Source organism: Pseudoalteromonas luteoviolacea S2607 (assembly GCF_001625575.1).
Taxonomy (GTDB): Bacteria; Pseudomonadota; Gammaproteobacteria; order Enterobacterales; family Alteromonadaceae; genus Pseudoalteromonas; species Pseudoalteromonas luteoviolacea_E.
Window position 1 is genome coordinate 173014 of the sequence record NZ_AUXV01000003.1, and the last position, 57671, is coordinate 230684.

The 57671-nt window shown below is 41.5% G+C and carries 46 protein-coding genes (2 of these 46 only partly in view); 22 read left to right on the plus strand and 24 right to left on the minus strand.

Going from position 1 to position 57671, the window contains the following annotated elements:
* Together N480_RS03025 and N480_RS03030 are read left to right on the plus strand one after the other, a co-directional pair.
* Window positions 1–864, plus strand: partial view of an efflux RND transporter periplasmic adaptor subunit gene (locus N480_RS03025; protein ID WP_063371049.1) — the 3' portion only. It extends 216 nt beyond the left edge of the window; 864 of the gene's 1080 nt are visible here — the last part of the coding sequence; its start codon lies beyond the left edge, outside the window; the stop codon is at window positions 862–864.
* A 1-nt stretch (window position 865) separates the two neighbouring features.
* On the plus strand, window positions 866–3931 hold the full coding sequence (locus N480_RS03030; protein ID WP_063371050.1) for an efflux RND transporter permease subunit: 3066 nt from the start codon (window positions 866–868) through the stop codon (window positions 3929–3931).
* A 20-nt stretch (window positions 3932–3951) separates the two neighbouring features.
* Here the strand turns inward: N480_RS03030 and rluF are convergent, their stop codons facing one another.
* From rluF to N480_RS03085, 11 genes are all read right to left on the minus strand, one after another.
* Complete coding sequence (gene rluF, locus N480_RS03035; RefSeq protein ID WP_063371051.1) at window positions 3952–4845, minus strand: 23S rRNA pseudouridine(2604) synthase RluF; 894 nt, start codon at window positions 4843–4845, stop codon at window positions 3952–3954.
* Window positions 4846–4950: 105 nt separating this feature from the next.
* A complete protein-coding gene (locus N480_RS03040; RefSeq protein ID WP_063371052.1) occupies window positions 4951–6054 on the minus strand; it encodes an ABC transporter substrate-binding protein in 1104 nt (367 codons plus the stop codon).
* Window positions 6051–7154 carry a DUF418 domain-containing protein gene (locus N480_RS03045; RefSeq protein WP_063371053.1) on the minus strand — a complete coding sequence of 368 codons (1104 nt, stop codon included), beginning with the start codon at window positions 7152–7154 and terminating at the stop codon, window positions 6051–6053. Before N480_RS03045 ends, N480_RS03040 begins: the two co-directional genes overlap by 4 nt.
* Window positions 7154–8371, minus strand: coding sequence for an EAL and HDOD domain-containing protein (locus N480_RS03050; protein ID WP_063371054.1), 1218 nt, complete (start codon window positions 8369–8371; stop codon window positions 7154–7156). Before N480_RS03050 ends, N480_RS03045 begins: the two co-directional genes overlap by 1 nt.
* Window positions 8372–8523: 152 nt before the next feature.
* A complete protein-coding gene (locus N480_RS03055) occupies window positions 8524–10053 on the minus strand; it encodes a glycogen synthase (protein WP_063371055.1) in 1530 nt (509 codons plus the stop codon).
* Window positions 10054–10062: 9 nt separating this feature from the next.
* The gene (gene glgC / locus N480_RS03060) at window positions 10063–11361 is read right to left on the minus strand and encodes a glucose-1-phosphate adenylyltransferase (RefSeq protein ID WP_063371056.1); all 1299 of its coding nucleotides are present in this window, start codon (window positions 11359–11361) and stop codon (window positions 10063–10065) included.
* Window positions 11362–11391: 30 nt separating this feature from the next.
* Window positions 11392–13875, minus strand: a complete 2484-nt coding sequence (locus N480_RS03065; protein WP_063371057.1) for a glycogen/starch/alpha-glucan phosphorylase — start codon at window positions 13873–13875, stop codon at window positions 11392–11394.
* Complete coding sequence (gene glgX / locus N480_RS03070) at window positions 13856–15919, minus strand: glycogen debranching protein GlgX (protein WP_063371058.1); 2064 nt, start codon at window positions 15917–15919, stop codon at window positions 13856–13858. Before glgX ends, N480_RS03065 begins: the two co-directional genes overlap by 20 nt.
* Window position 15920: 1 nt before the next feature.
* Window positions 15921–18158 carry a 1,4-alpha-glucan branching protein GlgB gene (glgB, locus tag N480_RS03075; RefSeq protein WP_063371059.1) on the minus strand — a complete coding sequence of 746 codons (2238 nt, stop codon included), beginning with the start codon at window positions 18156–18158 and terminating at the stop codon, window positions 15921–15923.
* Window positions 18158–20146 (minus strand): 4-alpha-glucanotransferase, encoded by a 1989-nt coding sequence (malQ, locus tag N480_RS03080; RefSeq protein ID WP_063371060.1) that lies wholly within the window; start codon window positions 20144–20146, stop codon window positions 18158–18160. The genes glgB and malQ overlap by 1 nt, the downstream gene beginning before the upstream one ends.
* Window positions 20147–20152: 6 nt before the next feature.
* Window positions 20153–20455, minus strand: coding sequence for an isoamylase early set domain-containing protein (locus tag N480_RS03085; protein ID WP_063371061.1), 303 nt, complete (start codon window positions 20453–20455; stop codon window positions 20153–20155).
* Between the two features lie 447 nt (window positions 20456–20902).
* Between N480_RS03085 and N480_RS03090 the strand changes: the two genes are divergently transcribed.
* Window positions 20903–22816 (plus strand): putative bifunctional diguanylate cyclase/phosphodiesterase, encoded by a 1914-nt coding sequence (locus tag N480_RS03090; protein ID WP_081225363.1) that lies wholly within the window; start codon window positions 20903–20905, stop codon window positions 22814–22816.
* Between the two features lie 13 nt (window positions 22817–22829).
* Here the strand turns inward: N480_RS03090 and N480_RS03095 are convergent, their stop codons facing one another.
* Window positions 22830–23258 (minus strand): Lrp/AsnC family transcriptional regulator, encoded by a 429-nt coding sequence (locus N480_RS03095; protein ID WP_063371228.1) that lies wholly within the window; start codon window positions 23256–23258, stop codon window positions 22830–22832.
* A gap of 155 nt (window positions 23259–23413) precedes the next feature.
* Between N480_RS03095 and N480_RS03100 the strand changes: the two genes are divergently transcribed.
* The 6 genes from N480_RS03100 (at window position 23414) to N480_RS03125 (ending at window position 29621) form a co-directional block, all read left to right on the plus strand.
* Complete coding sequence (locus N480_RS03100; RefSeq protein ID WP_063371062.1) at window positions 23414–24619, plus strand: aspartate aminotransferase family protein; 1206 nt, start codon at window positions 23414–23416, stop codon at window positions 24617–24619.
* A gap of 37 nt (window positions 24620–24656) precedes the next feature.
* The gene (astA, locus tag N480_RS03105; protein WP_063371063.1) at window positions 24657–25682 is read left to right on the plus strand and encodes an arginine N-succinyltransferase; all 1026 of its coding nucleotides are present in this window, start codon (window positions 24657–24659) and stop codon (window positions 25680–25682) included.
* Between the two features lie 70 nt (window positions 25683–25752).
* The gene (locus N480_RS03110) at window positions 25753–26556 is read left to right on the plus strand and encodes a DUF1338 domain-containing protein (RefSeq protein ID WP_063371064.1); all 804 of its coding nucleotides are present in this window, start codon (window positions 25753–25755) and stop codon (window positions 26554–26556) included.
* A gap of 166 nt (window positions 26557–26722) precedes the next feature.
* Window positions 26723–27493 carry a helix-turn-helix domain-containing protein gene (locus N480_RS03115; RefSeq protein ID WP_063371065.1) on the plus strand — a complete coding sequence of 257 codons (771 nt, stop codon included), beginning with the start codon at window positions 26723–26725 and terminating at the stop codon, window positions 27491–27493.
* Window positions 27490–28320, plus strand: a complete 831-nt coding sequence (locus tag N480_RS03120) for a polyphosphate kinase 2 family protein (protein ID WP_063371066.1) — start codon at window positions 27490–27492, stop codon at window positions 28318–28320. The genes N480_RS03115 and N480_RS03120 overlap by 4 nt, the downstream gene beginning before the upstream one ends.
* Before the next feature lie 2 nt (window positions 28321–28322).
* Window positions 28323–29621: a DUF2252 family protein gene (locus tag N480_RS03125; RefSeq protein WP_063371067.1), complete on the plus strand. Its 1299-nt coding sequence runs from the start codon at window positions 28323–28325 to the stop codon at window positions 29619–29621.
* Here the strand turns inward: N480_RS03125 and N480_RS03130 are convergent.
* Window positions 29607–30548: a ribonuclease Z gene (locus N480_RS03130; protein ID WP_196761439.1), complete on the minus strand. Its 942-nt coding sequence runs from the start codon at window positions 30546–30548 to the stop codon at window positions 29607–29609. The genes N480_RS03125 and N480_RS03130 overlap by 15 nt on opposite strands.
* Before the next feature lie 77 nt (window positions 30549–30625).
* On the opposite strand from N480_RS03130, the gene N480_RS03135 reads away from it, so the two are divergent.
* The 6 genes from N480_RS03135 to zapE all read left to right on the plus strand — a co-directional run bounded on the left by N480_RS03135 (window position 30626) and on the right by zapE (window position 36531).
* A complete protein-coding gene (locus N480_RS03135) occupies window positions 30626–31162 on the plus strand; it encodes an isochorismatase family protein (protein ID WP_063371069.1) in 537 nt (178 codons plus the stop codon).
* A 49-nt stretch (window positions 31163–31211) separates the two neighbouring features.
* Window positions 31212–31475, plus strand: coding sequence for a DUF3081 domain-containing protein (locus N480_RS03140; protein WP_063371070.1), 264 nt, complete (start codon window positions 31212–31214; stop codon window positions 31473–31475).
* Window positions 31468–31776 (plus strand): hypothetical protein, encoded by a 309-nt coding sequence (locus N480_RS03145; protein ID WP_063371071.1) that lies wholly within the window; start codon window positions 31468–31470, stop codon window positions 31774–31776. The genes N480_RS03140 and N480_RS03145 overlap by 8 nt, the downstream gene beginning before the upstream one ends.
* Window positions 31777–32616: 840 nt before the next feature.
* Window positions 32617–34224: an AbgT family transporter gene (locus tag N480_RS03150; protein ID WP_063371229.1), complete on the plus strand. Its 1608-nt coding sequence runs from the start codon at window positions 32617–32619 to the stop codon at window positions 34222–34224.
* Window positions 34225–34548: 324 nt separating this feature from the next.
* Window positions 34549–35184 (plus strand): glutathione S-transferase family protein, encoded by a 636-nt coding sequence (locus N480_RS03155; protein WP_063371230.1) that lies wholly within the window; start codon window positions 34549–34551, stop codon window positions 35182–35184.
* Between the two features lie 243 nt (window positions 35185–35427).
* On the plus strand, window positions 35428–36531 hold the full coding sequence (zapE, locus tag N480_RS03160; RefSeq protein ID WP_063371072.1) for a cell division protein ZapE: 1104 nt from the start codon (window positions 35428–35430) through the stop codon (window positions 36529–36531).
* Between the two features lie 52 nt (window positions 36532–36583).
* On the opposite strand, the gene N480_RS03165 is transcribed toward zapE, so the two are convergent.
* Together N480_RS03165 and dapA are read right to left on the minus strand one after the other, a co-directional pair.
* Entirely contained in the window at window positions 36584–37882 is a 1299-nt protein-coding gene (locus tag N480_RS03165) for a DEAD/DEAH box helicase (protein ID WP_063371073.1), read from the minus strand.
* 56 nt (window positions 37883–37938) lie between these two features.
* Entirely contained in the window at window positions 37939–38853 is a 915-nt protein-coding gene (dapA, locus tag N480_RS03170) for a 4-hydroxy-tetrahydrodipicolinate synthase (RefSeq protein ID WP_063371074.1), read from the minus strand.
* A 149-nt stretch (window positions 38854–39002) separates the two neighbouring features.
* Here dapA and N480_RS03175 point away from each other — a divergent pair, with 149 nt between their 5' ends.
* Entirely contained in the window at window positions 39003–39656 is a 654-nt protein-coding gene (locus N480_RS03175; protein WP_063371075.1) for a DUF6058 family natural product biosynthesis protein, read from the plus strand.
* Between the two features lie 138 nt (window positions 39657–39794).
* On the opposite strand, the gene N480_RS03180 is transcribed toward N480_RS03175, so the two are convergent.
* Window positions 39795–40055, minus strand: a complete 261-nt coding sequence (locus tag N480_RS03180; protein ID WP_063371076.1) for a hypothetical protein — start codon at window positions 40053–40055, stop codon at window positions 39795–39797.
* Between the two features lie 191 nt (window positions 40056–40246).
* Here N480_RS03180 and N480_RS03185 point away from each other — a divergent pair, with 191 nt between their 5' ends.
* The gene (locus N480_RS03185) at window positions 40247–40504 is read left to right on the plus strand and encodes a type B 50S ribosomal protein L31 (protein ID WP_063371077.1); all 258 of its coding nucleotides are present in this window, start codon (window positions 40247–40249) and stop codon (window positions 40502–40504) included.
* Between the two features lie 98 nt (window positions 40505–40602).
* The gene (ykgO, locus tag N480_RS24910) at window positions 40603–40743 is read left to right on the plus strand and encodes a type B 50S ribosomal protein L36 (protein ID WP_063365231.1); all 141 of its coding nucleotides are present in this window, start codon (window positions 40603–40605) and stop codon (window positions 40741–40743) included.
* A 160-nt stretch (window positions 40744–40903) separates the two neighbouring features.
* On the opposite strand, the gene N480_RS03190 is transcribed toward ykgO, so the two are convergent.
* Window positions 40904–44953, minus strand: a complete 4050-nt coding sequence (locus tag N480_RS03190; protein ID WP_063371078.1) for a rhombosortase-dependent cadherin domain-containing protein — start codon at window positions 44951–44953, stop codon at window positions 40904–40906.
* Between the two features lie 227 nt (window positions 44954–45180).
* Here N480_RS03190 and N480_RS03195 point away from each other — a divergent pair, with 227 nt between their 5' ends.
* Window positions 45181–47013 carry a TonB-dependent receptor gene (locus N480_RS03195; protein WP_063371079.1) on the plus strand — a complete coding sequence of 611 codons (1833 nt, stop codon included), beginning with the start codon at window positions 45181–45183 and terminating at the stop codon, window positions 47011–47013.
* On the opposite strand, the gene N480_RS03200 is transcribed toward N480_RS03195, so the two are convergent.
* On the minus strand, window positions 47010–47399 hold the full coding sequence (locus N480_RS03200; protein WP_063371080.1) for a cytochrome b562: 390 nt from the start codon (window positions 47397–47399) through the stop codon (window positions 47010–47012). The two genes, N480_RS03195 and N480_RS03200, sit on opposite strands and share 4 nt — an antisense overlap.
* Before the next feature lie 122 nt (window positions 47400–47521).
* On the opposite strand from N480_RS03200, the gene N480_RS03205 reads away from it, so the two are divergent.
* Window positions 47522–48559: an ABC transporter substrate-binding protein gene (locus tag N480_RS03205; protein ID WP_063371231.1), complete on the plus strand. Its 1038-nt coding sequence runs from the start codon at window positions 47522–47524 to the stop codon at window positions 48557–48559.
* Between the two features lie 191 nt (window positions 48560–48750).
* Entirely contained in the window at window positions 48751–50400 is a 1650-nt protein-coding gene (locus tag N480_RS03210; RefSeq protein ID WP_063371081.1) for a S8 family serine peptidase, read from the plus strand.
* On the opposite strand, the gene N480_RS03215 is transcribed toward N480_RS03210, so the two are convergent.
* The 4 genes from N480_RS03215 to ybaK all read right to left on the minus strand — a co-directional run bounded on the left by N480_RS03215 (window position 50401) and on the right by ybaK (window position 55181).
* Window positions 50401–51219: an EamA family transporter gene (locus tag N480_RS03215; RefSeq protein ID WP_063371082.1), complete on the minus strand. Its 819-nt coding sequence runs from the start codon at window positions 51217–51219 to the stop codon at window positions 50401–50403. It lies immediately after the preceding gene.
* A gap of 6 nt (window positions 51220–51225) precedes the next feature.
* On the minus strand, window positions 51226–52176 hold the full coding sequence (locus N480_RS03220) for a phosphotransferase (RefSeq protein ID WP_063371083.1): 951 nt from the start codon (window positions 52174–52176) through the stop codon (window positions 51226–51228).
* Window positions 52177–52256: 80 nt separating this feature from the next.
* Entirely contained in the window at window positions 52257–54509 is a 2253-nt protein-coding gene (locus N480_RS03225) for an acyl-CoA dehydrogenase (protein ID WP_063371084.1), read from the minus strand.
* Between the two features lie 213 nt (window positions 54510–54722).
* Window positions 54723–55181, minus strand: coding sequence for a Cys-tRNA(Pro) deacylase (ybaK, locus tag N480_RS03230; RefSeq protein WP_063371085.1), 459 nt, complete (start codon window positions 55179–55181; stop codon window positions 54723–54725).
* A gap of 248 nt (window positions 55182–55429) precedes the next feature.
* On the opposite strand from ybaK, the gene N480_RS25200 reads away from it, so the two are divergent.
* Window positions 55430–55651: a hypothetical protein gene (locus N480_RS25200; RefSeq protein WP_155732747.1), complete on the plus strand. Its 222-nt coding sequence runs from the start codon at window positions 55430–55432 to the stop codon at window positions 55649–55651.
* A gap of 41 nt (window positions 55652–55692) precedes the next feature.
* On the opposite strand, the gene dnaJ is transcribed toward N480_RS25200, so the two are convergent.
* Entirely contained in the window at window positions 55693–56829 is a 1137-nt protein-coding gene (gene dnaJ / locus N480_RS03235) for a molecular chaperone DnaJ (RefSeq protein WP_063371086.1), read from the minus strand.
* 119 nt (window positions 56830–56948) lie between these two features.
* On the minus strand, window positions 56949–57671 hold the 3' end of the coding sequence (dnaK, locus tag N480_RS03240) for a molecular chaperone DnaK (RefSeq protein ID WP_063371087.1). The gene runs 1200 nt beyond the window's last position; only the last 723 of its 1923 coding nucleotides appear in the window; the start codon falls outside the window, past its right edge; the stop codon is at window positions 56949–56951.

The window sequence follows — 57671 nt, forward strand, 5'->3', positions numbered from 1 at the left end:
CCTATTCTGGCTGGCCAAGAGGTTAAAAAAGGACAACTCCTCGCTAAGCTAGACCCTGAAGATTTTGAATTGCAGTTTCAACAACGAAAAGCACAATACGAACTAACTGCCTTGCAATTAAATCGCATTGAGTCGCTCTTTGAAAAGTCGACAGCATCAAAAGCCGAGTACGACCAAGCTTTAGCAAACAAACAGGTTGCCGAGTCAGCTTATCGGATTGCACAAACAAATTTAGAAAATAGTGAATTACGCGCGCCATTTGACGGCACCGTCGCAAAGGTATTTGTGAAAAATTTTGAGAACATCGTAGCAAAGCAGAATATTCTTCGTCTTGAAACTCGTGACCGTATGGACGTGGTAATTCAAGTACCAGAAAAACTGGTAGCACGAGTGAATAAAGACTTAGACTACCACCCAAGCGTTGTTTTTGACGGCTTCCCCGACAAGTCGTATACATTAACGATTAAAGAGTGGGATACACAAGCCGATCCTGTGACTTTGACTTATAAAGTTGTATTTTCATTACCTATACCCGAAGACTTTAACTTGCTTGCCGGCATGACGGGGCATGTTTATATAGATCCGAGTAAAGTGACCAACTTAACGAAAAAAACGTTAATGGTTCCGACTGAAGCTGTCTTCTCCGCGCCTAATGAAAAACTTGCTGGCAATCATTACGTTTGGGTCTTCGATACAGAAACCAATAAAGTTTCAATGCGTCACATTCAAATTGGCCAAATGAGACAATCAGGTATTGAAGTGCAAAGCGGCCTGCAAGCAGGAGAAATTGTTGTATCTGCCGGAGTGCATCATTTAAAAGAAGGATTACAAGTAAGGCCGTGGACTAAAGAGCGAGGCCTATAATATGAGCTTAGCGCAATGGTCAATTGAGAACAAAGTCATTAGTGCTATGTTCGCTGTTCTGTTACTCGCAGCTGGCACAGTTTCTTATTTTGGACTTGGGCAACTAGAAGATCCTGAGTTTACGCTAAAAAAAGCAATGGTGATTACGACTTACCCCGGTGCATCACCACAGCAAGTTGAAGAGGAAGTGACTTACCCTATTGAAAATGCGATTCAAAGCCTACCCTATGTGGATTATGTGACATCCATATCATCTCCGGGTAAATCGCAAATCTCAGTAGAAATGAAAAGTACCTACAGAAAGGAAGATCTAAAGCAAATCTGGGATGAGTTAAGAAGAAAAATTAATGACTTAACACCACAACTACCACCCGGCGTCAATTCGCCAAGCATTATTGACGATTTTGCTGATGTTTACGGCATGTTATACGGCATCACCGGGGAAGGTTACACCTATGACGAACTTAAAGACTACGTTGACTTTCTACGTCGTGAGCTTGTTTTAGTAGACGGTGTGAGCAAAGTCACCGTTGCGGGTGAACAACAGCCACAAGTAATTGTTGAAATTTCAACTCAAAAACTGTCTCAATTAGGGATATCACCGAACCATATATTCTCACTTTTACAAACTCAGAACACTGTTTCGAACGCTGGTAAAATTCGCGTTGGAAATGAATCAATTCGGCTTCACCCGACAGGCGAGTTTACGGATGTCTCTGAATTAGAAGGCTTGCTAATATCTCAACCTGGTGCCAGAGAATTGATATACCTTGGTGATGTTGCAACAGTCTCAAGAGAATACCAAGAAGTGCCAAATCATATCACTCGATTTAATCAAGATCGTGCGTTGTTACTAGGTATCTCTTTCACATCAGGTGTGAACGTGGTTGACGTTGGTCACGCTATTCAAAACAGGTTGTCTGAACTTGAATATCAAAGGCCCTACGGCATCGAAGTAAATGCAGTCTACAATCAACCTGCTGAAGTTAAAAAGTCTGTAGATGGCTTTATTATAAGTTTACTAGAAGCTGTCGCCATCGTAATAATTGTGTTGCTGATATTTATGGGGGTAAAAAGCGGTATATTGATCGGTGGTATCCTATTGCTTACAGTTTTGGGAACATTTGTTTTCATGAAACTGTTTGCAATCGACCTACAGCGGATCTCACTTGGTGCACTCATCATTGCGCTAGGTATGTTAGTTGATAATGCGATTGTCATTACAGAAGGAATTTTAATTAATCTTAAGCGTGGGCAAACTAAGATCAAGGCCGCCGTTAATATCGTTGAACAAACTAAATGGCCACTTCTTGGGGCAACAGTGATTGGTATCACTGCATTTGCACCGATAGGTTTAAGTTCTGATGCCAGTGGTGAGTTTGCGGGCTCTCTTTTCTGGGTGCTGTTTATTTCTTTGCTCTTAAGCTGGGTAACCGCAATCACATTAACGCCATTTTTTGCAAATATGCTGTTCAAAGAGGAAATTCAGTCATCACTTCAAGCTGAGCAAACTGACCCATATCAAGGTGCTATTTTTACAGCGTATAAAACGATGCTTAAATTCTGCTTAAAGAATAGATGGACCACCGTAGTGTCTATGGTTTTACTGCTCGTAGTATCGGTAATGGGCTTTAAATCTGTTAAGCAATCATTTTTCCCTGCGTCTAACACCCCGATGTTTTATGTGGACTATTGGCATTATCAAGGCTCTGATATCAGAAGTACCTCAGACAATGTTGAAAAGATTGAGCGCTTTTTAAAGCAGCATGACGCTGTAAAAGAAGTGACAACAACCATTGGTCAGGGGGCGCCTAGATTCATGCTCACCTACGGGCCAGAAAAGCAGTATGACGCATATGGTCAAATGATAATCCGAGTTGAAAATCGCGAAGACGTGATCACCATGATATCCAAGGTAAGGGAATTCGCAGCGCAAAATGAATTGGATGGTCAACTCAAGATAAAAAGAATGGAAATTGGCCCATCTACGGATGCAAAAATTGAAGCAAGGTTTTCAGGCCCAGACCCAGTTGTCCTAAGACAGCTAGCTCAGGAAGCCAAAACTGTCCTAGCCAAAGACGATGGCGCCCATAGCATTCGCGATGACTGGAGGGAGAGAAGTAAGGTACTCCAACCCGTCTTTAATGAACAAAAAGCGCGACGTTTAGGGATCAGCAAAACGGACCTAGACCAGTTATTATTAACCAGTGTGTCGGGCAAAACCGTCGGCTTATATAGAGACGGCACTAAAATGCTTCCCATTGTAGCGCGTTCGCCAGAAGCGGAACGATATAGTGTCGAGAACTTGCAAGATTTACAGGTCTTCAGCCCAGTTCTAAACGTATATGTGCCTGCAAGCCAAATCGTTGATAGCTTTGAGGTGGTATGGGAAGACAGTCTGATAATGCGTCGCGATAGAAAACGCACCATTACAGTAATGGCTGACCATGACGTCATTGGCAATGAAACACCCGCAAAATTATTCGCTCGTGTTAAAGCTAATATTGAAGCAATCGAACTCCCTCAGGGTTATACGATGGAATGGGGTGGCGAATATGAATCTTCTACAGATGCACAAACTGCTATTTTTGGTTCCTTGCCAATTGGGTATCTCAGCATGTTTATGATCACCGTGTTGCTATTCAACTCTGTACGCAAGCCTTTAGTTATCTGGAGTACAGTGCCACTTGCAATCATTGGCGTTACGGCAGGGCTTGTAGTGTTCCAAGCTCCATTTAGCTTCATGGCACTACTTGGGCTGTTAAGCCTTTCAGGTATGCTCATCAAAAACGGGATCGTGTTGATGGACCAGATAAACTTAGAGGTAGAGAGTGGTAAAGACCCTTACCAAGCTGTTTTTGACTCAGGCGTAAGTCGTGTACGTCCAGTCTCTATGGCCGCAATCACAACAATTTTGGGCATGATCCCACTGCTATTTGATGTATTCTTCAAGTCAATGGCAGTCACAATTATGTTCGGATTAGGCTTTGCCACAATTTTAACGTTAATCGTTATACCAGTGGTTTACTGTTTGGCATTTAAGATTAAGGCGCCTAAACACGCGTAAGGAAGTAAAAAAATGGCCGCTTAGCGGCCATTTTTTTTATTCAGTGACAAAGTACCCTTGAGCTTTTGTGAGCTCTTATTTGGCTTCTTAGGTTGATTAGGTTTTACCGGTTTGCTCTTAAGTGGCTTTGCTTCGTCGCGCTTTTTATGTGAGATGTTTTTGGGGCGTGCACGCTTTTTGTCATCGAATGACGCCTCTTGGGTTTTTGAAGACCCTTCGATAGATGCATTTATCTCGGCCATTTCATTCTCACTTAAGTGACGCCATTGACCAGGGCGAAGGCCATTCAAGTTAACATTCATAATGCGAACGCGTTTTAGCGTATCGACTTCATAGCCAAAGTACTCACACATCCTTCTTATCTGTCTATTAAGACCTTGTGTAAGTACAATAGTAAATTTCTTGGGGCCATTTTTCTTAACAACACACTTCTTTGTTACCGTACCAAGTATTGGCACCCCCGAGCGCATGCCTTTAATGAAGTTATCGTCAATTGGTTTATCCACTGTAACCACATACTCTTTTTCGTGATTGTTACCAGCTCGCAGGATTTTGTTTACGATATCACCTTCATTAGTAAGAAATATGAGGCCTTCTGAGGGTCTATCTAGCCGACCAATTGGGAAAATGCGTTCTGGATAGTTAATGGCACTGACGATATTACTTTTGATTTTTCGTTCAGTTGTACAGGTCACACCTACAGGCTTGTTGTAAGCGATGTAAACTCTTTTAGGCTTGGCTTTCAGTGGCTTATTATCAATGAGCACTTCATCATTGTCTGTCACTTTCAAGCCCATTTCAGCTACTTGGCCATTAACTGAAACCCTTCCCTCACTAATGAAAGTATCTGCTTCCCTTCGGCTACAAAACCCTGTTTCACTAATGTACTTATTTAATCGCTTAGGTGTATCCACGCCAATCCCAATGTCATAAAAAGCGTAATTGTATATCTAATTCAGCTTAAATTGAATCTAATAAGTGGGCGAGATTACCTTTTAAAACCAATATATCTGTTGCAGCTATTCGTCGACCACAGGGCCTTGGTTGATTTGGCGCAGATATTTCGGAGAAAAGTCATATCTCTTCGCGCTTTTATCCAGAATACTAAAGTGTTTATAATCTAGTTTTGACCAGTCAGGATTATTCGAAATCCAAATATATTCGTCTATGTTCTCTCGGGTGATCGCTGATAGTTCAAACGTAATTTGACTATTTTGCAGCCAGTACTGATTACCATGATGAAAATCGAATATAGAAACGAGTGCCCAGCCCCCCATCATGAAATGACCACCTACAGATGCACTTAACTGCCCTTTTTTAATCAACGACAGGCTATCAGATAACCAATCAAAGCCGCCAATCGCAACTTGCCTCTCGTCTTTTTTTAGTTGTCGAATCGCTGTCTGAGCGCCCATCGCCATCAAATCTGAGGCGCTCCATATCAGCTGAGTATCTGGGTAGCGCTTAAATAGACGCTTAGTTTTGGTATACGCTTGCTCTTTTGACCAACTGGCGTGAACTGTTTGTTGAAGCTTAATGTCTGCATTTTTAAAATAATCCGCAGCACCTTGGTTTCGTTTATCCGACTCGCTTCCATAGTGCCCGTTAATCGCCAACCCATTTACTGGGCCTTTATGGCCGCCGGACAAAACACTTTCATGTAACGCTTTAGCTAAATCGAACCCGGCTTGATAATTGTCAAAATATACTTCGCCTAGCCAATGTTCAAAGCGCTGTTTGGGTATACCAATCTCATCTTTCTCCATCCCTGTAATAGTTTGCTCCAAAGTAATGAACTTTATCCCATAATTGTTTAACATCGTTAAAGTTTGCTCTGCACCACCTGGGTAGAGCATTAATATTACATAATCAGGGCTCGCTCTATAATCAAGGTATTTCTTGAGCTCTGCTATTTGAATGTGGCGATTACCATCACCATAGATGACATCGATATTGACACCTAATTGTTTACAAGCCTCTTCGGTGATTTGCTGCACCTTCCCCCAAAAAGGTTCTCCTGCCAATGACGGGTTAACAAACAACACAGAGAAACTCGATTTTGCAAAACTAACAGACGAAAAAGTAAGAAAAATAAATAATAGCGATACTTTTAAAAGGGTCATTTAACTACTCTCTTTTGAAACCATACCTGTAAATTAATTAATAGCTTTTCAGCAGGCCCTATTATTTTCCAACGAGTAAGAAACCACACTAAGGTTAATTGTAGAACAGTGAGCACACCAAACAGTGTTAAAAAATGAATTTGATGAAAATCTAATTGCAAATTTCGCAAGATGAACTGAAGTATCACAACGCCTACGATGGATTGCAACAGGTATAAAGACAAAGAGTATTGACCAACTGCAGCAAACAACCCACTAAACCGTTCTATGATGACCGAAAATTGCGTTGCAAGACTCACCATAGCAACACAAAACGGAATGGCGAACAGCCAATTAAGCACCTCAAACACGATCCGATTTTCATGAAAAAGGAACCCTCGTGTAACGATTGAACCGGTCACCGCCAATGGAATCAAAACAAACACGGACAAAACATTCGGCAAAGCCCTACCTTTAAACCATTGCGCTCTGTGTATGAGTACTCCAATGAGCATTAAACCAAAAGTATACCAAAGCGTTAGAAAAGGCAGCAATGCCAGCATATTAAAGTAATTTTGCGCATTTTGTCGCAAAAAAGAAAGCAGCACCATCGGAGCGTTGTCACTCCCGTAGGTGGATATACTGTCTTCAACATGAGGCTCAGGGAATGCCATGGCCAAGTAAACGAGCAGTAAAATTGGCAAAGCGATGGCACTGATGGATAACTTAAAAAGTGTTTTTGAGTCCGTATTAATCACGTAAATCAATAGCAAACCTGACAACGCATAATTGACCAGAATGTCCCCTGGCCATATTAATAAACCGTGTACCAAACCTATCAGCCCAAGTGCATATAGTCTTGTTTGCGCTTTACCGACAAAAGCTGCAGTGCCATGTTTTTCATAATAAAGGCACATCGAGACCCCAAAGAGTATACTAAATAAGGTCCGAAACCTGCCCTGCGCAACTACATCAATAAAAGCGGTTAAAAATGAGTCAACTGCGTTCCCATCCTGTGGGACATAGCCATTATTAAAATCAGCCATGTAGACTAAATTCGTTAATGGCAACCCCAACAAAGCAAATCCTCGTAAAACATCTACCAGCGCAATTCTATCCATCAATAAACATGTTCACGATACATGTCAGCCCAATTGACAGCCTGAGCATGAAACTCAGGTAAACTCTCATCTGACATATTTAACATCGTACATGCCTCTTGCATCGCCCACCAGCTTCCGCTTTCATAAGCTCTAACAATGTTGAGAATATAAAACAAAGTATTTGGCTCACCTAACAAAGCATCATGTAAAACTTCTGGAAACGGTAATCTCTCAACAACAACTTCCATTGGCTTATCCAGTATCGCATCAAGGAGAGAAAATAAGCCTGTTAGAAAACTCATACTTGCTAAAGAAGGTGCAATTTGCTTACTGATTAATTCGCAAAACCTTGAACGAACAATACTTAACCGAGTTAATTCAGTTGGCTTTTGCTCTGCTACATGCGCTGTCATAATCAAGTTTACAAATTTTATGATTCGTTCGTGTCCCAGATACACAAGCGCTTGTTTTAAAGATTCAATGCGGTTCTTAATAGGGAAAACCCCTGAATTGATGAGCCTCAGCAGCTTGTAGGCCAGTGCAGTATCTTGCGCAAAGAGCTCAGCAATGCGGGGAATGTTCATGTTAGGCTTGAGAGCTTCGGAGTATATAAGCATGACTACTGCATAATTAATTTCAATATCATTTTGCGCGATCATCGTCGGCTTGGCAAAAAAGTAACCCTGAAAAAAGTTAAATCCCATTTCTTTTGCTAATAGGAATTCCTCTTCGGTTTCTACTTTTTCAGCAAGTAATTGTAAATTTTTGCGCTTTTTGAGCTCACTCACCAAGGGGGCAATTTCTTTCAGTGGGCTTTGAATTAAATCAAATTTAACCAACCTTGCGAGTTTTAAAAATGGCTCCCACTCTTTGGAGTAATTAAAGTCATCGAGCGCTAGTCGAAAATTGTTATGAAATAATTGCCTGACCTTTTCATAATTCTCAGTAGTTGGAGGAATTGTCTCTAGTAGCTCAAGTATCACATCGTCCGTAGGGAGGAATTGCGCTAACTCTTGATTTAAAGACTCTTCACCGATGTTGATTAGTGCTTTCTTTCCTGATGTTAAATACCTTGTCCCTAAATTTAGTTGATTATCCATAATCAACCTAGCTGTCGCAGCATTTTCAGCGATATTTGGAAAGCTGTTCTTCGTTCCATCACGAAATAACAGCTCATAAGCTACCACATGCTTCTTGCGATTAAAAATGGCTTGGCGAGCCACAAACACTTTCAAATCATCGCTCCTAGCTTAACTGTTCAATAACAGTACTTTTGTTCTATACTTTTTAATTATATTTAATAATTTTAACCCGAATTTCTGATAAATAAAATCAAACTAAAACATTAAAGTACTAGTTTTGTATTGCTAGGATGAGCTAGCCCTAACTACTCATATAAATTTTCCTTGTATAGTATAGCGCTTTGTTCCCATGTGAACCTTTTTTCTGCCGCATTTTCTGAAATTTTCCGATAGCTTTGTGGGTCGCTTTCAAACAACATTAAAGCTTGCCTAAATCGGTTAACTAAATTATTTGATTGCTCATTGATGCTGTCACCCGAAAAGACAAACCCTGACACTTTGTCTTCTACGGTATCAGCCAGTCCACCAACATTGTTCACCAAACAAGGCTGCCCCGATCGCATAGCAAGCATTTGGCTAATCCCACAAGGCTCAAAGGAACTAGGCATCAAAAATAAATCTCCAAGCTGGTAAAGCATATCTCCAATATTCTCTCCGTACCCTTTTAGATAAAGCACGTTATCATTTCGAGCCATAACTTGAGAAAAGAGATACTCCAACTCAGCATCACCTGAACCAAGGAGAATCATTTTTCCACTAAAATCAGCCAAAGTGCTAGCCAACATATCAAGTACGAGACCATCACCCATTGCTTGCTTTAATAGCAGCGCTTTTTGGTCGGTTAACCTTCCAACGCTCGTAACTAAAGGCCCTTCGCATGGTGATTTAATCCACTTAAGAACCCTCTGATGAGCTATATAGTGTGAACTTTGTAATTCGGTGTGCTTTGCCATCCATTTAAATATATTAGACTCAGCACTTTCCAACATTATTTCCCAACTGGCTTCAGGCAATGCATAATCGTACTTACACCCGTTTAAAACACCGACAAGTTTTCCGCTTTTAGCTGCCAACTGCATATCATGCTCTAAGCCCTCGCCACCAAAAAAGCCAGCTTGATGGTCACTACCCATCTGTACTTCATTGCAATAGTTTGGAGATACCAAATGTACTTTATCTACCAAATTTATCGCCGCCCTCATTGGGTTGAAGCAGTGAGGGTAATGATGATCACAAATCTGTTGTCCATCATAACTCAATGTTGGATACCAAGCTTCCAAACTAGAGTCGTCACCGTTAAATGGTCGAATGCCTTGCAGAGCTAGGTTATGCACTGTAAAAACAGTTTTTAGTTTTTTCAACCTGTCAAACCTAGGACTAAATTGCTTTAACACAGCAACACACGCGGCATGCCAATCGTGTAGATGAAGCACATCAATGTCATCAATCAAAGCATGCTCAATAACCTCACATACAGCGGCGCTAAAAAACGCAAATTTATTGGCATCTGTGTAAAAAGGTCGACCACCATCATTACAGTAGATGTCACCGCCATGTTCACAAAACAAAGAATGTGAAATTACATATTGACTTACGCCGTTATGCTCTTCAACACGCCACAATACAGCTGTTTCTAAATGCTGTTTAAAAGGTACCGCGATATCTGCAACAAACTGACGTCGCATTTTTGCTTGACCATAATCAGGCACAATTACCGAGGTCTTAATATTCTTTTCAGCCAAAGCGTAAGGGATGTCGCGGATCACATCCGCAACGCCTCCCACTTTGCAATTAGGCAGCCTGTCATTTTCAGCTGCCACCATAACTACATGCATATATTACCCTTAGGCACTTTCTAAACTTGATTCTTTTGGTTTTTGGCTTTCCTGCAATGCGGTCAGCATATCTCTGGTTACTAGGACTATGCCTTTGTTAGATACTCTGAAGCCATTGCTGCGATCTTCTTCTGGATCATAGCCAATACGCATACCAGTAGGGATTTCACAACTACGGTCAATGATTGCATTTTTAATTCTGCAATGACGATTGATTTTAACACCGGGCAGCACTACCGCTCCTTCAATTTCACAATACGAATGCACATGAACATTGGAGAACAACAAAGATTTTCTAACTACAGAGCCAGAAATAATACATCCACCTGATACCGTCGAGTCAACCGCCATCCCCCTTCTATTTTCATCATCAAAAATAAACTTAGCTGGTGGTAACTGCTCTTGATATGTCCAAATTGGCCAAGATGGGTCGTAAAGATCTAATTGCGGCTCTACAGACACTAGTTCCATATTCGCTTCCCAAAAAGAGTCGATAGTCCCAACATCTCGCCAGTATGGCTGGCCCGGGTGGCTTGGATCTCGAAATGGAAATGCGAAGACATTGTGCTCTTCTATGATTGAAGGAATGATATCATGCCCAAAATCTCGACCAGACCCTTCACGTTGCGCGTCTCGCTTTAATTGCTCAAACAAGAACTCTGTGTTAAATACATAGTTACCCATAGAAGCAAGGCAAATTCCCGGTTTGCCTGGTATAGATGAAGGTTCAGCTGGCTTTTCATCAAACCTACGAACGCGTTTATCTTGATCTACCGTCATGACACCAAAGGTATTTGCCGCTTCATCACAGTCTACTTCGATACAGCAAACTGTCATATCTGCGCCAGTCTCCACATGCTTTGCAATCAAAGCACCGTAATCCATTCTGTAAACATGGTCACCGGACAGAATCATCACGTATTTTGGTAATTCATGACGAATAATATCCATGTTTTGAAAAACAGCATCTGCTGTACCACAATACCACTCATCTCCATAGCGTTGAGATGCTGGTAATATCTCCACAGATTCACCAAGCTCTTTCTTAAAGTGCCCCCATGCGCGATTTACGTGGCGTATTAAAGAGTGTGACTTGTATTGCGTTGCAATCCCTACTCGTCGGATGCCCGAGTTTATACAATTGGACAACGGGAAATCTATAATTCTGTGTTTACCACCAAAGTAGACCGCTGGCTTTGCTCGCCAATCGGTTAATTCGTGCAACCGACTGCCACGCCCACCCGCAAGGATCAATGCATACGTGTCTCTTGTCAGGTTACTGATATAACGGTTTGCATAACTCGGCATTTCTTATCTCCATATTAATGTTCAAGGCGGTTACTGCATGGGTTTCAATCGCCAAATATCTTCACTGTATTGTGAAATAGTGCGGTCACTAGAGAAAGTTCCGCTCGCAGCAGTATTTAAAATACTCATGCGATTCCACAATGTTTTGTTCGTGTAACTTTGCGCAGCGCGCTGCTGGGCATCAAAATAACTTTCAAAGTCTTGCGCAACCAACCAAGGATCATGAGGGCTTTGAATAGACCCGATAATGTCGTCAAAAATGTTTGGTTCAAATAGATTAAAGTGGCCACTCGATAACAGTTTCATTGTATTTTTTAACGGTGCAAATGACTCTATAATTTTAGTTGGGTTGTAACTCTGTCGGACCTGATTCGCCTGTTCTGCAGTCACACCAAACAAGAAGAAGTTGTCGTCGCCGACTTGCTCTCGAATTTCTATATTGGCTCCATCCAGCGTTCCAATTGTGACGGCACCATTCATCATAAACTTCATATTTCCTGTGCCGCTGGCTTCTTTACCGGCTGTCGAGATTTGTTGTGAAAGATCTGTCGCAGCACAGATCGTTTCCATCGCAGTAACATTGTAGTTCGGTAGAAATGCCACTCTCAAATAGGGCTTGGCGGCTTCGTCTTTGTTTACGACATTGGCAACGTTATTTATCAGCTTGATAATCAGTTTTGCCATGTAATAACCTGGAGCAGCTTTCCCCCCAAACAAAACACATCTTGGTACGATATTTTTAACTTCACCACGTCTAATTTGGTCATACAAAGCTATAACGTGGAGTATGTTTAGTAGTTGACGCTTGTATTCGTGGATCCGCTTCACTTGCACATCAAACAACATATCGGTATCAAACGTTACACCACACTTTGATGCAACTAATTGGGCCAGTTTTTGCTTGTTGTGAGCCTTAACTGCTTGCCACTCGCTATGAAACGAAGTTTGATCGTAGTATCGTCTAAGCTGTTGGATTTCTGAAAAGTCGGCTTGCCATCCGTCACCGATTTTTTCGGAGATCAACTGCGCCAACCTTGGGTTGCAATGAGCGAGCCATCGCCTTGGCGTTACACCGTTTGTCTTGTTGTTGAATTTGTCTGGCCACAGGTTATAAAAGCTATTAAACAAGCCCGACTTAAGCAACTGAGTATGCAGTGCTGCAACCCCATTTACTGAAAAGCTACCCACAATCGCCAAATAGGCCATTCTAATTTGCGGCTCAGGCCCCTCCTCAATTAGAGAAAGCTCCCGCTGTTTTACAACGTCTCCAGGCCATCTGAGCGCGACTTCTGCTAAAAACCGTGCATTTATTTCATAAATAACCTCTAAGACCCGTGGCAATAGTCGACTAAATAAGGAAACTGACCATTTTTCTAGCGCTTCTGGTAACAGTGTGTGATTGGTATAAGCCATGGTAGTCGTTGTTATTTGCCATGCTTTATCCCACTCTAACTCATACTCATCAACTAATAGACGCATAAGCTCAGCGACAGCGACACTTGGGTGTGTATCATTCAATTGAAAAACATGATAATCCGAGAAGTCACTGAAATCAGTTCCATGCTGTTGCGTCCACTGTTGCAATATGTCTTGCAGACTTGCGCTTGATAAGAAGTATTGCTGTCGAAGCCTTAATTCCTTTCCATTCTCACTGGCATCGTTGGGGTACAGCACCATAGTGATTTGCTCTGCTAAATTCTTTTTAGCGACGGCTTCTGAATAACTGCCTTCGTTAAACTCCTTCAAGTTAAACTCATCAGTTGCTTCTGATTTCCATAACCTTAATGTGTTAACAACCCCATTACGATAACCAGGAATGGGCACATCAAAAGGCACGGCTAGTACATCCTGGGTGTTCGTCCAGTGATGATGTACCCGCCCAGATTTGTCTGTATGTGTCTCAACATTACCGAAGAACTTTACAACTTTAGCTTGCTCGGGAGCACTGAGTTCCCAAGGGTGTCCTTCACGTAGCCATTTATCAGGATGTTCAATTTGTGCACCATGTTCTATAGATTGGTTAAACATGCCATATTCGTAACGTATCCCATACCCGATAACAGGTAATGCGAGTGATGCGCAGCTATCTAAAAAACACGCAGCAAGCCGACCGAGGCCACCATTACCAAGACCGGCATCATGTTCGGCAGACTCTAGCTCTTCTAGGGTTGTGCCATATTCACTCAATGCAGTGCCAATTTGTTCCTCGAGGTCTAAATTTAAAATGGCATTACCCAATGCACGCCCCATTAAAAACTCTAGTGACAAATATGCCGCTTTTTTGGTTTTCTCTTGATCCAAGTACTGTTTGGTCGCTCGACACCTAGCGACTAATCGGTCCCTGATTGTTAGCGCTAAAGCTTGAAACAAATAGTGTTTAGATTCACCTACTTTGTCGCGTCCAAGTGTATAGTAAAAATGTCTATTTAAATCATCAGCTAAATCGCTTTCATTGAGCTTTGGCGCATCCTGCCAGTGTTTAACGACACACACATTAGACTTTTTCTGAGCCATCGGTGGTTTCCTCATTGTGCGACAAGAGTATCCATGCACTCTGTCCGGTTGGGGCTAAAGAGTTGGGGAATTGTCCTACCTCAAAATTATCTTCGGAAGAATAGACGGCTTCCCAGCAACTAGAAAAAGGGGGATCAGGCAACTGAATTTCAGTTTCAGTATCATCGGCATGCAATATAACTAGCACAGAGCTAGACTCGATGTAATCGGCTAATACGTAAATTAACGTCTTATTGCCTTCATCGTGCCAGTCCATATCACTCATAATTTGTCCGCATTTGTTGTACCACAGTACAGCAAATCTAGCGTCTTCAGCATGCACAAAAAACGGGTGTTTGAAAGCACTCAATTGGCTACGGATTTTCATCAATGATGAGATTGGTTTTATCAAATTTTGTGTTTCACTGACATTTTTCCAATCTAACCAACTCGTTTCGTTGTCCTGGCAATACGCGTTATTGTTACCGTTCTGGGAGTGATTTAGTTCCGTGCCTGCGCAGATCATTGGTACGCCTTTAGACATGAATAACGTGACCAACGCATTAATTTGTAGCTTTCTTCGCTTAATGATCACATCAGGATCATCAGTATGACCTTCAACACCACAATTAAATGAATAGTTCTCACTGTGGCCATCGCAGTTACTTTCGCCATTCGCATCGTTATGCTTATGCTCGTAACTCACCCAGTCCGAAAGGCTAAAACCATCATGACTAGTCAGAAAATTAATCGAGTTGAGAGGCCCGCGCAGATTATGCTCAAATAAGTCATTTGAGCCATGTATTCTTTTGGCCAACTCAGGGAGTGTGCCACTGTCACCTCTCCAGAAGCGTCTCACAACATCTCTGTACTTGTCATTCCACTCACGCCAAGGTGGCGGAAACGCGCCGAGTTGATATCCACCCGGCCCGACGTCCCAAGGTTCTGCAATTAGCTTAACTTGCGTCAGTACAGGGTCTTGTGACAGGGCTTGGAAAAAAGCGTGTTGACCATTAAACCCTTCATTACTTCGCCCTAGGATAGTGGCTAAATCAAACCTAAACCCATCGACGCCCATGTACTCTACCCAGTACCTTAAGCTGTCAATTACCAGCCTTAAAGTTATTGGATCGTCAATGTTAATCGTGTTCCCACACCCAGTATCATTAATAAAAACAGATTCTGGAGCTTGCAGCATTCGATAATAACCCCGATTGTGCAAACCTCTCATGGACAGCATAGGGCCATCAATACCACTTTCAGCTGTGTGGTTGTAAACCACATCTATGATCACTTCTATGTTGTGCGCGTGAAGTGTCGCCACCATTTGCTGAAATTCTGTAACGTCTCCCTGTGCACAATAGGCTTTATGCGGGACAAAAAAGCTCAAAGTATTGTAACCCCAATAGTTTTGAAGCCCTTTTGTTGTCAAAAACTGTTCGCTGATAAATGCTTGAACGGGAAGCAATTCAATGGCTGTAACACCCAATTGCTGTAAGTGAGTAATAAAACTGTGTTCGCACAGACCTAAAAAAGTACCGCGCTTGTTAGCAGCAACAGTATCAAGAGTTTGTGTCGCGCCTTTTACGTGACACTCGTAGATAAATGTGTCTTGCCACGCTGTATTTGGTCGATTACCGCTGTAGGGCTTGGGGCTAAAAACCCGGCTTTTAGGCATATCAATGGCGTTGTCATTAACGTTGAATTCGCCCACAGGTAAATGACAGTAGTGCCTTTCGCTCCAAGTGAACTCACCTTGAATATCCATGCCGTAAGGATCAAGCAAAAGTTTGTTTTTGTTAAAGAACAAACCTTCAGCGAGGTCATAATCTCCATCAGCACGATATCCGTAAAGAGTTCCCTCTCGAGCAGTCTCAACAAAAAGAGTCCATAGTCCACCTTCACGTTTGTTCATCTTTATCTGCGCAAGTTCTGACGCGACTGGCCCTTCAAACAAGCATAAAGTGACCTCTGATGCATTGGGTGCATAAACTGCAAAGTTGACACCTTCTGCATGAACAGAGTTACCTAAAGGATAAGTAAATCCTAGTTTAGTTTTTAACATGTTAAGCCGAGATATACTTTAAATACACTGTACACAAAGGTGGAATTGTTATTTCTATACTTTGCTCAAACCCATGACTTGCTGTTGATTTAGACTCGATTAATTGCTGTTGATGAGCAACCACTTTTACGCCACTGCCATAAAGCTCTTCATCATCCGAGTTAAAAATAACTTGATAAACACCGCCTTTGGGGACCCCTAATTTAAAGTGATGAAAAACTTGTGGCGTGAAATGGCTTACTACAACGGTTAAATCTGAATAATGTTTGCCAAAACGGGCAAAGCTCAATATTGATTGCTCAGCATTATCACAATCTATCCATTGAAAACCTGCTGGAGAAGAGTCAACCTCATAAAGCGCAGGTGTATTTTTGTATATACCATTAAGAGATTTAACCGTTCTATAAACGCCTTGATGTGCCTCACTTTGCAGTAGTGACCAATCTAAGCCCTGATTGTGATCCCACTCTGTTCTTGGGGCTATTTCGCTGCCCATGAACAGTAGCTTTTTCCCTGGGTGCGCATACATAAAACCATAATATGCTCTTAAATTTGCAAATTGCTGCCAATCATCACCTGGCATTTTACTGAGTAATGACCCTTTACCATGAACTACTTCGTCGTGACTTAATGGCAGAATATAGTTTTCCGAAAAGGCATATGCCATCGAAAAAGTCATTTCGTGATGATGATACTTTCTATGAACGGGGTCTCGCTGCATATAACCAAGGCTGTCATTCATCCATCCCATATTCCATTTAAAGCCAAACCCTAGACCACCATACTCAACACTTTGAGTAACCCCTGGCCATGCTGTTGACTCCTCCGCGACCATCATTACGTGAGGGCTATTTTTATAACAAGCTGCATTACTGGATTGAAGACAGTCAATAGCACCGATATTTTCGCGCCCCCCATATTGGTTGGGTACCCACTCCCCCTCATTTCTAGAGTAATCGAGGTAAAGCATAGAAGCCACTGCGTCCACTCTGAGCCCATCAAGTTTATATTCACTTAACCAGTAATTTGCATTGGATAGTAAATAGCTTTTAATCTCTGGTCTGTCGTAATTAAATACACATGTATTCCAGTCAGGGTGAAAACCTTGTCGCTTGTCTGCATGTTCGTACAAATGTGTACCATCAAACTTTTGTAATCCATGAGGGTCTGTAGGAAAATGACCAGGTACCCAATCAAGAAGCAGCCCTATGCCTTGCTCATTACATTTCTGGCAAAAGTATTTAAAATCTTCTACTGATCCGAAACGACTTGTCACAGAGAACAACCCAACTGGTTGATAACCCCATGATCCGTCAAAAGGATATTCACTAATAGGCATTAATTGGATATGTGAAAAGCCAAGCTCTTTGACATAACTGACCAAATCATCAGCTAGCTCACGATAGGTCAAATATCGATTACGCTCATCGGGTCTGCGCTTCCATGACCCTAGGTGCACCTCGTAAATAGAAACAGGGGCATCAATACTATTGCGCGCTAAACGCTCGTTAATATGCTCATCACTTAATTCTAAAACCTCTTTATTTTCTTGCAAAATACTGGCTGTACCAGGTGCTTGCTGCATTTTTTGAGCATAAGGGTCTGCTTTTTCAATTACACTCCCATCGAGTGTGGTTATTGCAAACTTATAGCATTGGTCAGGCGTTAAGCCCGGCACAAACAAATCCCATACGCCACTTGCAGGATGTAATCTCATGAAATGTTGGTTTGATTGCCAAAAGTTGAAATCGCCTATAACTGAAACACTTTTTGCATTGGGTGCCCAAACACTAAACTGTACACCCCGAACCCCCTGATTTTCTATAAAACATGCGCCAAAGTGTTTATAACCATGCTCTAGCGTGCCCTCATTGAACAAGTACATAGCATGCTCATCAAGCGCACTAGTAAATCGATATACATCGTCAAATATGACTTCTGTATTATTAAACTTAACTTTTAATCGATATTCTGTTTTATCAAATGGCGCATCGAACTGAGCGACAAACAAGCTTGAACTCGAGTACTGCGTCATTTTAGTTTTTAAACCTTTATGCAGTACCTCAACCGATGTAGCGCTTGGAATATAAACACGCACTACAGTCACAGTATTATTTTCGAGCCTCTCTTCATGAGGCCCTAAAAAGCTAAATGGGTCACTAAAGTGCCCTGCTGACAGCGCACTTACTTGATCTGAATAATCGTCAATACTTCCTAGCTTTTTGTTTACAGAATTCATTATCTTTTCCTGATCTCATTAAGCAGCTTAATAAAACCTTGCTGCTGAGCAAATATCTCTGTCACTTCATGGTTCAGTTTACGGCGCCAGTTAGGGTATTCCGTATTTGTTCCTGGAATATTCACTGGAATATGCTGCTGATCTAAATCATCGAGTTGAATCGCAACTAACTGACTGGGACACCCCGCTAAGATTTCCATCACCGACTTATAAATGACTTCACCATCGCTGTGCTGTGTCATCTCGTCTTTGCCATGAACTCTCAGCCAATCCAGTAATCGCTGCTTTTCTATGTCTCTTTCACGGACAAGCTGTTCACTCTGATCTTTCTGCAGGATCCCATACGCGAGTTTTATCTCTATATCTTTACCTAACCACCAGCCGTGAAATGGCGGAACATCATGATTTGCAACCATAGTCAATGAACTAGACCTGAGCTGCTCGCTAGACTTGAACGCTCCATCATGATTTTTTTCAAAATAAAACAGTGTATTACCGAAAATAGCCGATTCATCTAGTGATTGTGTTACCTCTGGCGGTACAACTCCCAAATCTTCACCAATAACAACACAGCAATTTAAATGCGATTCAATTTTTAGTATCGCTAACAATTGCTCAAAAGGGTAATAAACATAACAACCTAGCTCTTTACCTTGTTCCAAGAAGCACCACCACAATCTCCGTAGTGCCATAACATGGTCAATCCTCAACGCGCCAACCGAGCGCATATTTGCTCTGACCAATGATTTGAAATACTTGAACTTGTGTTCCTTTAATTTGAGAGGGTTGGGCGCTGGTAACCCCCAATTTTGTCCACTTTCAGCCCATGGATCAGGTGGAGCCCCTACATTCGCGCCGTCAGTGAAACTGGATTGATAAGTTTGGTACTCAAGACCTTCTTGGGTGCAGCCCACCGCAAGGTCATTCACCAATCCAATTAACATGCCTAAGTCTTTAGCAAGTTTCTGACAGGCATTAAGTTGTGAATAAGCAAGCCATTGCAAAAACCATTCAAACTGGCTCAGCGGTAATTCGTCCAATTCGTATTTTCGGTCGGCTACAAAATTGTGAAACTCAACATTGTTAGAAACATCAAGACACCATATCTCATACAACTTTTCGAACAGTTGATACTTTCTATGGCTAGTGGAGATGTAATCTAAGTATTCACCCTCAAAATCAATTCCCAACGTAAGGCTTGGCTCTGCTAAAAACCGCTCCCAACATGCCTTGCCAACTATGCTCTCTAAGTCGTCTAATGCGATATACAAAGGGTTAATCAGGCAGCGATGAGACGGGCTATAGGGGCTAGCCTTTTCAGGTTGCTCTGGAAACAGCATATGCAATGGGTTCAACAAGACAAAGTCACCGCCCAGATTTGCAAATTCGTGAATAAGGGACTTGAGATCAGTAAAGTCCCCAATCCCATAATTACGATCACTTTTTAAGGTGTAGAGCTGAAGTGACAAGCCAAGAGACTTTGCTGTGCATGGCCTGGTATAAGGGTTGAAACATTGCTCTGGAGTTGACCACAACTCAGTACAAAAAGAACCAAGTTCAGATGAAACTTCCATTTGAAAATACCCAATAGGCAACTTGCCAAGGGATATTTCAAGCGCAATGTAATTCTCATTGTTATGTTGATAATTCCCGACTTCTACACAGTGAGCAAGATCTACATTGAGGTGCAAATCACACTCTGGCAATTTAACGCTTGCGATAGTATGTCTGTGAGACTCAGGTACTCTAAGAACAAACTTACCCTCTCTAGAGCAAGCTAATGTCACTTCTTCAAGCATTTTCAGCCAAGGCGCGACATCCAACTCAAAGTTAAGTGAGTTTATGTTATTGTCATCACTTGTATCAATACCACAACATGCCAGCGCTCGCTGTCGAGTTATCTCATCAAAAACAACGTATTCGCCGTCGTATTTAGTATAGTCATACCCAATGCCGTGTAGGTAATACAGCTGCTGTAACCCATCCATTGGCAACTATGCCAATCTTTGAGTGTCGACAATACTATTTTCACTGCCAAAACCGTTGGCGGCATATCCATCAGCGTTATGGTCGTTGTCCCATTGCTTTCCATCAATCAAGTAGCGGAAATGAAACTTTTTTTCGGTAGGGAGTCTGTGTTTCAGCCTAAAGCGTTTATCTTTTTTAATAAACTTCATCGTGATCGGTTGCCAATCATTAAATTCAGCAACCAATTCAACCTTACTAGCTTCAGGGTGAGAAAATTCAAACGTAATTTCTGCTTCGTTTTTTGTTTTAAAAAAACGCTTTGTTAACATCTTGGGCTCCAAAAACCTAACCTGGTTGGTGTTCCTTGCCACAAAAGGATGCCGTATAACTGTTACCTATACGCACACATTTTGTGAGAATAAATTAGTTCATCAAATAAACTTGTACGCCTCACAACAGTGCAATACAGCTCTAATTTGCACCAGAAAAGTACATTTTTGGACAGTCAACTTGATACCAAGCTTAGTACCAGCAATTATCAAGCCAACGACATAAAAAAGTAGATAAGAATTATTATCATGTAAAGTGAATTAATTTGATAATTGATCTTACTCAGTGAATTTTAAATTATTTTGTTTATATAAAGTTGAATTTATTTTGATAATTGCACTTGATAGCAAAAGCGTGTAAAAGGTTGTAATCTCTGTGACTAATATGATGTATACTACAGAGTTAAGAAGGATCCGTTTATCGGTTAATTTTGGATTGTCTCAATCATGCAAAATGTATTTAAAAATTTAGCTTACAGCTTAGTCAGTGTCATAGTGATTGGGATTGCTGCAAACCTAACGTTTGCAAAACACGTTTTAAACGCACAATCGGGCTTGTTGACACTAGACACACAGACAGCAAATTATTCTGAAGTGCATGACACTTCGCCTTGGTTTCAGTTTGTTCTCTATGACCAAGATTTTGTAGAGCTTAAGTCAAAATACTATGTCGTTGTAGGTAAAGATAATGCAAGTTACATACTTGCTACTACCAATGAGGTATTTACGCTCGTGTGGTCCTCTCCTGCACTGCTTATGCTTTGTTTGCTCATTGTTTTGTTCATTTTTTCTCGACTTAAAAGCCAATCTCAAGAGTCGGCTCAATTAGACGCCTTACATGCAATCAATAAAGACTTAGCAACCCTGCTAAAGGGATTGGACATACAACACAAAGAGTTACACTCTGGTGGCCCAATGGCTCAAATTTGTCACTCCGTCCAAGCACTGAGTGATAACTTGCAACGTATTAAAATACAATCAGATAGTCATGTGTATCAAGATAAGCTCACGAAACTCATCGACCGCCATGCCTATATTGAACATATCAGTGAACAGCTGACTGAAGCTGACAAAAGTAAAACTAAATGCGGGCTACTTTTTATTGACTTAGATGGATTCAAACAGGTCAATGATTCGTTTGGACACAGCTTCGGAGATGAGATCCTAATACAAGTGTCGGGCAGATTAGAGCAAGTAGTTAGGCAATTTCAGCTTAATGATGCACACCCAGTACATGGGTTAGATCAAAATTTGTCCCGCCTTGGTGGTGATGAATTTTCTATCTTCATTCCCAACTTGAGAGATACCAGCTTCTGTACTGAAGTAGCACAAACCATATTAAGTGAAGTCGAGCGAGATTTTGTGCTTGGCAATAAGCTAGTAAAGATAAGCGCTAGCATCGGTATTGCCGTGTTCCCTGATAGCGCTTCAACACCTAATGCGTTACTACAAATGTCTGATGTAGCCATGTATCGAGCTAAAACAGATGGCAGAGGTATATTTAGGGTTTACTCGCCAGAAATGGGGAATAAAATACGTCGTTATCATTACTTACTCGAAGAGTTACGTCTCGCGATAGCCTCTCAGAACTTTCAGTTGTCATTTCAACCAATTGTACATGTCGAAGATTGCTCGATTGATTACTTTGAAGCGCTTACGCGTTGGCACCATCCAATAGAGGGGCTCATTCCGCCGTCAGAATTCATACCCATTGCTGAGGAGTCCAATTTGATTCTTGAACTGGGTGACTGGATTTTGCTGGAGTCATGTCGACAAATGTCAGCTTGGCACAATGCAGGTATGAAAAAAGTAAAAATTTCGGTGAATGTTTCAGGGATCCAATTAAAACACCGCCCCATCTACGATTGGGTTTTAGCAGCGCTAGACAAATCAGGTTTACCAGCGACGTCTCTGATGATAGAAATCACCGAATCGACTCTTATTACAGCCAGCGATGAAATTATCGCGCAGCTAGAGCGTTGTCGTAGTGCCGGTGTAACTATTGCGATAGATGATTTTGGTACTGGGTTTAGCTCTTTAAGTACGCTTGCCGATTTGCCCATTGACGTAATTAAAATTGATAAATTGTTTATTTCACAAGCTAAAGATAATCCAAAATACTATAAGATTTTGAACTCTATCAGTGAACTCGGTGCGCAACTTGGTCTGAAAATTGTTGCTGAAGGTGTTGAACAACTCGATCAATTTGAGCTCGTAAAAGACATGGGGATCTGCTGTGTACAAGGCTATCTTGTAAGCCGCCCAGAGACTTCAAGAAATGTCGGAGATAAAGTGCTTAAAGGTAACGTCAATCACATTGCTTCCACAGGAACAAGTGTTTGGTTACCAAAAGCTAACTAATTTCAGCGCGTGATTAGCGCTGAAATTTGGTTTCAAGGATAACAGAAGAATTTGTTCGCTCCACACCATCGAGGTTGCCGATTTCATCAAGTAGTTGACTCAACTGCTCTAAACTTTGCGCTTCCACTATTGCTATCATGTCGTACTCACCACTAATTGCGTACAGAGCTGAAATGTGCGCAAGCTGTTTAAGGGCATTGTTGGTTTTAGCAGTTAATTTCTGCTTGACCTTTATAGACACATGCGCTGACACAAGGTTACCCAAATAGTCTTGGCCAAAATCAATTTTATAGCCCTGTATTACCCCATTTTGCTCTAATTTTTGTAACCTTGATTGAACGGTTGTGCGTGACATATCAAGTAACCTAGCAAGCTCTGAAATACTCGCCCTAGCATTACTACGCAGTACAGAAATCAATCTTTCATCTTGTTTACTTATCATTTTGATAAATTCCATCGTCATTATGACGAACATTTTACTCATTTTATCCAAAATTACACTGCAAATTTTCATCGCTTCACGCAATAATGACCGAATAAGAATATACACAGACATAATGTGTAATTTAAGTTGAAGTAATTATTGAGGACGAAGTCATGCAAGTGAATCGCGAACTATTTGATGAAGTAATGGTACCTAACTACAACCCTTCGGCAGTTATTCCTGTTAAAGGCAAAGGTGCTCGTGTTTGGGATCAAAAAGGCGACGAGTATATCGACTTTGCTGGTGGTATTGCTGTTAACTGCTTAGGTCATAGTCACCCTGCACTAGTTAATGCACTTAAAGAACAAGGTGAAAAGATTTGGCATCTTTCAAACGTTATGACCAACGAACCAGCATTACGCTTGGCTAAAAAACTAACCGATGCCACATTTGCAGACAAAGTTTACTTTGCAAACTCAGGTGCAGAGGCAAACGAAGCAGCACTTAAATTGGCTCGCCGTTTCGCAATCGATAATTTCAACGAAGAAAAAACACAAATCATTGCATTCAACAAAGGCTTCCACGGTCGTACATTCTTTACTGTTACTGTAGGCGGTCAAGCAGCTTACTCTGACGGTTTCGGTCCGAAACCACAAGATATCATTCATATTGATTACAACGATTTAGAAGCATTCTCAAAAGTTATTTCTGATAAGACTTGTGCTGTTATGATGGAGCCTCTACAAGGTGAAGGCGGGATTATTTCACCTGATGCTGAGTTTGTTCAAGGCGTAAGAGAATTGTGTGACAAGCACAATGCATTGCTTATATTTGATGAAGTTCAGACAGGTGTCGGCCGTACAGGTGATTTGTACGCTTACCAAGGCTTAAACGTCACTCCTGATATTTTAACGACGGCGAAAGCACTGGGTGGTGGTTTCCCAATTGGCGCGATGATCACAACAACTGACATTGCGAAACACCTAAAAATCGGCACACACGGTTCAACATACGGTGGTAACGCATTGGCATGTGCAGTAGCAGAAGCGGCTTTCGATACTGTTAACACTCCTGAAGTTTTAAATGGTGTTAAAGAGAAAGAGCAGATGTTCCGTGATGGGCTTAATGCGATTAATGAAAAGTACAATGTTTTTAGTGAAGTACGTGGTAAAGGTCTATTACTTGGTGGTGTACTTAAAGGTGACTACGAAGGGAAAGCGCGTGACTTCTTAGTGGCAAGTGCAAAACACGGCCTAATGACGCTAGTTGCGGGTACGAATGTTGTTCGCTTCACACCTTCTTTGGTTATCACTGAAGAAGAAATCAAAGCTGGTTTAGCTCGTTTTGAGCTTGCTGTGGCAGACGTTGTAAACGCTTAATAATTTTGGGCGGATTTCCGCCCTTGTTGATACTCCTATGCAAGTACTTAGACCTATCAGCAGTGAAGACTTCGCTGCATTGAAAACCATCGCGGTAGAATCAGGCCATGGATTCACTTCATTGCCTGTTGATGATGAACTTTTAAAGAACAAAATACAGCGCTCTCAAGAAAGCTTTGCAAAGGTGCTTAGCGCACCGATGGATGAGGGTTACTTATTTGTTCTTGAAGACTCACAAACAGGTGACATTTTGGGCACCACTGCGATAGAAGCAGCTGTTGGCATGCAGGTGCCATTGTACCACTACCATCAGGGTAAAACCGTCCATCATTCAAGCACATTAAACGTCTACAATACCGTTGATATACTGTCAATCTGTAACGACTATACAGGCAGCTCGGAGATCTGTACTCTGTTTTTAAGAGAACAGTTTCGTCGCGGCTTAGCTGGTAGATTCTTATCACGAGTTCGCTTTTTGTTTATGGCTGAACACAATCAGAGATTTAGTGATAAAGTGATTGCTGAGATGCGCGGTGTCAGCGATGAAAATGGGCACAGCCCTTTTTGGCAGTGGCTTGAGGAGCACTTTTTTAGTATCGAGTTCCCACAAGCTGATCACTTAGTTGGCCTAGGTGATAAAGTGTTTATTTCTGAATTGATGCCGAAATACCCTATTTACGCCAACTTACTTAGCCCTGAAGCACAGGCGGTTATTGGTCACGTACATGAAAAAACCAAACCTGCATTGAAGCTATTACAAAAAGAAGGTTTCGAACATAGGGGCTATATAGATTTATTCGATGCGGGACCAACCATCGAAGCAAGGCTAAAAAATATCCGCACAGTTAGAGAAACTCAAATTGGTACTCTAGTAATTGCCGAGCAAGTGCCTCATACAGAGGAAACTTGGGCTTTATCTAACGGGCAGCTTACTGAGTTTCGAGCGACGTTCACACCAGAGGCTGTATGGGATGAAGCAACAAAAACATTTACGGTTAACCATGAAACAGCGCAAGCACTTAATTTAAGTGCTGGCGACAAGATCAGTGGATTCGTTTTATAACAATCAAATACGTCGTGCTTTGTCGTAACATTAACTCGCGGCTTAGCCGCTATTTTAAGGAATTGTCATTATGCACAACAATGTAGATAGCTTATTCGATAACTTATGGAGCAATTACCTAGAGGTGACTCCATCTGCGGTAAAAGTTCATGAGCTATTAGGTTCAACACAACAAGATGATGTCATCAATGATCACATTGCATTGCGTACCTTTAACCACGAAAAAGTAGGGCTTGAAAAGCTTGCAGCACACTTCAAAGCGGTTGGTTACACCGAGTGCGGTGAGTACCACTTTGAAGCTAAGAAGCTATACGCTAAACACTACGAGCATAGTGATCCAAGTAAGCCAAAAGTATTTATCTCTGAACTTTTGCTTGAGAAATGCTCTGAAGAGCTTCAGTCTATTGTCGCAACGATGATCGATAGCATCGATGAAAGTGCTGTTACAGCTGAGAACTTTTTGTATTCTGGTACACACTGGCAAGTAAGCAATGAAACATACAAAAAACTACTAGAAGAGAGTGAGTATGCAGCTTGGATGTCGGCGTGGGGCTACCGTGCAAATCACTTCACAGTAAGCATCAACTACTTAGCAAACTTCGAGACCATCGAAGCTGTTAACTCAGCACTTAAGGACGCAGGGTTTGCGCTAAATACATCAGGCGGTGAAATAAAGGGTTCTCCTGAAGTGTTATTGGAGCAATCTTCAACACTTGCCGATCACCAACCGGTTATGTTCTCGGATGGTGAATTTGAAATCCCAAGCTGCTTCTATGAGTTTGCACTTCGTTATAACAAACCTGACGGTGAGCTATACACAGGCTTTGTAGCCGCATCAGCAGATAAAATCTTCGAAAGCACTAATGCTAGATAATTTTTCTTGCGTTAGTATTAATTGAAGTAAAACTAACTTAAACACGCAAAGCAGCCACTGGCTGCTTTTTTCTTGCCCAAAATTTACCGACCATGTAGATTGAAATCATAAGGACAGATGTTAATTAACTTACGTTTTTAATTTACCACGGACAAAAGAGGCTTACGTGTATTCGACCATCACTCCTCCACCTGCGCTCGCCCCTTACATTATAAATTTTTGGTACACCTCAGGGCCGCTTTCGACTCAAGAACAAGCAATTCATAGTGATGGGTGCATTTCCATATTACTCGTGATATCCGGAGAATCCGTTATCAATGATGTCTCAATGCAAGTTGGCGGGTTTCTCATCGGCCCTCAAACAGCCTCTCACTTATGGCATTTTAAATCCAGTACACTGAGCATGGTTGGTGCACGCCTTACTCCACTGGGCGCCAAACACCTCACCAACATACCGCTCAAATATATAAAAAATCAATGTATAGAGTTGCAAGAAGTAATCAATTTTAGCGCTCTAAGAACAAAGGTAATCTCGCCTAAATTGGCCCCATTACAAAGAGTTTATGCATTATCCCGGTGGCTAGAAAACCACTTTAGTCAAGCACACTATCAGCTCCCTAGCGCTTTTTCTTCCGTATTAATACAAATAGATACCCAACCTAGGTCAATAAAGCTCGCACAGATGTATGACACACTTGGTTTAAACAGCAGGCGTGTAGAAAGAGCGTTTATAGAGGCAATCGGGATCAGTGCTAAAGAATATGCGACATTGGTAGAGGTTTTTAACTCTAGGAACGCCATCAAGCAAAACCCCAATAAACCACTCACGGACATTGCTTATGAACTGGAGTACGTAGATCAGTCTCATTTCATTCGCCAGTTTAAAAAAGTGATGCAAATTACACCCAAACAATACAGAGCGAGGCTAGCAAGGTGAGTAACCATATTGATCCGCCCTATTTGAACAACGATTCAGTATCAATTACAGACTTTGAGCCACACCCGGTAATTGACACCAAAAAAGCGTATAAGCGAGCTCTAAAATACTGGCAAAATGAATTACTCCATGTACAACAAGCTTATTACCATCAAGGTCAACGAGCGGTTATTGTTTTTGAGGGTTGGGATGCAGCCGGAAAAGGAGGTGCAATTCGTCGTATCACCGAGCAGTTAGACCCGAGGGGATATCAGGTATTTCCAATTAGTGCGCCAACCGCAGACGAGCAAGGTAAACACTACCTTTATCGGTTTTTTAATAAATTGCCTAAGGCTGGTACATTAACAATATTTGACCGTTCTTACTACGGCAGAGTACTGGTAGAAAGAGTCGAAGGGTTTGCCAGCGATTCTGCTTGGCAGCGTGCTTATCGAGAAATCAATGAATTTGAGCAACTTTTAACTGACGATAACATTAAAGTCATAAAACTGTTTTTACATATTAGTAGTGACGAGCAACTCAAGAGATTTTCAGAGCGTCTGAATAATCCCTATAAGCGCTGGAAACTAACTCAGGAAGACATTAGAAATAGAAACAAGCGCAATGAGTACGAAGTTGCAATCAATGAGATGCTAGTAAAAACGCATACAACTCGAGCTCCTTGGTCTGTTATTTTAGCCGACCATAAATGGTTCGCACGTGTAGAGGTTATGAAATATCTAACACTCACTTTACGAGAGGGTATGGTGATTGAACCACCCCCCATAGATCCCAAAGTTGTAGAGTTAGCAGAGCAGCAATTAGGGATAAAACAAAAGAGGATGTAAGCATGAGTCGTGAAAAGTTATTAAGTACTTATTTTAATCGCCATGATGGCTGTGAGCCGTCACTGTCTTTAGGAAAGCATGAGAAAATGGCTTCGAGCCCCTTCCACTTTTTCCGAGGGACTGCACCATTAATGTACAGAGATATCTTCGATGGACTTATTGCACTACCTGACACGGCGTACAATATACCTGTCACGACCATCATGGGCGACTGCCATACAAGTAATTTCGGATTTTTAAGTGAAGAAGGCTCTCATGGTGAAACACTTGTTTTTACACCCAATGACTTTGATGATGCATGTGTCGGCCATGCTACTTGGGACCTTTTTCGTTACTTGGTTAGTCTGACCCTAGCCCAGCACGCAGGTCAACAATTACAAGAAACGACGGATGATTTAACCATGCGCCAGAAGCCACTTGTCCGTGCTGAAGATGTGCTAGCCGCACAAAACAGCTTTGTTCAACAATACATACTGACTTGTGAGGCATCACTTCGTGGTGAAAACAACAGTCAAAGTGCCTTAACTAAATTCAAACAAGATCACATTCTGCACAAGCGCTGGCAAAAAGGCTTGCAACGTTTGGTAGGCGGTTCCGCCTTTAATCTTAAAAGTAGCTTAGCAAAGAGTGTTGATTTAACTACTTACCCATTACGCTTTAAATCAGACCCTTTGAAGTTTGAGCCCATTCACAATGATATAAAAGCAAATTTGATATCTCAATTCAGGCCCTACGTAGATGATGACATCATTGACTGTGTTGAGAGACTAGATGCTGGTACCGGCAGCAACAACCTAAAACGCTATTATTTATTGGTAGGCCCTCGGGCACAAGCGCCAATAGAGCTATATCACATTGTTGAAGTCAAACAGCAAACGCTTGCAGCTCCCCTTCACTACTTTACCGAAATGAGCCCTGTAAACAGATTAAACCAAGCCCATTTAACAGTTAACTGTCAACGAAAGATGCAGCGAAGACCTGATCTCATCATTGATGATGCGCTCTGGCAAGGGGTGCATTGGTTAGTCAGATCCCGTCATCATGCTCGCGTAGGTATTGACCCAGAACACATTGTACTGGGCAAGCGAGCGGCCCAGAAACAAGGCTTTAGTCAATACGCTCAGAGTTGCGCAGAAGTACTTAGCTATGCTCACATGCGTGGGGACAGACGCTCTATGTCATTTCAACAAGCTTGTATAGAGACTCTGCCACCGCTTTGCGAAACGCTCATTGATTTAGCGAATAACTATGCCCAACAGGTACAGTCTGATTGGGCACTATTCAAATCACTCAGAAAGTAACGTTTTGGGAATATCGACTGTGGTACCATCATCGGCTAATACAAGTGTACCACTGTAATTAGATTGGGCCTCGGCTTCTAGGTTATCTAAAAGACCTGGCCCATGATAACGCACACTGAAATGGGTCAAAACCAAAATAGGCACTGAAGTAGACTCCGCGAATTGGGCGATGCGCTTTGCGTCACTATGTCCCGTATGGTGCCCCACTTTTATCAGGTCACTGTGTGTAAATGTTGCCTCATGCACCAATAAATCCACATCCGCTATGTGCGGTTTTAACAAACTAGGCTTTTCGTTGTCTCCACAAACAATGACTTTTCGTGGTTGCCAGCTAGGGAAAGCGTACTTTTTAGAGCACAGTAACTTACCGGAATACTCTACATCGAACCCTTTTTGAAGCTGATTGAAATGTGCGCCAGTGGATATACCATCATCTGCGAGCAAACTGATGCGTAACTTATTGGGGATCAGTTTTTCTGTCACTTTAAAGCCAAAACTTGGAACTCTGTGCTTGAGCGCCAAGACTTCTACTGTACAAAAGTCAAACTCCAATTCGCGTTCTATGTGCTCGATTGCTATCGTTTTTAAGTCAAAAGGTAACGTAACATCAGTAAGTGAAAATGTAGCGTTCAAATACGCAAGCACTTTCTCAGGCGCAATGATAAACACAGGCTCCTTCCTTCCAGACATCGCCATCGACGCAATAAGCCCTGGTAAGCCGTAGCAATGATCCCCGTGAATATGACTGATACAAATAACACTTAGCTGATATAACGTGAGTTTAGAGCTCAATATTTGATGTTGGGTACCTTCACCACAATCTACCAAAAGCCACTGTTTACTCTTCTCAAACTTTACCGCCGTCGCGGACATATTGCGGTAAGTAGTTGGACTACCAGATGAAGTCCCTAAAAATTCTAATTGCATAAATAAACTAGACAACGTGTATGTTATAACTCACAGTGAGTTTAATTTAACTCTTAGGATAACTAAAGGATTACCAAATGAATGATTGCACTGTTCAATATCAAATTCTTGTCGTAGACATTCAAAAAAACTTTCAAAAGCACATCGATGAATACGAAAATGTGATTGAAATCACGCACAATTTACTCACGGCGGCTCAGCTCTTAGACATACCTACGATCATGTTTGAACAATATCCAAAAGGACTGGGGCATACCGATGAACGCCTTACTTCATTCCCCTCTAACATTATTGAAAAAACCACTTTTAGTGCCTTCAAAACAAATAAGTTGGCGGTAAAAGATGATTGTCACCCACCCAGTATCAAAGTAATCGTCGGATTAGAAACACATATATGCGTTTATCAAACAGCACAAGATTTGCTTAAACAAGGGCACACAGTTTACATATTGGCTGATGGCGTTTGCTCGAGAAACTCACAACATAAAAGCTGGGCGCTAGAGCAACTTCGCTATGATGGTGCAAAGGTCATATGTTTAGAGACATTTTTATTCGAAGCACTCGCCGATGCTAAACATCCTCAATTTAAACAAGTATCTAAATTGATCCAGTGAACTACCATTTAAGTATGAATCCATAGAACATTAGAAATGTGGCGTTGTCATGAAAAACGAATTAAGTACCAACTTAGTGTTGAAAGTATACGAGTACATAGTACAACACGGGCAAGAATATGATCTTGGTAAACAGCTCGACGGCGTAACCGCCTTTTCTGATCCTGATGGCTACACTATATATCTCAAAGGCAGTGGCGTGTTGCTTCGTTTTGGTTTTCACAATACTTACCATTTTGAATATGATAAGGAGTCGCAAAAGCAAGACTTTATGCGCAAGCTGCACCAAATAGCTGAGGCGGCCGATGCGTAATACAAAACGACGCCCAAAGCGCGATAACAAAGCGTCCGAAGATTACATTTCTCGGGTGCTTGCAGAACTGCAAAGCCACCCCAGTAAATTAGCTACCTTGCATGATAACTGCCAGTTTTACCAACAACAGCAGTTTCTAAAAAAAGGGTTCCAACGTGCCATTGAACACATGCAATGGGTGCTTGCGGTTGACAAAGATGTCAATCGCATTTGCACCCAAATAATGGCCGATGATTATATAGGTATAAGACTCAGGAAGTACCCTTTGTTATTTAAAGGTATTATCCAAAACCAAGATTGAGATAAATTGGGTAAAAACAATAATAAAGTTATTAATTCAATCGGTCAGGCACGCTTCAATATTGGCAAATGTAAAGACCTTAGGAATCAATAAACGCTCATTAGGGTATATTATCTATATTTAAAGTTTATCTTTAACAAGATAGCAAAGCACTAAACAATATTAACAACAGACAATACTTATTTTAAGTCTCGTGAAATCGACTTCCAACAGTTGGCTATCACAAACAAACGTACATTGGTAATACTGGCTAATGGTAACCTTTGCATAGCCATAAATTGCTTTGAGAAATAGTGGAAGTTTTTTCCTTAATTATCAGGTTTTTACAGCACATTTCAAAATATAAATAGCCTAACTTCAAACTAGCTATAGATGGGTGATAATGCAACCGCTCCATATCATACTCTTCATACCAAAATAGAGACCGTTACATAACAGCTGAAACTTTCAGCACTCAAGTCATATAAGCTCCTCATCTTTTTGCTACTTTGCTAATTCTTAAATAAAGAAATAACCTTTTGAACGACAAACCAACAATGCTTAATAGACTTGTAATGTAGCTGTTTAGGTTTAAGGCCACCATTATGAACATCGTTTTTTGGTCCGCATAAGACTATTTATAAATATAATATTTCATAGACTTGCCAATTACAGAAATAAGCCAGTTCAATTTTCACTCAAAAAGAGTTAGTTCATGAACATACAGCGCTATCATAGCACTCTTTATCAGCATAACTTGTAATTTTATCTCATTTTCACTTTTAGTTAACTTTAATAAATGACCACTGAATGAAAAAGTGATAAGGTATGCCGCATTTTTTGGAACCGAGAAAAATTGCTATGTCGAATGCAGTAGAGACTAAAGCTAAGCAAGATTCCCAATCTCCTGAGCAACAAGGTGGTTTGTTTAACCGCTTTTTAGCGACGGTTGAATTTTTAGGAAATATGCTTCCTCACCCTATTACTCTTTTTGCGATGTTCTGTATTGCAATCGTTATCTTTAGTGGTATTGCGGACTGGATGGGGCTCAGCGCAATTGACCCTCGCCCTGAAGGCGCTAAAGGTCGAGATGCAGATGGTGTTATTGAAGTTGTCAGCTTATTAAGCGCAGAAGGCCTTCAGAGAATTGTTACTGGCTTGGTAACTAATTTCACCGGATTTGCTCCGCTGGGTACCGTACTTGTCGCATTGTTAGGTGTTAGTGTTGCTGAGCATTCAGGTATGTTGTCTGCGGCAATGCGTGGCATGGTGATGGGTGCTTCGAAACGTCTTGTTACCTTCATGGTTGTATTTGCTGCTATCCTTTCGAACACAGCATCTGAGCTAGGTTATGTTGTATTAATCCCGCTTGCTGCAATGATTTTCCATAGCCTAGGCAGGCACCCTCTTGCAGGTTTAGCTGCTGCGTTTGCAGGTGTTTCTGGTGGTTATAGTGCGAACCTACTACTCGGAACTATTGACCCCCTTCTAGCTGGTATTACTACACCTGCCGCACAAATGATTGACCCAACTTATCAGGTTGGCCCAGAGGCAAACTGGTACTTCATGATGATTTCAGTATTCTTGATTGCAATTGTGGGTACATTGGTCACTGAAAAAATTGTTGAGCCAAGACTTGGAAAATACGACCCAAGTGAAGCCAGTATCGACCTTTCTGAAAATAGCATTGAACACCTAACAGAAAAAGAAAAGTCAGGTTTGAAATGGGCCGGCGTTTCATTGCTTGTTGTTTCTGCTTTACTTGCTTTAACTATCGTGCCAGAAGACGGTATTTTGCGTCATCCAGAAACAGGTGCCGTGGCTGGTTCTCCTTTCTTAAAAGGCATCGTTGTGTTTATCTTCGTAACTTTCGCCATTCCAGGCTTTGTCTATGGCCGCGTTGTAGGCACCATGAAAAATGACCGTGATGTTATTGATGCCATGAGTAAAAGCATGAGCTCTATGGGTATGTACATTGTATTGGTATTCTTTGCAGCCCAATTCGTAGCATTCTTCAAATGGACAAATCTGGGGACTATTTTAGCAATTAATGGCGCAGCGCTGTTACAAGCATTAAACCTAACAGGGCCTGAAGTATTTGTTCTATTTATTCTGATGTGTGCGCTAGTAAATTTAAGCCTTGGCTCATCGTCGGCACAATGGGCTGTGACAGCGCCAATCTTTGTTCCTATGTTAATGCTTGTGGGCTATGCACCTGAGACGATACAAGCTGCTTATCGAATTGGTGACTCTGTTACAAACTTAATCACACCAATGATGAGTTATTTTGGCTTGATATTGGCAGTCGCCACCAAGTATAAGAAAGATATGGGTATTGGTACTCTAGTTGCAACAATGCTACCGTACAGTATGTTCTTCTTTGTTGGTTGGGTCGCACTCTTCTACATTTGGGTGTTTGGCTTTGGTCTGCCTGTTGGACCTAACTCTCCAATCTACTATACGCCTTAATAGCTATTAAGGGCATTATATGTGAAATCAAATAATGCCCTTAAAATTTCCTTTCCGAATCAAAGCATACATTTTATACATAATTATATTCATTAATTAGTACCACCAGCCAAAGCCTGCTGACAAAAAATACCCAGTTAAGGTAAAATTATTAATGCTTAAGAAAGCAATGGTTAATCTTGTAAACGGCTTTTGTTGGATATAAATTTTTGAATAAAAATAGATGGTTTTATTTGTTATTATTCAAATGCTGTCCTAAAGTCCTTAAGGAATAATCATAAAAGGAGCTTTCCAGCCAATAAAAATTTGATGATAAGGCCAGCTATGTACACTTTGTTTTATTACCCACGCAATGCCAGTCTCGCCCCACATTTTGTTTTAGAAGCACTTGACGTCCCCTATCAACTGGAACTTGTAGATAGAAAGAAACATGCTCACAAATCTGCCCAGTATTTAAGGCTCAACCCCACAGGAAGGATCCCGACTTTAGTAGACGATGATTTTGTACTATTTGAAAGTGGTGCAATCTGTTTATACCTCGCTGAAAAGCATCCTGAATCTCAACTAATACCTGCAGAACCAAGAGCAAAAGGCGAGTTTTACCAGTGGCTTATGTATTTCACCACCACAGTTCAAGCAGAGTTGATGATTTATTTCTACCCAGAGCGCCATACGCAAAGTGCGTTAATGTACGATGACATAATTAAAACGCAGCAAAGCCGCCTAGGTAGTATGTTTGAAATTATCAACCGTCATCTTGCTGGCAAAAGCTATGTTGTGAGCGATCAATTCACTATTTGTGATTGTTACTTATTTATGCTTTGCATTTGGGCTGACGAATTAAATAAACCACCACTCCAATTTGAGCACTTAGCGAGTTATTTGAAGTCGATGGCTAAACATCCGGTAATTAAGAATGTATGTGAAACAGAACTTACCGATCTTAGCCCTTATAAATAAGGGGTTTTAAAGGCGGTATGTTTACCGCTTTTTAATTTCTAGCACAAATATTGGTAAATAGAATAACTATGCTCAATTTGACATAATCATGCTTTTATATTGATAGGTACCCTTAATGAGGAGCCTTTTCCAAGGAAATATCAAAATTTTACACTTATTCTATACCTTAGGCATATCTTATTCTTCATATTAGGTTTATACCAAGCTAATATGGCCCTCAATCTATATTCCATTACAAGTTAAATGCACACCATTCAAACTCGATATAACCTGCTTGTTGATCAAGGTATGTTAACCTTTGACGAAGCTCAAAGTTACGCAGTCTCTACTTTAGATCAGTTGTTACTTCAAGTGGAGCGTAACAAAGTGAAGAAAGGCGTATATCTCTATGGTCCAGTGGGCCGTGGAAAGTCCTTTTTAATGGACTTATTCTTCGAAGAAATAAAGTCTAAGCAAAAGCGAAGATTACACTTTCATCATTTTATGGCACAAGTACATCAACAATTGAAAGAAATCCAAGGAGCCACCAACCCATTACAAAAAATAGCCAAGGTATGGGCAAAAGATACCAAGGTGATTTGCTTTGATGAATTTTTTGTCAAGGACATCGGAGATGCAATGATATTGGCAGGTTTAATAGAAGCATTTATTAGATCTGGTATTGTTTTTGTTGCTACCTCTAACTCCCATCCAAATGATCTATATAAAAATGGGTTACAAAGAATTCGATTTGAGCCAACTATCGACTTACTCAAGACGCACTGTAAAATAGTTGGAATATCAGGAGACACTGATCATCGATTTAGAAATGGATTCGACAGCCGCTTTTATTTCAACAATAACCAAGCGACGTTTAATAGGTTATTCTCCGAGCTTTCAGGCACACCAGTTCATGCTGACATTGAACTTGTCGGCCGTTTGGTGCCAATAATGGGTACCTCCCCTTCCACGCTTATGTTTGAGTTTATGTCTTTGTGCTCTTCGCCTAGGGCAACAGCCGATTACATTGAATTAGCGAATAGATACGATGTAATTTTTATTCAGTCCGTGGTTCAGATGGGCTCATCCACCGCCAAAAATCAAGTGGCTCAGGGGGTTGAAGATGGTTACATACGTGAAAAGTCAGCATTAAAAGCTCGTAGCTTAGATGATGAGGCAAGACGCTTTATTGCTCTGGTAGACGAGTTTTATGATCGTAATAAACTTGTCGTTATTTCAGCTAACTGCTCATTAGATTCATTGTATGTAGGAGAACAATTATCGTTCGAGTTTGAGCGAACAAAAAGTCGCTTGGTGGAAATGCAATCTTGGCGATTGAATTCAAAAACGGGGAAAGTCAACAACTAGATAGTGGTTTGAAGCGCAAACCACTATCATTTATGCTTTTTTCAAGAACGCTTTATTTATCCAATTTCAGTTTTACGCCTTTCAAGCGGCTTCTCACTGAACTCACCTTGCTACGATTTTTCGCTCTTGCCTCGCCGCTTGCCTGATTGCTAGGTCGGTTTGTGCGCGCTTTTCTTCTTTGGTGGCTAGGCTTTTTACTGAGATTTTCAATGAGGTTATCTCGACTCGCAACTTCATATCCAGGCAAATAATAACGTTTTATTTTTTGTCCAATCAAAGTTTCGATGTGCAACAAGAATTGTTCTTCTTCTCTACTCACGAATGAAATAGCTTGGCCAGAGTTACCTGCACGACCTGTTCGCCCAATTCTGTGCACATAGTCTTCTGCAAGGTATGGTAAGTCGAAATTAACCACACGTGGCAAGCCTTCGATATCGATGCCGCGAGCAGCAACTTCAGTCGCCACAAGCACACGGACATTACCTTCTTTAAACTCTCGCAAAGCTCGACGTCTCGCGCCTTGCTTCTTATCTCCGTGACATACAGTTGCTGCTATTCCATCGAGTTCGAGCTCTTTGACAATATCATCTGCATCATCTTTCATATTTACAAAGACAAGCACCTGCTGCCAGTTTTTCTTACCAATTAGTTCAGAAAGCAACTCTTTTTTGCGTTGCTGTTCTACAGGGTAAACGACATGGCGCACTGTCTCCGCAGTTGTATTTTCTGGTGCAGTCTGAACAAGCTTTGGTTCGTTTAGAACTTGCTTAGCGAACTGTTTTACCTCAGAAGGGAAAGTTGCAGAAAACAGTAGAAGTTGTTTATCTTCACGGGCAAGACCTATCACTTTACGCATCTCATCGATAAAGCCCATATCTAACATGCGATCCGCTTCATCTAGAACTAAATGTTCAATATGTGACAAATCCACACTGCCAAGTCTTACTAAGTCAAGTAGTCTACCCGGTGTTGCAACGACAATATCTGCGCCTTGAGCTAGACGCTGCGTTTGCCCTTCTACACTAACGCCGCCAAAAACGGCAACGGTGCGTAGTGTTGTATTTTTTGCGAAAGACTCACAGTTTTTTGCAATTTGCTCGGCTAATTCTCGCGTAGGTGCAAGCACGAGTGCGCGGGGAGATGACAGTGAAGTACCTTTTAACAGGTTATGAATCACAGGTAGTGCAAAAGCTGCTGTTTTACCTGTGCCTGTTTGCGCAGTCGCTAGTACATCGTGCCCTTTTCTAATCACAGGAATGGCCGCCTGTTGAATAGGAGTAAGCTCTTTGAAGCCAATATCATCTAAGGCTTCTAACATAGGCTCTGGGAAACTAAACGATTTAAAATTCATAATGAAAAACCTGCGACCAATAATGAGGGTCGCAGATTATACGTCATTAATTCACTTTAACAAAGCTTAAGTAGCGTATCATCTACTAAATTTGCTTTTCCACCAACGATATATTGTTCATCAAGAGCATTGATTAGAACTTGTCCTTGCAATTGCTGCTCTTTATTCAAAGGCACATATGGCAGTCTAAAGACTGGGCTTACAGCTCCAGTCATGATCAATGCAGTATTAATCGCAATTGGGTTTGGCTCACAAAACAGCCAATTGATCAAAGGGTTTAATTCTTTGTTCAGGGCATCATTATGTTCATCCATGAGTTGTCTGAACAACTTAGGGACTAAGTTTGAAGTTACAGAAATTACCCCATGTGACTGGAATTTGTGTCGCCCATCATGGGCTTCATCGTCATTTCCAGACCAGCATGCAATACCTTGAGATTCGTAATGTGCAATTCTTTCATTACCAGCGCACTCTTTAACACCAATAAAATGCTTGTTCTTTGATATTGGTTCGATAATATCAGGGGTTAAGTCTTGCCCTGTTCGACCTGGTACGTTGTAGATAAATGCAGGCCCGATTTCCAAAACACGTTTGAAATGCTCCATCACTCCCTCGGTAGAGGTTCTACCATAATAAGGGTTAATTTGAAGTGCCGCATCCATACCTGAAGCAAAACCATATTCTGTTGCCTTAATTGCTTCACGCGTATTATTACTGCCCGTGTTTCCTACAATAATTAGCCGTTCAGAAAACTTACTAACACTGTGCGCTATCAGCATTAGATGCTCTTCCCAGTTCATTAACTGACCTTCGCCAGTTGTACCACCTACAATAATACCATCAACACCGGCTTCAATCTGCGCTTCGACCAATGCATCATAAGCTATTAGGTCGATCTCTCCGCTCATCTTATATGGTGTTTTTATAGCTGTAATTAAGCTAGCTTTTTTTATGGTTTGTATACTTCGCATGCAAATTCTAACTGATTGTGAATATACGATATGTTGTAACACAATTGGCTCTGTATGCCGAGAGTAAAAATAAAGAATTACGAATTTTCTTGCGTAAACGTGGGAATTGATACAAAATCAAACAACTGTATATAAAACCAGTATTAACAATGCGACTTTCTGAGTACCTTAAAACAAACTTTTATGACACCCAAGAGTTATGCAGCTTATTGAAAATCGATTCATCACAACTGCAGTTATGGCAAGACAGCAGCCTTTTTCCAAATGCCAGCTATAGCATAGAGAATCAAATCAAATGCAGCTCTTACTTGGGATTATACGAGTGTATTGAGATTACAGAGTATTATCCCCGAGGCCTTACCGAATGGGCACAAACATTAATCAAAAATTCTGTGACGCAATCCAGCCATGCTTTTGAGTTATTCCAACAAAAGTATATTATGACTTTACAAGCGTGTGCTCAAAAAGGCATTGCTTCCCAAGATGATAGATTTTCAGAAGATATCGTGGAGCATATTCAACAAGTTTGGCAGCAATTTTTGTGTAGTAAGTATGGCGTTATAAGTTTAAATGGGCTTATCGAGGAGGTTGTGTTTATTGATCTTGGGCGAGCCATTGTGGACGCTATCACAGAAGATAGAACGAAACATACCATTGATATTGAATTGAGAGGTCAGCTTCATGATGCAATTAAATTGCTCAATCGCGCTCTCAGCCACCACGCTAGCCATGAAAGAAGCTCATCACTGCGCGAAAAGTATATAGAGAGTTTAATGCAAAAATATGACTTATCAATAGGTTAGACAATCACAGAATTTTCAATAAATAACCTTCGATTAAGTTAACTTATTAAATTACGAGTTAGTTAGAAAAGCCACTTTATGACAAGTGGCTATCTAATTAGCTTTAATACAACGACACTGGCTTTGGGTGTGGTTTATCTAATTAGTGTCTTCATAGTGAGCTCGATATATTTCAAAGCTTTTCAGTACTCTGAGTTGATCTTCACATAAATTGTCATACCAATTATCAAATTTTTGATCATCGTCCTGTTCACTCAAAACTTGATATTGCGCAAGTAATTCTACAATGTCACTGTGATCGCAAGTTAGTCCATCTAGTTGTTGAGCTAAAGATGAATGATCCTTATTTTGCAATTCCGCAATGACACCATTGTCTAATTGTTGTGATTCTTCAGTCACGGCGTTATCCTCTTTCTCGATCTAGTTCCTAGTTATAACAGTCTGATGTCGAAGATCCAGCAACAATTTGCTAATTAGTACAAACAGTAGGCAAAACCCCGCAAAAAAATAATTATTGGAATTAATTGAAAACTATTCTCAAATAGAATATTATTGTGACGTTATCACATTTCATAAGGTTTTAATTTAATATGAAAGCAAATATCCACCCGGATTATCAAGCTGTTGCATTTCATGATACTGCAGTAGACAAGTACTTTATCGTTGGTTCAACTATCAAATCAGACAGAACAGTTGAAATTGATGGTAAAGAGTATCCATACGTTCCAATCGATGTTTCAAGTGCTTCTCACCCGTTCTATACAGGTAAGCAGAAAATTGTTGCTAGCGATGGTCGTGTTGCTAAGTTCAACCGCCGCTTTAAAAATATCGGTTCTACATCTAAGTAATCGATATAGCACTAAATTGGCGTTGTTAACTTAATTATTAGCAATGCCAAGACGCTATCTGGCACGTAAAATTTAAATCAATAGTAAAGGAGCATAAGTTGAAAGTTTTAAGTTCATTAAAAAGCGCGAAAAGCAGACCTGGATGCCAAGTTGTAAAACGCCGTGGAAAAGTTTACGTAATCTGTAAAACTAACCCTCGTTTTAAAGCTGTTCAAGGTAATAAAAAGAAAAAGCGTTAATTTTTCAACGCCTTATCAAACCGAGCACTTTATTCTCAAAGTGCTTGTCTGTATTTCTACTCATATAACTCACACCTCTTTCAATATTCACTTTTCCTACTTACAAAGAAAATGCCGAAAAATAAAGCGGCTTTCGCCGCTCTATTTATTCATTTTAAGCTCAACGCTTACGTCTTCTTAATAGCGCTAATGGTAAACTTAATAGCGTTAAGAATCCTATTGAACCTGAATCTCCGTCATTGTCATCATCGTCATTGCCTCTGACGTCAATTAAGTTAACTGTAACTTCTGTATATTCCGACGTGTTTCCATCAGTATCTTGGGCTCTCACACCAAATTTGATTACATTTTGGAATTCAAAATCTAAGTTACCGCGAACAACAATGTCTCCATTTGGCTCAATGTTGAAAGGCGCATTACCTATTACAAAAAACTCTTTTACTGGAGTCGTATCTGGGTCTGGGTCAAAATATTCCAGTTGACCTACAATGGTACCCAAGGCTGCATTTTCTCTGATTTCAAATACTTGACCCGCAGGTATAACTGGATCTTGATTGTCAGCACCTTGGTCATTTGGATCGTCAATAACTGTTACTTTGACTTTCGTGTAATCTGAAGTGTTACCTTTGCTTCCAATCGCTTTTACAGCGAATTCAAAGTATTCATGGGTCTCAAAGTCAATCTCGCCAGATACTGTTACTCCGCCACTGGTGTTAACTTCAAAAGGAACATTACCCAAAACTTCGAATGATTCAACAGGAGAGTCATCAGAATCAATGAACTCCAGCATACCAATAACGGTGCCTATTTGTGTGTTCTCAACGACTTCAAATACTTGCCCTTCGTCGATTACTGGATCAATTATCTCGTCATCCGCAGGGTCATTTGTTACGGATACTTTTACTTCTGTGTAATCAGAGCTGTTTCCTAAAGTATCTATAGCACGTACAAAGAAACTGTAATCACTTTCCATTTCGTAATCCAGCTCTACTGTCGCAAAGATTTCACCCGTTGCGTCAATCATAAATGGTACTTCGTCTAGAATCATGAACCCTTCAACTGGTGATATCTCAGGATCGGGATCACTAAACTCAAGCATACCTACAGAAGCTCCTTCTTGGTTATTTTCCTGCACTTCAAAAGACTGCCCTTCCTCAATCATAGGTGCGCGTTTAGGCGGCTCATCAATATCTAATCTAAACGACTGTGTTGCTTCTAATTCGCCATCACTCACCATTAATGTCATTTGTTGAGTAAATTCAGTAAACGGTCTTCCAGAGAGCACTCCATCTATAAACGACATGCCGGGAACTGAAGGCTCTAGTGTAATCATAAGCTGATCATTGTCTACGTCTTCGATATGCTCCTTAAAGTCGATTTCAACTAGCTCGTCAATATATAGAGTTAAATTGTCCAATTGCTGAATGACTGGTGCATCGTTGACAGCTTTGACCTTAATATCGATAGTATGCTGGTTTGCTTCACCATCGTTGTTTGGCGTGTCCGTTGGTACACTTGTTGTACCTCTGAAAGTGAATGCGTCGTCACCATTGAAATTGTCATTTGGTTTATATTTTACATTCGCAAAGTCAGCCTGTGCGACTTGCGACCCAACTTCTAATGCTTGATCTCCTGAAAGTAACATCCCGTTTTCTGAAGTTTGAACTATTTCAATTGAGTCATAGGCCTGCCCAAATTCATTGACCAGAACATCACTTAACATTAACTCTGTGTCTTCTTCAATCTCTAAAGAGCGGTTTGCTTCATTCTTAATTGCTACTTTATATGCACTGCGTCCATGAGTGAAAGCAAATAGCTCAGAATCCTTAATAGCAAGCTTCGCAATATTAGTATTGGCAAGACCTGAACCATCTGCCATCCAGTTCATGCCACCATCTACGGATACAAATACACCTAAATCAGTACCAACAAACAATCTTTGCGTGTTCATTGGGTCTACAGCAATTGTCATAGCCGGCACATTGGGTAGTCCATTGTCCATAGCTTGCCAATTTTGACCTCCATCAGTTGTCTTCCAAACATGGGTTACATCAAAATTAGACAAGGTAGCATATATAATTTGATTATCTTGCGGATCAAACGCGATAGAGCTCACGGTCGCACCAGCCACAGGTGTCGCCTCTACCCATTGGGTTTGAGTATCCGCTTGGTCGGCACTGTATGATACGTAAATTGAACCGCCATTCGTACCAGCTGCAACCGCACTTTCTGTATTTGGTGCTATTCCTATTGAATACACCGACCCGTTTAAAGCGCTGGAAGCAGCAGACCAACTCTCTGCTTGGTTGCTAGTGCGCCATAGTTGGTTACCACCAATCCATAACACTTGAGGATTCGAAGGTGCCATTTCAAACCGAGTAATAAACGGAAATCCATTGTCTCCTGAAATGCCAGTCGTAGCGGCACTGAAGCTTTGGCCACCATTAGTCGATTTTTGAATCGACAACCCAGTATTCTCTGCAAACATGATATCTGGGTTTGTTGGATCTATGGCTGTCCAACCACCATCACCACCCAGTATTTCAGTCCAACTATTAAACCCGCCATCTTGACCAGATAATGTGCCGTTATCTTGGGTTCCTCCAAAATAGCTTTCTCCATTGGGCTTAACAGTACCATGGTAAAATTGGGTTACAGCATATCCATTGTTTAATGTTGACCAACTGACTCTCTGGGCTGGATCAGCCGCTGTATTACCACACACTTCATCAAGGGTCAGACGACCTGACAGGGCATTATCGGTTCTTTGAATCCCCCCGTCATTACCGACAAACATTGTCGTATTCGTTGTACCATTGTAATCAGGATGAAATACGATTTCATGATGGTCTGCATGCGCGTATTGTGGGTTTGTTGGATCAAACCACCAAACACTAGCAGGAACGAATGATTGGCCACCATCATCAGAGCGGAATACATCAATCCCCCCAGTCCAAACCACGTCAGGATTCATTGGATCTACAGCGATGATGTTGTCGTACCAACCCTGATTAAAGAACTGGGCTGTACCACCAAAGCACTGATCAAACAAACCAAACACCGTATTACTTAATAGTAACTTGGTAAATGAATCGCCCGTATCTTGCGTAACCGTCGTAGCCCAAGTCGCTCCCATATCTGTAGATTTATAGACAGCATCCATCGCATGTGTGTTTCTATTTGCAGACAAAGCATAAATTATATTGTTGTCAGATGGCGCCACAGCAATGGTTGTTCGCCCTTGATTCGCACCATTAATAACCTGAACCCAATTCGCGCCTGCATCTATACTACGGTGCACACCACCTGTGTTAAATGAACCGCAAGCAGTTAACAAAACATCGACGCTGGACTCACTTAAAACCGTTAAGTCTGTACACCCGACTGAAGCGCCATTAGGAACAAACGCTGTACTCCAATTAACACCGCCATCCACTGATTTGTGAACACCAGTTCTTGTCGCTGCATACATGGTACTCGCATCGTTTTTGCTAAACGCTATCTTATTGATGTATTGAAAGTCACCATTACTTGCAGTGCTCGCAACCTGCTCCCATGTCGCGCCCGCATCAGAAGACTTGAATATCCCATCGCCTCTTAATGCATCAAAGTTGAAAAAGCCTTCCCCGGTACCTGCATAGATAATATCGGCATTGTTGGGGTCAAAAGTGAGTGTTGTAACCGCTAAGTTGGTTGCAAGATCACTCAACGGCTGCCAAGATGCGCCAGCATCCGTTGTTTTCCATACCCCCCCAGCAACACCTGCGGTGTACATGATGTCGTGGTTGGTTGGGTGAATAATCAATGTCCTTGTTCTGCCACCAATATTACCAGGGCCAAGCTCTTGCCAATCTCCAAGCTGTTGGTTTTGCCCATCAGGTGCATTTAGCTGAGGCTGATAATCAAATAGAATTGAGTTTCCGGCAATTGAATAATGTGGCATGTTTTTTATTTGAGCCAGCGCAGCTGAATACTTTTCCGTCGGCAGTGCTGATGCCCCTAGTGGTAACCGCTGTTGAACGTAAAATTCGTGGGCCTCTTTTGGTTTATCATACCGCTTTGGTGCCTGAGATTTACTGGCAGCTTTTTTCTCAAGGAAGTCTGCTTTCTTTTCGTAAGGGGTTATTTGAGTATTCTTTTCAAAGGCTAAATATGCAGCTCCGCCGAGCGCTATTGCCACTGCAAGACTTACGGGGTGGAGAAGTGTCATTGGTTTTATCCCTTTTTGTCGTAACAAATTGCCGTCCTATCGGGTCAGCTAAACATTACTACTGGTGTTGAACCACAGATTACAAAACACACCTATTTGCATAGCGTCAAAATTGTTTGAATCTTCACACGAACACATTTAACATCTTTTAGAACGATAGGTATCCGAGCAAAGTGTAGTAACAAATACCAATTAATCCACGGAAAAAACAATGTTTATGGAGATATATGATTGAATTACTGGGGTTAGCTGTTGCGTTAAACCATATTGAAGTCGTTGAGGTATATGCAGGAAAAAACCTACTACAGGAAGAGATATTTACTGATATCACCATAGAAACATTATCTCCAAACACATTGAGTTCATCCAACACAAATATTGCTGAACAATTAGAACGATTTCCCGGCCTTAACAAAGTAGGCCAAGGCGGTTTGTTTCAAAGCTATAGTATTCGTGGTCTAGGAGGATGGCGAATTAACACTCACATTGACGGGATCCCTATTATTACAGACAGAAGAGCTGGTAACTCGGCCTCCTTTTTACCGCCTTCTCTTGTACAAATGTATGAAGTAAAAAAAGGAGCCAGCTCCATGGCGCATGGTTCTGGCGCCATTGGTGGAGTGATGAATCTCACGACCAAAAAGCCTGAACATTTCACGTTTAGCGTAGCGCATCAAGCCCCCAATCAGAGCAGCAGCTTTGCTATTGGCAGCGGTAGCATTTCAAACTCTTTTTTAGTGAGTTATCGTCAAGCTGACAATCAAGAGTCTGCTTCAGGTGTGCCATTAAATACCGGCTACAAACAGTTTGCAGCATCTCTTTATCAACAAGGCAGTTTTTCAGAAGGGCTAGAGTACAACTTAAGCTGGTTACCGACTATGGGTAAAGATATTGGCAAAAGCAGTGCAAAGTTCCCTTCTTCGCAAATAGCAATATACCCAAAAGACAATCATAGTTTACTGCAAGCAACGATCAATTCAGACCGCTGGATTCTAAAAGTCTTTCATCACTATCAAAATTGGGATAGCCAAGTTGAACGACTAGGCAGCAGAGAAAACCTGACTAGTTATCAGTCTCACACTTTTGGAAGCAACGTATACTCCAGCATCCACACACAATTCGCTTCGTGGCGCTATGGACTCGATTGGTTAGCTCGCGATGGTATTAAAATCTCTGATCGAGAAACGGTCATTTCATCCCCACCCAAAAATCAAATATTGATAGACGGCAGAACCTTGAATGTAGCCCCTTTTATTGCCACTGCCATTGAGCTCGATAATGTAAAGGTCAACTTGGGTGCGCGTTACGACTATTTCGAAGCAACAAATGAAACTAGGGGTCGCTCAGATGATCACCTTTCCTACCAAAGCTCGATCGAGCAGAAGTTCAAAAGTCACCTCTTAAAAGTATCCTATGGGAGCGCATTTAGATTCCCCGCTATGACAGAGCTTTATTTTAACGGCATTACGCCTCGCGGAGATACGTTTGGCAACCCATTTCTTAAACCAGAAATAAGTAAAACAGTAGAGCTCAACTATGTTTACTCTCACCCCTCTTTTTCAGGACGACTAAATGTTTATAAAAGTACTTTAGATAATTTTATTGAACGTACCAAATTGGAGAGTGGTGACAGGACATACATTAACTTGAACCGAGTAAATTTAGAAGGTTATGAGTTTTCACTGGAAACCAAACCTACACCTCAGCAAAGCATAAAATGGAGTATCGCCCAACAGCATGCGAAACAACTTAATGGTAATTATGTGCAGGGAGTTGCCCCGCAAAAGATGAGTATGGCTTATCAATTTAATTGGCAGGACATTGAGTTATCAACTGAAGTTATCCACCGATTTAAAAAGCATCGTATTGGGTCTTCAGAGCAAATATTGCCCAGCTCAACACTGGTTAATGCATATGCAAAATGGCAACTTACTGACACGCTGAGTGGTACCCTCAGAATATCAAACGCGCTAAATAGTGAGTTTAGAACTACCGCAGACGAAGACGCCCCTTTTGTAACACAGCGTCAATTATCTTTGCAGTTAGACTGGCGCATTTAACTGCCAAACAGTAGATCCCAAATACTGGGGGGCTCGTGCAGTTTGTGATACTCAACTCGCAAGTCATCAATTTCTTTTAGTTTTGCTTTGGCTGACACGAGATCTTTGGAGTTAACTAAATTTTGAGCTTGCTTCGCAAGTACTATCGTTTGTTCAAGCCCTTTTATAGACTCTTTTGCCTTACTTTCTTGAAACCTTTGAGTTTTGGCAAGTTCGACAAGCTCAATAAATGCATTGATATGCAGGGACATTTCACTTGAGGCTTGAGCTTTAACCGCGAGTTTATATTCATGACCCATCTTTTTCATGATCTGATTTAAATCTTGCACTTCACTACTCTGTGCTATACCAGACAACAAAATTGTCAGAATAATTATAAACTTCATAATCCCCCCTTCTTAGATTGCGCTAGTATATATAAATATGCAAACTGCACAAGAGCTTCCAGCGTGTAAAGGGCGTTTACATTTTGAAAATTTATAACTTTTTATATTTGCTTGTATTCAGTATGTTTCTATTGCTCCAAGGTGTAACGAGCAGTAGCGCTCATGCTTCACAGCCATTAAAAGTAACATTCATCAACCCAGGCTTTGACAGCGATAATCCAACTGGCAATTTCTGGTTAAATGTTTCAAACATTATGAATGCTGTCGCAGAAGACACAAATATCGAACTAACAACATTATTCGCGGAACGCAATCATATTTTAATGAAAGAGCTGACTAAGCAGGCTCTGGATTCCGATGCAGAGTACCTAATACTCGTCGATGAAAAACGTGTTGTTACCGAGGTGCTTTTGTCGGCGGAAAAGTTCCACCCAAATATTCTTTTTTTATTAAACAGTCCGAATAAACTTGCGCAGGAAAGGCTTGCCGCCAAAGGCTTCGGTATAAAAGCGTCGATCTTACCCGATAACTTCCAAGCAGGCAGTATGTTAGCGCATCAGTTAGCACTCAAAGGAAACCGGAAAGAAATACAAGGTCGTCCTCTGTCCATGCTTGCATTTTTAGGTGATATAGCGACTAATGCAGCAACAGAAAGAGAACAAGGCCTCCTTAGCTATACCAACAGAGTGTCACACATCAGTTTAGTTGAGAAGGTAGATGCTCAGTGGTCCAAACAGCGAGCATTGGAGTTATCACGAGGGCTCCTGCGCCGTTATAGAAACCTAGATTTAATCTGGTGTGCAAACGATGCCATTGCATTTGGCGTTAGTCAGGCAGCTGTCGAGCTAGGGATCAGGGATAAGTTACAAATTGGCGGTATCAATTGGGACGACGCACATGACTCTAAATTGGATGTATCTATTGGTGGACATGTATTATTGGGAGGCTACTTACTCATCGAGCTCAAAAAACTCCAACTCGGGTTGGTGAAATATATTGGTACTCAAAAGATAGCAATTTTTAGGCCATACAAGAAAGAATTTGCTCCTATCTACAAAGCTATTCATGAAGATAGACTGCGTCAAATAGACTTTTCTCAATTCATCAATGATAAAAAAGATTACAATATTATGACCATCAACAGCGAATTAAATTTCTAATCTTTTAATGACTCTTTTGTTAAATTTCAATTCAACGCTCAACAAATAACCAAATATTTAATCTAAATTACACTTATGTTATAAATACATTAATCAAAGCATTAAATTGAATGTTTTTCACGCAGTTGACAGTGGCTCGAATACCTGTTTTAGTTAAATTGGTTAACAACATGTAACTAGGACAAACAAAAATGAAACACAACTTTCTAACAAGCACTAAATGTACTTTACTTGCCCTTGGCGTTGCGTCTGCGCTTGGTACTGCCACAGCACACGCGTCTAATACCGAGCGTATGATTGTTACTCTGAAAAGCGAAGCAATGGCAAATACGTTGCCTGTTGCAATGTCAAACGCAGAAATTTCTGAGTTTAAATCGCAGTCACTATCGCTGTTTGCAAATGACTTAAATACTACAGCAATCAAAACATTACCAAATATTAATGCAGTGGTAATGGAAGTTACACCTGAACAGCTAGCTGAGCTTGAGAAAAACGGTGATGTTGAAACGGTTGAAGTGGATCCAAAGCGTTACGTTCCTGAAGTAATTGAAGCCGGGGTTTCTCCACTTGCAGAGTCTACTCCTTATGGTATCAACATGGTACAAGCTAAGCTTGTAAGCGACGCAGCTGCTGCTAATCGCAAAGTATGTATCATGGATACAGGTTATCACCGTGCACACGAAGATCTAGTAAGCGCTGGCGTAACTGGTGATGATGGCTACGGCTCAAACGACACAGGTCTTTGGTACAATGATGGTAACGGTCATGGTACACACGTTGCTGGCACAATCGCTGCGCTAGGTGGAAATGGGACTGGTGTAGTCGGTGTTAACCCATCAGGTAACCTTGGCCTTCATATTGTTAAAGTTTTCAATGACTCTGGTCGCTGGGCTTATGGTTCTGATTTAATCGAAGCAATTAATCAATGTGAAGCTGCTGGTTCTCACATCACTAGTATGAGTTTAGGTGGCAGTGGCAGCTCAACTGCTGAGCGTAATGCATTCGACCAAAGTTATCAACGTGGTATGCTACACATCGCAGCTGCTGGTAACGGCGGAAATAGTGCTCTAAGCTACCCTGCGTCTTATAACAATGTTGTTTCTGTTGCAGCGGTAGACAGCTCAGAAAACAAAGCATCATTCTCACAATACAATAGTCAAGTTGAGATTGCAGGTCCAGGTGTAGGTGTAAACTCTACATGGAACAACGGTGGCTACAGAAGTATCAGTGGTACATCAATGGCAACGCCACACGTATCAGGCGTAGCAGCACTCGTTTGGAGTAACTTCCCACAATGTTCGAACGCAGATATCCGTGCAGCGCTTAATGCAACAGCTAAAGACAAAGGCGCAGCAGGCCGTGATACCTCATACGGTTACGGTATTGTTCAAGCAAAAGCTGCTTATGACTACCTAGCACAAGGCTGTGGCGGTGGTGACCCTGTTCCTGTTGCAAACTTCAGCTTCACGACTGATGGTCTTAAAGCGACATTCACAAACTCTTCAACAGTTGGATCTTACAACTGGACATTTGGCGATGGAAACTCAAGCACTCAGGGTTCTCCAAGTCACACATATGCGCAAGCGGGTACTTACGATGTAACACTCAAAGTAACAAACTCTGCTGGTGATTTTGACAGCATCGTGAAACAAGTAACTGTAGACGACGTAGTTACACCTCCGGGTTGTAGTGGCCTATCAGCTTGGAGTGCATCAACATTCTACCGTATTGGCGACAAAGTATCTTACAACGGATATGAGTATCACTCTATTTGGTGGTCAAGAGGTGCACGCCCTGATGTATTCTCAAATGTATGGAGAAAAGTAGCTAAGTGTAACTAATTAAACAGAAAAGATTACACTTGTTACTAATATAACCCCAATACAGGACCACTGTGTTGGGGTTAATTTTTCTTTAAACAAATATACCCCTATTAAGCCCGCACCAATGATGCCAATAGCACGCTTTAATGCTTCCAAAATACCTGGTTGGATTTCTAACAATGCCACAAATTGAAGCGTAACAGCAAACGAGAAACAAGCTGCAGCACTCATCCATAGACCCGAATATTGAAGCAGTTTAGACAGCTCGACTTTTGGTCTAAATAGCAGTCCATTAAAAACGAGCACAACAAGAGTGATATAAGCAATATGAAACTCTATGGAGCTGTGCCTCAATGCCTGTTTATCAAACACAATACAACACCCCCAACACATTGCAGTTAGCAATATAAAGCCGCTGCCGGGCTCAATAAAAGTAAGCTTACCCCCTTGCAGAATAAATGAAGCGCTCACCAAAACTGCAATGGCTGAAACCTCAATTAAACTTAAAGACTCGCCTAGCCATATCCATGCAAAAACGCCTGAAATTACAGGGGTTAAAGAGAGCATTGGTAGCATCACTGCTACTTTCCCCACCGCTAAAGCTCGGATAAAACTGACACTACCAATACCTGCCAACAGGCCACTGATTGTCGCTGGATAAAAGTATTGAACAGCTGGGACGGACTTATCTGCATAAAACCAATAGACTAGGTAACATGGCAATACTAAGACACTAAAAACGACCGACATTAATGGCGCCGAGAAAAAGGCAGCCAAACGCTTGCGCGTGTAGTCAAACCCTACCCAAAATAGAGCACTTACAAGAGCAAACTCCATGAATAGTTAACGCCTCTTAATTAGTGTGTGGTTACACTGTGCCTTCATATAATCATTGATTTTAGGGTGCTCAGGCTTCCACCCAGCCAAAAAGCGATGAAAATCTGCCCATATTATTGGCCATAAAGGTCTCCACTCACTTTCCACTTGTTTTCCGTCTAGTTCGCCACGGATTTTTATCAGTTGTGCTGTTAGCGCTCTAAAATAAACGTCTAACATCAATTCGGCTCGCGATTCTAAACCCTGATTGTCCAGTACAGTAGTCAGCAACAACATCACATCTGACAATCCAACCCCTACTCCCACATGCTGAAAGTCATACCCAATCACCCCTTTACTATCAAAAGCAAAGTTTGCAAGCTTAGCATCACCATGGATCATCGTTTTGAAATTTGTCGACGATAAAACATCATCGATAATGTGTGCATTCTGCTTGAGCAACCCATCCGACATTTTTCTATATTCATCTGGTCGGGTTTTGAGGTGCCAATAATTACCAGCTCCAAACTGTTTAAATTTCGAGTGCTCCTGCCCATCTTCCAACCATGTTGCATGAAAGTGTGCTAGCCACTCAATGACTTTAAGTATATCTTCTGTACAAGCAGAATTTTTATTTCTGAACCCTGTCGCTTCGTAATCTTCCAGCAATGTCACAAATAACCCGCGTTCAGCATATAGCTCAAACATTTTTGGTACATTACAGACGCCTATCAAAGCATCTGCACAATACTGGTAAAACATTTGCTCCTTTTCGTAGCTTCTAACTTTTCGATTGAGGGAAAAACGCGTTTGCTCAATACTGCTATGCTGCAAGTCCTTTGGAACTTGAGTCAACTTTGCTACATAATATTGGCCGCCTACTGAAAACTTTTCTAACGTGCCACATCCATTCCAAAGTTCTAAGCTCTGGTTACGACTTCGATTACTAAGAAATTGTTCATAAAGAGTGGACTGCATCTGCTTTTTATCATTGATAACTTTTTGTGCAGTCTATATGAAACACCCGCTTATAGATATAAGCGGGTGAAAAAGGAGGGTTACTGATTAACCGCTGTTTTTAGCCTTTCGTCGGTTTTTTCATCAGCGATAAGATTTAAATCAAAATCATACTCATCTACGCGTATCGCTTTTTCGCGCTTACGGTTATAGTCAACAAGCTTGATGTATTCTTGCTCGTTAATCACATTGGCTACAAAAGCATTGTTTAGCGTTTCATCAAAGCTAACGCCTGCTTTAGTTTCTTTGCGTCTCAATGCCTTTTTCACTTTTGAAAGTGAATCTAAACAAGCCATTTTTGCTTTATAAGCTTGCTCATTAATGTCGTGCCCATCACCTTGCGTTGGCTTAACCAAGTGCGTAATTTGCTGTTTAAACGCCGTATCTAGTTGTGCCGCTTTTGCTAACTCACGGATCATATCATCGCTGATTTTAGGCATGCGATGTGTGAAGTTCACCGTTGCGATTCGCATGAATCGTCTCGCCGCTGCGCTTGGGAAGTTATCCAAAAACTTGTGTAACGCTTTTTCAGCTTCCGCGAGAGCGTAGCGCGTCGCGTAGTGGAAATAAGGCGCAGCTTGGGCTCGTTCACTTTCCGAAACTTTTTGCTCGTAGTAACGAATAGACGCCATAGCGGCATATACAAAGCTCATTACATCGCCAAGTCTTGCTGACAATAGCTCTGCTTGCTTTAACTTACCGCCTAGCACAAGTAGTGAGAAGTCAGCATAAACAGCGAGCTTTGCAGATAACTGTTGAGCCGCTTTTTCGTACTCTACAACTTCAGGCAATCTTGATGTACCTGACGCTAAGAATGGAAAGGCTCCTAGCTTAAAAGCTCTAAAACCATTACCAACGCTGTACCCGATAGTCTTTCTGAGAATCTTATTAAACTCTTTGTCAGCTGATGGCGACTCACTGTGAATTGACTCGACCATGCTTTGCAGATACGGGTGGCAACGCATCACACCCTGGCCGAAAATCATCAGGTTTCTAGTCAGAATATTTGCTCCCTCAACTGTAATTGCAATTGGTTGAGCTACGTAACCACTGGCTAATGTGTTTTGAGGCCCATTTTGGATAGCTTTACCTGCTAAGATATCCATTGCAGAATCAAGTACATCACGGCCAAGTTCAGTCATATGATATTTTGCAATTGCAGTAACCACAGAAGGCTTTAAGCCCATGCCCAAACCTTCTGTAGTCAAAACACGCATGGACTCCTGCAGATACGCTTTACCTGCGATATCAGCTAACTTTTCTTGAATACCTTCGAACTGGCCAATTGCAAGCCCAAATTGTTCACGCACTGCCGCATATTCTGACGCTGATTTTAGAGCGACTTGACTAGACGACACCCCAAGAGCTGGAAGAGAAATACCTCGCCCTGCCCCCAAGCAACTGACCAGCATTTGCCAACCACGGCCAATGTTCTTTTGACCACCAATGATGAACTCCATTGGAATAAACACTTTCTTACCACGAGTTGTACCGTTGTAGAAACGGATACCCATAGGGTCATGTCTGTTTCCAAGTTCAACGCCTGGGTGAGATTTCGGTATTAAAGCACAAGTAATACCAAGTGACTCTTTAGAGCCTAACAGACCCTCAGGGTCAAATACTTTAAATGCTAAACCAAGCACAGTTGCAATAGGTGCAAGTGTGATATAGCGTTTGTCCCACGTTACCTCGAGGCCCAATACTTCTTTACCTTCGTACATACCTTTAGTAACGATCCCTTGATCAGGAATGCCACCTGCGTCAGAGCCAGCTTCAGGGCTAGTCAATGCAAAGCAAGGAATGTCGCGGCCGTTGGCCAATCTCGGTAGATAGTGTGCTTGCTGCTCGGCTGTTCCATAGTGTAGTAACAATTCTCCAGGGCCGAGTGAATTTGGTACCATAACAGTTACAGCTACTGCTGATGATTTTGTGGCGATCGTACCAACGATCGTTGAGTTTGCATAAGGGCTAAATTCAAGGCCACCATACTGCTTTGGGATAATTAACGAGAAAAACTTTTCTTGTTTCAAAAAATCTAAGATGTGATCAGGCAAATGCTTAGAGTTTTGAATCTGATTTTCGTCGATCATCGACATTAAAGTTTTAACAGGGCCATCCAAAAAAGCTTGTTCATCAGCTGAAAGCTTAGCTTCTGTTACCGCTCTTAACGCGCCAAAATCTGGCTTTCCTTGATAGATAGAGCCTTCAAGCCAAACATCCCCTGCGTCTAACGCTTCTTGTTCTGTGATTGAAATGCTTGGCAATATTTTTCTTAGCTGTGTTCTTAAACTCATAATAAACTCATCCGACCAGATAGATATACCTACATTACGGCATAAAAATAAAATTAGATCAATTGCTCAAATGAAAAAATTAACGATATTTTTACTGATTTAGCTAAACTATGCGGAAAAGTAGCCCAGAATTAATAGCTTACACGTGTACGCTGAAAGACTCATGAGCACAACTTTTTTTGTCTGAACATTACGACTTAAGGGCAAATTTGTTTAAAAAGTAGCAAGTGTTGCTTTTGTAACCTTGATTAAGGTATTTGGGCATATAGAAATTTCGAGGCCACGACGTCCACCACTGACGTAAATATTGGGATATTTTTTTGCCGATTCATGGAGCACAACTGGTATTTTTTTCTTGTGCGCAAAGGGACTGATCCCTCCTAAGAGGTAACCTGTCGCAGCTTGCGCCCTATTTTTATCAGCCATTTGTGCTTTTTTACCACAAATCGACTTTGCAAAAGACTTCAAATCAACTTGCTGGCTCGCTGGTGTTATCCCTATAAATAGCGCTCCGTCAACGTCTATGACCAAAGTTTTAAACACTTGCTGCTCATCTAGGTTAAGCTTTATCGCCGCCTCTTGAGCATAGTTAGACAGATTAGGATCGTGCCTAAACTTTAATACTTCAAAGTCTACTTTCTGTTGCTTCAATAAGTTTATGGCTGGGGTCACCTTGGCTCCTTGATAAAACTAACGAAATATTTGCTAAGTGTTTTCACTCCCCCTTTTCTTCCGTGTATTGCATTCTTTTTCGGGGAGAAAAATAATGCACATATTATACTAAAATATGCTCGACAATATGTGATTGTCTACTAAAGTAGTATATACCGGCAAGCGCTTATTAAAAATCCGTGCACCTAATGTTTATTTATACTGCGACACGGTTCTTAAAGCATCAATAGCCGAGTGAGAAAAGTAACATGAGTGTTCAAGTTGTAAAAGCATTAGGCATGACCGTTTGTGCATGTTTGATGGTAGTTTTTTTAAGTAACGAGTACCACTTTTGGCTTGACAGGTTGGCTTGTAATGAAAAATGTGAAGTCTTAGGGTGTCGCTCTGGAACACTGATTTCAGGAGAAGACCGATCGGACCTACTGTGCCGATGCAACGACGATATGGATTATCTCGTAATTTTAGACTGAGAGGTAAAACGGCGCCACTGGCGCCGTTTTGATTAGGTATTCTACTTGGTTAAGTCATCAAAGAACTTTTTAACACCATCGAAAAAACCTTGAGCTTTAGGGCGATTCTTACTTGTATCACCACTCATGCTTTCTTCCAGCTCGCGTAATAACTCTTTTTGGCGATCGTTTAGGTTAACCGGCGTTTCGATAACAACCTTACAAATTAAATCGCCTACAGAGCCACTGCGAACAGACTTGACACCCTTGCCTCTCATACGGAACATTTTACCCGTTTGGCTTTCTGAAGGTATCTTCAAGTTCGCACGACCATCTAGTGTTGGAACTTCAATTTCTCCACCGAGTGCCGCAGTTGTATAACTGATTGGCACTTCGCAGTATAAATTGTTGCCATCGCGCACAAATATAGGGTGCTCACGTACAGAAACTTGTACGTAAAGGTCTCCCGCTGGTGCGCCATGCATACCTGCTTCACCTTCACCAGAAAGTCTGATACGGTCACCAGTATCAACGCCCGCTGGGATTTTAACAGATAAAGTCTTCGTCTTTTCGACACGACCTTGGCCATGGCACTTGTTACAAGGGTCCGAAATGACCTGACCTGTACCTTGACAGGTTGGGCATGTTTGCTGAACAGCAAAGAACCCCTGACGCATTTGAACTTGACCCGCGCCATGACAAGTTGAACATGTTTTTGGCTTAGAACCAGCCTTTGCACCACTGCCATCACAAGGCTCACAGCTAACCCATGTAGGAACTTTAATCTCTACATCTTTACCTTTAACAGCTTCTTCAAGCGACAAGTCTAAGCTATATCTTAAGTCAGCACCACGTTGCTGTCTTGATTGACGACGGCCACCACCGCCTCCAAAAATATCACCGAATACGTCCCCGAAAATATCGCCAAAGTCGGCTCCACCACCGAATCCGCCATGGCCTCCACCACCGTTTTGCTCAAACGCTGCATGGCCGTATTGATCATACATCTGGCGTTTCTGACTATCCGTTAGGACTTCGTACGCTTCTTTTACTTCTTTGAATTTAGCTTCTAAAGCTTCATCACCCGCTGTACGATCTGGGTGATATTTCATTGCTAGACGCTTATAGGCCTTTTTAATATCACGTTCGCTAGCGTCTTTCGTTACGCCTAATACTTCGTAATAATCACTTTTTGACATAGTTATCACACAACTCTTACAAGACAACTCTTCGGGTCAAACCCGATATACTGAGCCAAATTTTAAAAACACTAAGGGCGCGTCTAGCGATACCGCTGCGCGCCCTTAACAGTCAACAATTACTTGTTGTCTTTAACTTCTTCAAACTCAGCGTCAACTACATCGTCGTCTGCTTTAGCTGAACCTGACTGAGCACCAGCTTCTGGGCCTGCTTGCTGTGCCTGAGCATTAGCTTGCGCAATTTCCATTAGCTTTTGAGACTTTTCAGCAAGAGCTTGAGTTTTAGCATCGATGTCTTCTTTGCTATCACCTTTGATTGCAGTTTCAAGCTCAGCTAACGCGCCTTCGATTGCTGTTTTGTCATCAGCAGGAAGTGCTTCACCAGCTTCTTCTACTTGCTTACGTGTAGCGTGTACAAGAGCATCAGCTTGGTTACGTGCACCGACTAACTCTTCAAACTTCTTATCTTCTTCAGCATTTGCTTCCGCATCACGTACCATTTTTTCTACTTCATCGTCGCTCAGACCTGAAGAAGCTTGGATTGTGATCTTCTGCTCTTTGCCTGTATCTTTATCTTTTGCAGATACATGTAAGATACCATCAGCATCAACATCAAATGTTACTTCGATTTGCGGAGCACCACGCTGTGCAGGTCGAATACCTTCAAGGTTAAACTGACCCAATGACTTGTTGTCAGTTGAACGCTTGCGCTCACCTTGCAATACGTGGATAGTTACTGCTGACTGGTTATCTTCAGCTGTCGAGAATACTTGCGACTTCTTAGTAGGAATAGTCGTGTTTTTCTCGATAAGTGCAGTCATAACTTGACCCATTGTCTCAAT

Excerpts from the sequence above, each read along its gene's own strand:
- N480_RS03195 (WP_063371079.1), top strand. The coding sequence starts at position 45,181 with ATGATTGAATTACTGGGGTTAGCTGTTGCGTTAAACCATATTGAAGTC.
- N480_RS03145 (WP_063371071.1), top strand. The coding sequence starts at position 31,468 with ATGCGTAATACAAAACGACGCCCAAAGCGCGATAACAAAGCGTCCGAA.
- N480_RS03210 (WP_063371081.1), top strand. The coding sequence starts at position 48,751 with ATGAAACACAACTTTCTAACAAGCACTAAATGTACTTTACTTGCCCTT.
- glgX (WP_063371058.1), bottom strand. The coding sequence starts at position 15,919 with ATGTTAAAAACTAAACTAGGATTTACTTATCCTTTAGGTAACTCTGTT.
- N480_RS03190 (WP_063371078.1), bottom strand. The coding sequence starts at position 44,953 with ATGACACTTCTCCACCCCGTAAGTCTTGCAGTGGCAATAGCGCTCGGC.
- N480_RS03095 (WP_063371228.1), bottom strand. The coding sequence starts at position 23,258 with ATGATAAGTAAACAAGATGAAAGATTGATTTCTGTACTGCGTAGTAAT.
- dapA (WP_063371074.1), bottom strand. The coding sequence starts at position 38,853 with ATGCGAAGTATACAAACCATAAAAAAAGCTAGCTTAATTACAGCTATA.
- N480_RS03155 (WP_063371230.1), top strand. The coding sequence starts at position 34,549 with ATGTACACTTTGTTTTATTACCCACGCAATGCCAGTCTCGCCCCACAT.
- N480_RS03165 (WP_063371073.1), bottom strand. The coding sequence starts at position 37,882 with ATGAATTTTAAATCGTTTAGTTTCCCAGAGCCTATGTTAGAAGCCTTA.
- N480_RS03205 (WP_063371231.1), top strand. The coding sequence starts at position 47,522 with ATGTTTCTATTGCTCCAAGGTGTAACGAGCAGTAGCGCTCATGCTTCA.
- N480_RS03200 (WP_063371080.1), bottom strand. The coding sequence starts at position 47,399 with ATGAAGTTTATAATTATTCTGACAATTTTGTTGTCTGGTATAGCACAG.
- N480_RS03040 (WP_063371052.1), bottom strand. The coding sequence starts at position 6,054 with ATGACCCTTTTAAAAGTATCGCTATTATTTATTTTTCTTACTTTTTCG.
- malQ (WP_063371060.1), bottom strand. The coding sequence starts at position 20,146 with ATGGATGGGTTACAGCAGCTGTATTACCTACACGGCATTGGGTATGAC.
- N480_RS03185 (WP_063371077.1), top strand. The coding sequence starts at position 40,247 with ATGAAAGCAAATATCCACCCGGATTATCAAGCTGTTGCATTTCATGAT.
- N480_RS25200 (WP_155732747.1), top strand. The coding sequence starts at position 55,430 with ATGAGTGTTCAAGTTGTAAAAGCATTAGGCATGACCGTTTGTGCATGT.
- N480_RS03085 (WP_063371061.1), bottom strand. The coding sequence starts at position 20,455 with ATGTTAACAAAGCGTTTTTTTAAAACAAAAAACGAAGCAGAAATTACG.
- dnaJ (WP_063371086.1), bottom strand. The coding sequence starts at position 56,829 with ATGTCAAAAAGTGATTATTACGAAGTATTAGGCGTAACGAAAGACGCT.
- astA (WP_063371063.1), top strand. The coding sequence starts at position 24,657 with ATGCAAGTACTTAGACCTATCAGCAGTGAAGACTTCGCTGCATTGAAA.
- N480_RS03125 (WP_063371067.1), top strand. The coding sequence starts at position 28,323 with ATGAGTCGTGAAAAGTTATTAAGTACTTATTTTAATCGCCATGATGGC.
- N480_RS03130 (WP_196761439.1), bottom strand. The coding sequence starts at position 30,548 with ATGCAATTAGAATTTTTAGGGACTTCATCTGGTAGTCCAACTACTTAC.
- N480_RS03135 (WP_063371069.1), top strand. The coding sequence starts at position 30,626 with ATGAATGATTGCACTGTTCAATATCAAATTCTTGTCGTAGACATTCAA.
- zapE (WP_063371072.1), top strand. The coding sequence starts at position 35,428 with ATGCACACCATTCAAACTCGATATAACCTGCTTGTTGATCAAGGTATG.
- N480_RS03030 (WP_063371050.1), top strand. The coding sequence starts at position 866 with ATGAGCTTAGCGCAATGGTCAATTGAGAACAAAGTCATTAGTGCTATG.
- N480_RS03090 (WP_081225363.1), top strand. The coding sequence starts at position 20,903 with ATGCAAAATGTATTTAAAAATTTAGCTTACAGCTTAGTCAGTGTCATA.
- N480_RS03055 (WP_063371055.1), bottom strand. The coding sequence starts at position 10,053 with ATGCATGTAGTTATGGTGGCAGCTGAAAATGACAGGCTGCCTAATTGC.
- N480_RS03065 (WP_063371057.1), bottom strand. The coding sequence starts at position 13,875 with ATGGCTCAGAAAAAGTCTAATGTGTGTGTCGTTAAACACTGGCAGGAT.
- N480_RS03100 (WP_063371062.1), top strand. The coding sequence starts at position 23,414 with ATGCAAGTGAATCGCGAACTATTTGATGAAGTAATGGTACCTAACTAC.
- N480_RS03045 (WP_063371053.1), bottom strand. The coding sequence starts at position 7,154 with ATGGATAGAATTGCGCTGGTAGATGTTTTACGAGGATTTGCTTTGTTG.
- glgC (WP_063371056.1), bottom strand. The coding sequence starts at position 11,361 with ATGCCGAGTTATGCAAACCGTTATATCAGTAACCTGACAAGAGACACG.
- N480_RS03225 (WP_063371084.1), bottom strand. The coding sequence starts at position 54,509 with ATGAGTTTAAGAACACAGCTAAGAAAAATATTGCCAAGCATTTCAATC.
- N480_RS03215 (WP_063371082.1), bottom strand. The coding sequence starts at position 51,219 with ATGGAGTTTGCTCTTGTAAGTGCTCTATTTTGGGTAGGGTTTGACTAC.
- N480_RS03110 (WP_063371064.1), top strand. The coding sequence starts at position 25,753 with ATGCACAACAATGTAGATAGCTTATTCGATAACTTATGGAGCAATTAC.
- N480_RS03140 (WP_063371070.1), top strand. The coding sequence starts at position 31,212 with ATGAAAAACGAATTAAGTACCAACTTAGTGTTGAAAGTATACGAGTAC.
- glgB (WP_063371059.1), bottom strand. The coding sequence starts at position 18,158 with ATGAATTCTGTAAACAAAAAGCTAGGAAGTATTGACGATTATTCAGAT.
- N480_RS03175 (WP_063371075.1), top strand. The coding sequence starts at position 39,003 with ATGCGACTTTCTGAGTACCTTAAAACAAACTTTTATGACACCCAAGAG.
- N480_RS03150 (WP_063371229.1), top strand. The coding sequence starts at position 32,617 with ATGTCGAATGCAGTAGAGACTAAAGCTAAGCAAGATTCCCAATCTCCT.
- N480_RS03220 (WP_063371083.1), bottom strand. The coding sequence starts at position 52,176 with ATGCAGTCCACTCTTTATGAACAATTTCTTAGTAATCGAAGTCGTAAC.